This window comes from Massilia sp. 01N410, assembly GCF_056399665.1.
Genome location: NZ_JBFTRV010000002.1, coordinates 455,491 through 510,264, shown reverse-complemented (window position 1 = coordinate 510,264; position 54,774 = coordinate 455,491). Strand labels below are relative to the sequence as shown.

Sequence of the window (54,774 nt, the reverse complement as noted above, 5' to 3'; positions counted from 1 at the left end):
AACCCGAATACGACTATGCCCGCCAATTCGTGGGCGACAAGCAGCGCGTGCTCGAAGTGGGCTGCGGGAAGGGCGCTTTCCGTTCCTTCTTGCCGGCATCGACGCGCTATGTTGGCCTGGAATTCAATGACGAGGCGGTGCGCAAGGCCAGGGAGGCCGGCCTCGACGTCCGCAAGCAATCGGTCGAACAGCACGCGGCCGAGCATCCGCGCGCCTACGACGTCGTGTGCAGCTTCCAGGTGCTGGAACACGTGCCGAGTCCGGACACCTTCGTGCATGCCTGCGTCGAGTCCCTGGCGCCGGGCGGCATGCTGATCCTGGCCGTCCCGGCCGAAGACAGTTTTCTTGCGCTGGCGGCGAACGCGCCGCTGAACATGCCGCCCCACCACGTGCTGCGCTGGACCGACCGCGCCCTGGTCAGCCTGGCGAAGCGGGAAGGGCTGGAAGTGGCGGCGCTCTGGCACGAGCCGGTCGCCGCCTTCCACCGCGACTGGCAGAGCCACACCCTGGCCTACCATTATTTTGTCCGGCGCGGCATGGCCTCCACCCGCCTGATCGACAGCAGCCTGCGCTATCGCCTCATCGGCAAGCTGCTGCAGAATACGCAGCTGCGCGACTTCCTGGCCCAGCGCGTCGCGCGCGAACAGCCGGCCCTGGAGCATGGCCATACCGTGGTCCTGGCGGCCAGGCAGGCGCAGGGCGTGGCCGGACAAGCCCTGCATTGAAGGCAGTCCCGCCTACCGCATGACGGCACCTGGATGGGCCGCGTCCGCGGTGCGGCTTGTGCCGTTCACGGGTGCGCTGAAGGCCTGGGCCGGATACCAGCGCGCCCGCAGCCGCATGAAGGGCGTCTCGACCAGCCGGTACAGGAGCCAGCCGCCGAACACCCCGGCCGCCATCACCGCCGCGACGGTCAGCGGCGCGGCAGGGTCGATGCCCCGGTTTTCCAGCACCGGCCGCAGCGCCATGAACACCGGCTTGTGCACCAGGTAGACCGCGTAGGACCACAGCGCCAGGCTGCCGGCGCCGGGAATGCGCAGGCGGTTCAGGATGCAGCGCGGGCTGAGCGCCGCGCAGGTCAGCAGGGCGAAGCTGAAGGCCACCAGCGAAAAGCCGAAGGTCGATGTCAGGCCCGGGTTCGGCGCGTCGTAGCGCACGCCGTACAGCACCGCCGCCGCCATGCCGATGCCGGCCGCCAGCAGGGCGTTCCCATGCTTCAGGAGGCGCTCGAACAGCCCGGGGTGGAAATTCTTCAGCATGGCGATGGCCACGCCGGGCAGCAGTTCGTCGAAGCGGGCGAAGGTCGAGTAGTAGGCCGGCGCCGAGAACGCCTCCTGGCCGTTCAGGAAGTTGATCCCGCGCGTGCCGATCCCGGCACCGATGGCGGCGACCAGCGCGCACCACAGCAGGCGCGGCGAGCGCCGCGTGCCTACCAGCGCCATCACCACCAGCGGCAGCACCAGGTAGAACTGCTCCTCGATGCACAGCGACCATGAGTGAGTGAAGGTCTCGCCGTAGCGCAGGCCGAAGTTCTGCGTGAAGCTGAGGAAGCGCCAGACCGGCGCCATGGTCTTGCCCCAGATCGGGCTGTGCGGCAGCAGCAGGTAGACGGCCAGCACCACGTAGTAGTTCGGCAGGGTGCGCAGCAGGCGGCGCGCGACGAAGGTCTTCAGCTGTACGCTTTCGCCGCGCGCGGCCGGCGCCAGCAGCTGGTTGCCGATCAGGTAGCCGCTCAGGACGAAGAAGAGGTCGACGCCGGCCCAGCCGACTTCACCGATGAAGCCGAAGATGGAGCCGCGGGCGACGAAGCCGTTGTAGTGGGACATCAATACCATGGCGATGGCGAGCGCGCGCAAGGTGTCCAGGCCCGCGAGGCGGGGTGTTCCGGCAGGTGTGTGCATCAGGCGATTTTCTTGTTGAAGTGATCGAGTGCATCCGCGAGCGCCGGCATATAGGTGCGGCTGGCGCGCAGCAGGCTGCCGTCGCGCAGGCGCAGCAGGGCGTCGCGGTTGGTAAGGGCGCGCAGCTCGGCGATCATGTCGAGCCGCACGATGGTCGAGCGGTGGATGCGCTGGAAGACGCGCGGATCGAGCTGCATGGCCAGGGTGTGCAGGCGCTCGCGCACCAGCCAGCTCTTGCCTTCCGCATGCAGGGTGGCGTAGTCGCCGTCGGCTTCGATGCGTTCGACGTCGCCGGCCGGGACCAGCACGGTGCGCGTGCCGCTGCGGACCGTGAAGCTGCGCAGCCACTGCGCCGGCGCCGCAGCGGCTTCGTGGCGGCGGTAGGGCCAGGCGCGCAGGGCGCGGTCCAGGGCTTCGTCCAGGCGATCGTCGTCGACCGGTTTCAGCAGGTAGTCGATGGCCGCCAGGTCGAAGGCCTGCACGGCGAAGCTGTCCCAGGCGGTCAGCAGGATCGCCATCGGACGATGCTGCGGCGGCAGCGAGGCCAGCACCTCGATGCCGCTCCTGCCGGGCATCTGGACGTCGATGAACACCAGGTCCGGCCGCAGCACCGCGATGCCGGCGGCGGCGCTGTCGCCGTCGCCGTATTCCGCGGCCAGTTCGAACTCCCCGCGGCGTGCCAGCCTCACCTTGACCGCCAGCCGCGCGAGCGGCTCGTCGTCGACGATCACGACCCGCATCGGCGCGCTCATGCCGCCGCCACCGCACGCAGGGGCAGGGCGATGCGCACGCCGAAACGGCCGTCCTCGCCCCAGCCGGCATCGACCCGCTGGGCGTCGCCGTACAGGTGGCGCAGGCGCTGCGCCACGTTCGCCAGGCCGATGCCGCCGCTGCCCGCCTGCGCCGGCTTGCATCCGTCGTTATGCACCTCGACCAGCAGGCGCGCGCCTTCGCGGCCGACGCGGACGTCGAGGCGGCCGGGCGTGCTAAGCGGCGCGATGCCGTGGCGGATCGCGTTCTCCACCAGCGGCTGCAGCATCAGGTAGGGCACGGCGCTGTCCAGCAGGTCCGGCCCGGCCTTCATGGTCAGGCACAGGCGCTCGCCGAGGCGGGCCTTTTCGATTTCCAGATAGGCGTCGAGCAGCGCCAGCTCCTCGGCCAGCGAATGCTCGTGGCGGCCGTCGTGGGCCAGCGTGGCGCGCAGGAAGTCGGAGACGCAGGCGAGCATGCGGTTGGCTTCGCGGTTGGACTGGTTCGAGACCAGCGCGGAGATCGCGTTCAGGGAGTTGAACAGGAAATGGGGATTGACCTGGAGGCGCAGCGCGCGCAGCTCGGCGTCGCGCGCGGCCGCCCGGGCCTGCGCCAGGTGCAGCTCGGCGCGCTGCAGCGACAGGTAGTACACCGCCACCGCGTGCACTGCGCAGAAGGAGATCAGGGCCAGCCAGCAGCCATCCAGGCCCCGGGCCAGCTCGCGCCACTGGTAGGCGCTCTCCAGTCCCAGGCCGATCGCGAGGCGCTGGCCGAGCAGGGCGTTCACGATCGACATCGCATAGCTGGCGCCCAGCAGTACCAGCGCCGTCGGCAGCCAGCGCCATTCGCGGCGCCACAAGGCGCGCTGCAGCAGCGCCAGCGGCACCAGCCATCCCAGGCAGGCGACGAAGAACAGCGTGCGGAAGGCGGCGGAATAGCCGTGGCCGAAGGACGGCAGCCCGAGGATGGCCATGCAGGCGCACACCGGCAGGGCGGCGAGCACGGGAACGAGCAGCGGCGTTTCTACTTTCACGGGCGGCCTTCGGGCAGATGACAATCCGGCAATTCTAGCGTCTTAACGGCCGATCGAGAACAGCATCGAGCTGATCTTCCAGCCGTCTTCGGCACGCACCAATTGCCAGCTCTCGCTGCCGCGGTTGGTCACTTTGCCGTCGACCAGGAAGTCGAAATCGAACCAGACCGACGCGACCGCGCCGTTGGTGTCGATGCGCACGTTGTAGAAGCGTTCCTCGACCGGCTTGGGCGCAGTCTGCACGAACTCGGCGAACTTCTTCCAGCTGTCGGGAACGACCTTGCGCGCGTCCGGGTGGCGCGCCTTGACCGCGGCCCAGGTCTGCTCGTCGGCGACCGACAGCCAGCTGTCGTGGTCCTGCAGGAACAGGCTGCCGAGGGTCTGGCCGTCATGGGCGATGATGGCGGCCTTGAACTGCTCGACGATCTTCTGGATCGCCGCGACGTCGGCCTGGTGGTCGCCCTTGCCGGCGGTGTCGGCGGCCCGTGCCGGCGCGGCCAGGCAGGACAGGACGATGAGGAGGGGGAAGAGGAAGGCGCGCATGGGAACTCCTGAGTTGGAAAGCTCCCATGCTGGACATTGCCGGGCCGGCGGTCCAGCGCAATGCGCCGACCCGTGCATGGCTTGCGGTGAACGGTGGGCGCTAGCGCAGCACCTGCAGCGCGTCGACGATCCGCACGTCGTGCATCTGGTTCAGGTAAGCCTCCAGGTAGCCCTTGTGCGAGGCGCCGACGATGACCAGGGTGCGGCTGCCAGGCCGCGCCGCGATGGCCTCGCGGATGTTCGAAGCCATGCGCAGGTTGCGGGTCTCCCAGGAACCGACGTAGTGGCGGCCGAACTGCTGCGGAGAGCCTTCTTCGAGCGCGGCGCCGAAGTCGCCGTCGAAGGCCAGCCTGGCCTGGGAGGGATCGTTGAGGGAGCGGTACATCGCCAGCACGCCCTCGGGATCGCCGAGCCTGGGCTGGTAAGCCTCCTCCATCTTCCTGCGCCGGGCGGAGGCGGGATTGTCCCAGGCCTTGCGGATGGCGGCGGCGAAGCCTTTCTCGTCCTCGATCATCACGTCCGAGGTATGGTCGTCCATCGCGACGATGCGCTCCAGGCCCAGCGCGGCCGCCACCGGCGCCGCGATCAGGGTGTTCTCGTTGCGCTTTGCGCGCAGTTCGTCGAGCAGGGCGACGAGTTGCGCATCGAGGCCGTCGCCGGCGCGGCGCTCGGCTTCCGGCAGGCGCAGCCACTGTACCAGCGCCGAGGCGCGTTCGCCGCCGGCCAGGAATACGGCGGCGAGATGGCGGCGCTGCGCCGGCGTCGGCGCGGCGGGCCAATGTGCCAGCAGCCGCTCGGCTTCGGCGGACGCTGCCGGGACGTCGAGGCCGGTCGAGGCGCGCGCCGGGGCAGGGTCCCAGCAGTAATCGGCCACGGTGTCCTTGTAGCGGTGCGGGAAGCGGCGCGCGTAATCGCACTGCATGCCGGACAGCGCCTCGATCGCGACGATCTGCGGCTTCCAGCCGGCCAGCCTGTCGTTCAGCAGCTTCAGGCTGGCGGGCCTGAACGGGTCCTTCAGGCCCGACAGGTGGGCCGTGCCCAGCACCATCACCTCGTTCGGCCGGCCCCTGGCCGGGCCCTTGAGTGCGCCCGGGTCGAAGATCTTCGCCGGTTCCTGTGCGTAGGCGCCGGCGGCGCACAGCAGGGTGGCGGCCAGCAGGCCGGTCATTCGTCGCAGCATACGATGTCTCCCTTGATCAGAGACGCCACTGTAGGCCGGCGCGGACGTCCGGGCGTCCGTCATGCGACGGGCCGCATATTCGATGGTATGAACGGCGAGGGAGCCCTGCAACTGCGTCCTCTACATGCCGGCCAGGCTGGCCCTGACGCGCTCGACATGTTCCAGGGCGCTGTCCCGGCCGTGCCTGGATGCCTGCAGCGCCATATGCCAGTGTCCGACCACGCCCAGCAGTTCGTGCCGGTCGCCGGCCCGTTCGATGCGCCGCACGACTTCGGCCGCCATCAGGCCGAGACAGGCTTCGGCCGTCTTCACCATCTCGGTCTTCAACTGCGCCAGCTCGGGGGACATGACAGGCGGCTGCGGCGCCGGTACGGCGGCCGATGTGGAGGTGCAGGGACCGATCAGCTCCATCGCCAGCAGCTCGCCGACGATAGTGTCGAGCTGCCGGGCGGGAATCAGGCCGGTGAGGGAAGCGCAGGGCTTGCGGCCGTCGAGCATGATCAGCACGGTCCGCTGCCTGCTGTTCAGGCCCAGGCAGCGCTGCGCGACCTCGCTCCTGCCTTTCGCTGTCTTTGCATAGATGACAGGGGACATGGTGAACTTTCGAAGCCGGTGTCGGATGATGCTATAGGGCAAGTGTTACCGCCGTATGTCATCCATGGCTTCAGTCCAGCTCGTCCTCGTCCGCACCCCGCTCCAGGCGCGGGATAACCTTGACCAGCAGGATGCGCGGGCCGCTGGTCTTCTTGACCACCACGTCGAAGCGCGGGAACTCGATGCGCTGGCCCTGCTTGGGAATGTCGCCCAGCTTGGCCATCAGCAGGCCGCCCACCGATTCCACCTCGTCCAGGCCCATGGCTTCGTTGTCGATGTCGATGCCGAGCACGCGCTCGAGCGAGACGATCGGCAGGCTGGCCTTGCCGATGAAGGTACCGTCGGCCTGGCGGATCCAGTCGTTCTCGTTGAGGCGGAATTCGTCGCGGATCTCGCCGACGATGGCGCCCAGCAGGTTGTCCAGCGTGATGAAGCCGACCGGGCGCTTGCCTTTTTCGCCGATCAGGGCGAAGTGGGGCGCGCCGGTGCGGAAACGGCGGAACAGTTCGATGGCGGGAGTGCGCGCCGAGAAGGTCTCGACGGGGCGCAGGTACTCCGTCAGGTCGGTGACGTCCTTGCCGGCCTGCTCGGCGAAGAACAGGTCCTTCAGGTGGATCACGCCCAGCACTTCTTCGCCGTCCTTGTCGAACCAGGGGTAGCGCGAGAAGCGGTTGCGGCGCATCGTGTCGAGGTTCTGCTCGAGCGAGCGGCTGGCGTAGAGGGCGCTGACCTCGTTAATCGGGCGCATCAGGTCGGACACCGAGTGCTCGCCGAATTCCAGCGACTGCGCCAGGATGTGGCGTTCGTCGTGGGTGAACTTTTCCTTTTCTCCCGTCGTACTGGTGTTGGTACGCAGGATCATCTTCAATTCGTCGTTCGAATAATGCGTCTCGTGGCTGCCGGCGCCGGACAGGCCGGCGACGCGCAGCACCATGTTGGCGCTGGCATTGAGCACCCAGATCGCCGGGTACATCGCCCAGTAGAAGCCGTACAGCGGGATCGCGCTCCACAGGCCGACCGCTTCCGGAAGGCGGATCGCCAGCGACTTCGGCGCCAGCTCGCCGACCACGATGTGCAGGAAGGAGATCACGCCGAAGGCGATCACGAAGGAGACGCCGTGGATCACTTGCGGGCTGGTGACGCCGAGAAAGGCGAAGACCGGCTCCAGCAGGCGGGCAAAAGCCGGTTCGCCGACCCAGCCCAGGCCCAGCGAAGCGAGGGTGATGCCGAGCTGGCAGGCCGACAGGTAGGCGTCGAGCTGGCTATGGACCTTGTAGAGGATGCGGCCTTGCAGGCCGCCGTTTTTCGCGATCGCCCGCACGCGGGTCTTGCGGAGAGTGACGATGCCGAACTCGGCCGCCACGAAGAAGCCGTTCAGCGCCACCAGCAGCAACGCCAGAACGACCAATAAAATATTTTCCATACAAATGTAAGTTGATCAAGAAGCAAGCCGATGCATTGTACAGCCCAGTTCCGGATTCAGGCGGCGGCCGGCAAGGCTTTTTGCGCGGCGGCCAGGATGGCCTCGACCGCCGGATGCTTGATCTTGCGTTCGTTCGAAATCACATAGAACTGCTCGCGCACGCCGGGCACGGCGCCCACATGCACCGCGCCGAACTGTTCTTCGATCTCGGCCGCCAGCGCCGCCGGCGCGAAGAACAGGCCCAGGCCGCGCCGTCCGAAGGTGTTGAGCAGGGCGTTGTCCTCGAACTCGCCGACCACATCCGGTTTCACATTGACCTGCAGCAGCCATTCGTCGATCTTGCTGCGCAGGGCATTATTACGCGTCGGCAGCAGGAAGGGCGCGCCATTCAGATTCCCCGGGAAATCCTTGCCATACCTGGCGGCCAGCTCCGGCGTGCCCACCACCAGCATCTCGCTCTCGAACAGCTGGTGGCTGAACACCTTCAATGCGCTGCCCGGCTGCACTTCGCGGTCGGTCAGCACCACGTCCAGCTTGTGCAGGGCGAGTTCGGCCAGCAGGGCCTCGAACTGGTCTTCGTAGCAGACCACGCGCACCTTCTTGTCGATGCGCATCGCGCTTTCCAGCATGCGGTAGGCGGACAGCTTGGGCAGCGAATCCGAGATGCCGACCGACAGGCGGATGCGGCCGCTGTCGGCTTCGTTCACGGCTTCCTGCATCTGGGTGCCGAGCAGGAAGATCTGGTCCGCATAATTCATCGCCACGCGGCCGGCCTCGGTCAGCACCAGGCGCCGGCCCTGCTGCGAGAACAAGGCCTTGCCCATCGATTGCTCCAGCAGGGTCAGCTGCGAACTGACGGTCTGCACCGCCAGGCCGAGGCGCTCGGCGGCGCGCGTGATGCCGCCTTCCTTGGCGACCACCCAGAAGTAGTACAGGTGGCGGAAATTCAGGTCGTTTTTCATGGATGGGCCCCTGTGCTCAGGTTTTATCGAAGTAATTCTCCCATTATCTTCGCTTTTTCCTTTTGTTGCACCCCTCTACACTGCGCCTTGTCAACAACAATACAAGCCAAGGGGTAGAACAACATGAAGCATTTCAGGGTGTCATTCATTGTCACCGCGCTTTGTCTGGCGGCGTCCGGATGGTGGGGCTACACGCATGGCGGCTGGCCGACGGCGCTGACCGCGGTGGGTATCGCCGCGATCCTGGCCGTGATGGAAGTCTCGCTGTCCTTCGATAACGCGGTGGTCAACGCCTCGGTCCTCAAGACCTGGGACGAGTTCTGGAAGAAGCTGTTCCTGGGCGTCGGCATCATCATCGCCGTGTTCGGCATGCGCCTGCTGTTCCCGCTGGTGATCGTGGCGGTGGCGGCCGACCTCGGCATGGCCGATGTGTGGACGATGGCGCTGGAGAACCCGAAAGAGTACTCGATGCACCTGACCAACCACCACGCGGAAGTGGCGGCCTTCGGCGGCATGTTCCTGCTGCTGGTCTTCCTGAACTTCCTGTTCGACGACGAGAAGGAACACCACTGGCTGGGCCACTTCGAAGAGAAACTCGGCGCGCTCGGCAAGGTGTCCTCGATCTCGGTGATGGTGGCGATCGGCGCCCTGATGGCCAGCCTGTCCTTCGTGGCGGAAGGCCAGAAGCTGGTGGTGCTGGAGTCGGGCCTGTGGGGCATCCTGATCTACGTCGGCGTCGACGTGCTCAGCAACCTGCTGGAGAAGTCGGAAGAGGGCGGCGGCGAGGTCGGCGACATGGTTAAGCGCGGCGGTATCGGCGGCTTCCTGTACCTGGAAGTGCTGGATGCATCGTTCAGCTTCGACGGCGTGATCGGCGCCTTCGCGATCACCAACGACGTCGTGATCATCATGCTGGGCCTGGCGATCGGTGCGATGTTCGTGCGTTCGCTGACCGTCTACCTGGTGGACAAGGGCACGCTCGACCAGTTCGTCTTCCTGGAGCACGGCGCCCACTACGCGATCGGCATCCTGGCGCTGATCATGCTCGCAAGCATGAAGTTCCATGTGCCCGAGCTGGTGACCGGCCTGGCTGGCGTGGCCTTCATCGGCGCCTCGGTGTGGAGCTCGATCCGCTACCGCAAGCGTATGGAAGCGATGGGCGTGGGCCACAAGGAATTGGCTGAAGTGAAGTAACACAGCCCGCAAAGAACCTGCGGCGAACGGCAGAACACCAGTTCGCGGCATGAAGTACCAAGGGTGTTCAACCAAAACAAGGAGAGTCAACATGGCAATCAGTCTGCAAAAAGGCGGTAACGTCAACCTGTCGAAAGAAGCGCCGGGCCTGGTCAGCATGAAGGTCGGCCTGGGCTGGGACACGCGCGCCACCGATGGCGCCGCGTTCGACCTGGATGGCGTCGTGTTCCTGCTGAACCAGTCGGGCAAGGTGCGCTCGGATGCCGACTTCATCTTCTACAACAACCTGAAGTCGGCCGACGGCTCGGTCGTGCACTCGGGCGACAACCGCACCGGCGAAGGCGAAGGCGACGACGAATCCGTCACCATCGACCTGTCCAGGGTGCCGGCCGACGTCGATCGCGTTGTGGTGGCCGTGACCATCCACGACGGCGAAGCGCGCCGCCAGAACTTCGGCATGGTCGGCAAGGCCTTCGTCCGCTGCGTCAATGCAGGCAACAACAGCGAGATCGCCCGCTACGACCTGTCCGAGGACAGCTCGACCGAGACGGCCATGATTTTCGGCGAGGTGTATCGTAACGGCGCGGACTGGAAGTTCCGCGCGGTCGGCCAGGGCTTCAACGGCGGCCTCGGCCCCCTCGCCAAGAACTACGGCGTGGCCGTCTAAGCACGCAGTACCGCCGCCCTCCCGAGTCCGCGGGCGGGGCGGTCATCACCCACAATAAAAGGAAGCCAAGCATGCCAAAATTTACTGTTACCGGTGACGTCGATCCCTTCCTGCACGTGTCCATGCGCCAGGGCGAAACCATCTACTGCGAATCCGACGCGATGGTGATGATGGAATCGACGCTCGACCTCAAGGGCAAGATGCGCGGTGGCCTGGGCAGCGCGCTGATGCGCACCTTCGCCAACGGCGAGTCCTTCTTCCAGCAGCACATCGAAGCGGCGCGCGGCGACGGCGATTGCCTGCTGTCGCCGACCCTGCCGGGCGCGATGCAGATCGTCGACTGCGGCCCGGGCGGCCAGTACATCATCAGCGACGGCGCCTTCGTCGCCGCCAGCTCGGGCGTGGACCTGAAGGTGCGCACCCAGAGCCTGGGCAACGCCCTGTTCGCGGGCAGCGGCGGCTTCTTCGTCACCGAGACGCAGGGCAGCGGCCAGGTGGTGGTGTCGGGCTTCGGTTCGATGAGCATGCTGGAGGTCGAACCGGGCAAGGACGCGATCATCGACAACTCGCACGTCGTCGCCTGGGATTCCACCCTGCGCTACGAAGTCTCGATCACGACCGGTACCAGTGGCGGCTTCCTGGGCAACCTGATCAACAGCCAGACCAGCGGCGAAGGCATCGTCCTGCGCTTCTCCGGTCGCGGCAAGATTTACGTCTGTTCGCGCAACCGCGCCGCCTTCAAGGCCTGGATGCAGGCACCGGCGCGCTGAGCGGACTCACTCACTCAACAAAAGGAGTATCGACATGGCAGTCAACCTGCAAAAAGGGCAGAAGATCTCGCTGGAGAAGGAAGCCGGCGGCGCGCTGTCGCGCGTGACGATGGGCCTGGGCTGGGACGTCGCCAAGAGCAAGGGCTTCTTCGGCTTCGGCGGCGGCAAGGGCGAGGCGATCGACCTCGACGCCTCGGTCGTGATGTTCGACGAGAACAACCACCCGGTCGACGTGGTCTGGTTCCGCCAGCTCAAGAGCCGTGACGGCAGCATCGTCCACACCGGCGACAACCGCACCGGCGCCGGCGACGGCGACGACGAGCAGATCATCGTCGACCTGCGCAGCGTACCGCCGCAGGTGAAGTCGCTGATGTTCACGGTGAACAGCTTCACCGGCCAGAACTTCTCGACCGTCGAGAACGCGTTCTGCCGCATCTTCGACACCAACAGCGGCAAGGAAATCGCGCGTTACGACCTGTCGGTGCAGGGCTCGCACACGGCCCAGATCATGGCCAAGCTGTACCGCCACAACGGCGAGTGGAAGATGCACGCGATCGGCGAGAACGGTAGCGGCCGCACCTTCGACGACCTGATGCCGCTGATGACGCCGCACCTGTAATCGCAACACGTTTCCAGTAGTTCCCCGCGCGGATGTTGTCTCCGTCTGCGCGATCCCGGCCCGGACGGCTTGGCGTCCGGGTTCTTTTACGGCTCCTTCGTGGAGCCGTCTTTTTTGCGGCTACGCCTCCCTCAGGCCACCCGCATTGGGCGCCGGATCGCGCTGAATACTCACACTTTCTAACAAGACAATATTTTTCTTGACTGCATAAATAAGTCAGTATTACTGTATTACTCAATTAATACACTAGACAGCATGACCGACCACACCGCCAACCTGTTCTCGATCGCGACCGGCTCGTCCGAACCGATCTACCGCCAGCTCGTCGAGCAGGTGCGCCGCCTGGCCGCCGCCGGCCAGCTCAAGCCGGGCGACGGCATGCCCTCGGTCCGCGAGATCGCATCGAGCCTGGCCCTGAATCCCATGACCGTCTCCAAGGCCTACAACCTGCTGGAGATGGACGGGGTGCTGACGCGCCGGCGCGGGCTCGGCATGGTGGTCGCCGACTTCGCGCCCGCCAGGCCCGCCGACCGCGCCGAACTGCTGCGCCCCGCGCTCGAGCGCGCCGCCATCGAGGCGCGCCAGCTCGAGCTCGACCCCGACACCGTCCTGACTTTGTTCGAAACCATCCTGAAGGAAGCAAAATGAACGCGCCGCTGGTCCAGATGTCCTCCGTCACCAAACATTTCGGCGCCCGCCAGGTGCTCGACCGCCTCGACTGGCAGGTCGCGCCCGGCCAGGTCATCGGCCTGCTGGGCCGCAACGGCGCCGGCAAGTCGACCCTGCTCGAGTGCATGCTCGGCCTGCGCGAAGTCGACGGCGGCACCGTGAGCATGTTCGGCGAGGATGCGGCCGCGCTGTCCGACGGCGCCCGCGCCCGCATCGGCTACGTGCCGCAGAAGTCCGACCTGTTCGACTGGCTCACGCCGCTGCAGATGCTGGAGTATTTCCAGGCCATGTACCCGCGCTGGAACAAGGGCAAGGTCGAGGGTCTGCTGTCGCGCTGGGGCTTCGACCCGTACAAGCGCAACAGCCCGATCAAGAAGCTCTCGGGCGGCGAGCAGCAACGCCTGTCCATCATCCGCGCGCTGGCCCACGATCCGGACCTCCTGATCCTCGACGAGCCGGTATCGGCCCTCGACCCGGTCGGCCGGCGCGACTTCCTGCGCGAACTGGTCGACCAGGTGATCGAGCGCGGCACCACGGTGGTGTTCTCGACCCACATCCTGTCCGACCTCGAACGCGTGGCCTTCGACCTTGCCTTCCTGAAGGATGGACGGATCGCCCTGCAGGGCCAGACCGACGCCTTGCTGGAAGGCGCGCGCAGGGTGGTCGCGGCGCCGCATGCGCTGCCGGCGGGCCGCCTGCAAGGGGAACTGCGGCGCAGCTACGAAGGCCCGCTGACCAGCGTGATCGTACAGGCGGACTACGCGCAGCTCGCCCAGCTGGCGGCCAAGCCGGGCGTGCGCATCGAGACGCTGAGCCTCGAAGACCTGTTCATCGAAATGACGCGCGAGGGCTGAGCATGAATGCCACCGCATGGCAGGATTACCGCCGCATCTGGACGGCGACCACGACCCGGCGCGATCCGCGCCAGGTCGAATGGATAGGCAGGATCGCGCTGTTCCTGGCGCTTGCGGCCGGCATGGCCAGGCTCGCCGGGGTGCTCGGGCGCGACCGCTTCTGGCACATGGAAGTCTTCGTGCTGGTGGGCTGGTTCGGGCTCGTGTGGATGATCTACTTCCTGCCGGCGTCGGTGCTGATGAATTCCGCGCCCAATGCCCGGCTGGTGCCGCGCCAGCGCCGGCGCCTGCGCCAGATGGCCATGGCCGGCTGGCTGTTCATGACCCTCGGGGTGACGCTGGCCTTCGGCACCTGGGCCGCCTTTCCCCTGTTGGCCATCTATACGCTGGGCGTGATGCTGCAGCGCGCGGGCATCCGCTCGGCCGCCGTACTGGTACTGCTGGCAACGATATGGCCTTTCCTTTCCGCGCATATGCCGCCGGCGCTGCTGCACGCCATCGTCGGCACGCGCGGCCTGGTGCTGGAGAGCGTTGCCCTGGTCCTGGCCGCGGTGTGGAGCCTGGCGCGGCTCTACCCGGCCGGCGGCGACCGCCACCTGGACGGCCGCGAGCAGGTCGTGGCCGGCCTGGCCCGTTTCGAAAGCCGCGGCGCCGGCGCGGTCAGCAGTCCGGCCCCGTCCCCGATCAGCCGCTTCGCCTATATTCCGGCGCTGCAGCGCGACTGCCGCAGCGGCAGGCCGGACGCCCTGCTGATGCATGTGCTGGGCCCTGCGGGACACTGGAGCGTCTGGATTCCGGGCGCGGCCATTGTCCTGCTGATCGCACTGGCGATCGCGCTGCTGACGTCAGGCGGGCCGTCGCAAGGTTTCAAGGAAGGCATGGACGTCGCCCTCTCCACCGCCACCGTGATGGCCGTCGCCAGCACGGCCCACTTCGCCCAGCAGCTGCGCAGGACCCGCGGCGAACAGGCCCTGCTGCGCCTGACGCCGCTGGCCGGCAATGCCGCGCTGCTGAACCGCCGCCTGGCGGCAGGGATGATGAAGAGCGCCCTGGTCAGCTGGGGCATGGTGACGGCCCTGATCCTGCTGCTGGCCTGGGTGGCCGGCGCCGATGCGGGGCGCCTGCTGCGCCAGCTCGGCCTGGGCTGCCTGGGCGGCCAGCTGGCTGCGGCCTGGCTGCTGGGCGATTTCGCCCGCGGGCTGCCGTCCTTCGCCTGGTGGCGCCTTCCGGTGCTGGCATTGCAGGCCGGCGCCAACCTGGGCGCGGCGTGGTGCCTGGCCCAACTGGGCGGGAGCATCTGGGCCTGGCTGGTGCCGGTCAGCGTGATCGGCGCTATAGCCCTGCTGATCGGGTCGCGCCGCAGGATGCTGGCCGCGCCGCCGGCCTTTCCGGTGGCGCGCATGGAAGACAGCGTCGGGGAGGGCAGGCAATGAGCGCCGCCGCCATCCAGGATTTCCGCCGCATCTGGCGCGTGACGACCATCCAGCGCGACGAGCGGACCATGATGCTCTTGAACTGGCTGGCGCTGGCCGGCGCAAGCCTCGGCCTCATCGGCGCCGGGTTGGCCATGCTGTCGCACAAGGCGGGACCGCTGGAACTGCTGCGCGTAGTGCTCGGGGTGGCCGGGTTCTGGCTGGGGATGATCTGGATGATGCTGTTCGTGCCCGGCTCCATCCTGCTGAATTCGCCCGCGAATGCCCGGCTGGTGCCGCGCCAGCGCCGCCGCCTGCAACAGATGGCGGTCGGCAGCTGGGTATTGGTCACCGCCGGCGTGACCGCGGCGATGGGCCAGTGGGCGGCGCTGCCGGTGGTCGGCATCAGCCTGATCGGGCTTGCGCTCACGCGCGCCGGACGGACCGAGGCGGCGCCGCTGTTCCTCGTCGGGATCAACTGGCAGACCTTGTCGCGCCACGTGCTGCCGCCCGCGGTGGTGGACGCCGCCGGCAGCAATGCCGGGCTGGTGACCTTGAGCGTGCTGCTGCTGCCGATGGGTGTGTGGGCGCTGCGCACCCTGTATCCGGCCGCCGGCGACCGCCACCTGGCGCGCCGCGGCGAGCAGGTCAAGAGCGCCCAGCGCCTGGAGCGGCGCGGCCTGGCGAACCCCGGTGAAGGCGGCCGCCTGAGCCGCTGGACTACTGCCCGCATCTATCCGCTCATGCTGCGCCGCGCCCTGCGCCGGCCGCAGCCGGGCGTGCTGCTGATGCATGCGCTGGGACCGCTGGCGCACTGGAGCGCCTGGATCGCCGGCATGGGCGGCATGCTGCTGTTCGGCGCCGCCGTGCGCCTGCTGCTGGGATGGCGGGGCGGGGATGCGCTGCGCGAGTTCGTCGGCGGCCCGATGGGCGCGGGCCTGGCCGCGCTGACCATCGTGATCGTGTTCAGCACGGCCGCATTCAGCCAGCAGATCCGCAAGACCACCGGCGAACAGTCGCTGCTGCGCCTGACGCCGCTGGCGGGCGAGGCCGCGCAGCTGAACCGCCGCCTGGCCGTCCAGCTGCTGCGGACCGCGCTGCGCAACTGGCTGATGCTGTCGGCGGTGGTCCTGCTGGTCACCGCCATGGTCGGCGGCGAGCGCGAGGCCGTGCTGCGCCAGGGGGCGCTGTGCGTGCTCGCCAGCCAGGTGGCGCTGATGGGGCTGCTGGGCGATTTCGCGGGCGAGGGCGGCTGGAACGTGCCGCTGGCCCTGCAGGCCGGCCTGCAGGCGGTGCTCGAACTGGTCATCGCGCTGGGCCTGGCCAGGTTCAGCGGTACTGACGTCTGGGCCTGGGTGGCGGTCATCGCCGTTGCCGCCGGCGCCTGGCAGCTGCGCCGCGGCTGGCGCATGATGTTGTCCGGCCCGCCGGCCTTCCCGGCGGGCCGGATCGGCTGAACCGGCGGGCCTAGCGCAAACCCTGCACGTAGCCTTCCTGCGGATAGTCGATGACGTAGTCGACGTCGAAGCGCGCGGTCTCGTTCGGCTTCAGGGTCTTTTCCCAGCCGACCAGGCCACGCCGGTGCTCCCACTCCCTGATGCTCGGCTCGGGATTCAGCGCGACCTTCACGGTCACCTTGTCCGACTCGCTGACCGGCGTCGCTTCGAGCACCAGGATGTCGATGGGCTGGCGGTGGAAGCTCGTCACCGTGAAGCTGTCGTCGATGCGCCGCTGGTTGTCGCGCTTGAAGAAGCCGGCCTGGCCCGACTTCTGGTTGCGGTTCTCGACCGTGACCCGCACCAGCGGATCGGGGCCGAAGCCGAACTGGAAGCGCTCGCCGGACTGCGGATCCCAGCGCGTCACGCCGACGTAGGAACCGTCGCGCTGCAGCTGTACCTGGCCGGCCAGCCACACACCGTCCGGCCTTGCCGCCTCGGCGCTCACCACCGCGGTCGTGCCGCTGCGCGGCGCCACCATCACGCGCTGCCTGACCTGCAGGGACTGTTTCGTCAGGCCCACCGAGATCTCGCGGCCGTCGGCGGCCAGGTCGACCCGTGCCGGCACTTCGTACTCGGTGCTGAAGCTGCCCTGGGTTTCCAGTACCGGCGCGACGTAATCGTCGGCTTCCGCGGCGCTTGCCCGCGCCAGCGCCATCGGCGCCGGTGCGGGCGGCGGCGGCGCCCTGTAGAACACGGCTGCCTGCTGCGCCGGCGGCTGGTAAGTCAGCAGCCAGGAAGAGGGGTTCGGCGCCTGCACCGACAGGTTCGGCTGCCCGGTCGACAGGCGCAACTTGACCTTGCTCCAGTCTTCGCCGGTCTTCTGCGAGATCGTCGCCATCCGCTCCAGCTCGACCGCGGACGCGTTCGAATCCAGCGAGGCGCGGTAGGCCGGCTTCCAGCCCGCGCGGTTCACCTGGTAGGACAGCAGCAGCTTGCCCGCCTGCCGGGCCGCCAGGTGGACCGTGATGGTGCGGCCGGCGCGCGTGCCGGCCTGGACCGTGCCGAGTTCGCGCTTGAGGGCGTCGAGCTGCCTGGCCAGGGCGCGCTTCCTGATCTCGCCGCTGCGCACGCGCTCGAGCGCCTCGCCGCTGCCCCTGCGGATGGCGTCGACGGTGGCCAGCAGGGTCTTCGGATCGGCCGGCGCACGGGCCGTGCCTTCGCCGCCGCCGCCCAGGTGCTCGAGATAGTTCTGGGCCGTCTGCGACGCCTTGGTATCGACGTCGATGGCGGCGATCTGGTCCTGCAGGGCCAGGATCTTCGCTTCGAGATCGGCCTGGCGCGGGCTGGGGCTGTCGGCGCTGGAGCGGTCGCGGGTGAGCACCTGGCCGACCTGGATGCCGGGACTGGCCTGCAGGCGCATGGTGCCGGTATCGAAGTTGGCCAGCAGGCCGGTGATCTCGACCTGGGTCATGCCCGGCGCCACCTCGACGGCGCGTTCGACCGTCGCGCTGCCGGGATACAGGGTCACGTTCTGGATGGGGGCTTCGGTAGCCGATGCGGACGCGGCGCACAGCGCGAGCGCGATCGTCCATCCCTGTTTGCTTGTCATGTATTTTCCTTTCAGTGCCCGCGCTTCTGCACCAGCGCCGTACCGACCCCATGCCGGTGGCCTTCGCTCACCGCCGTCACGGTCCCATCCGGATTGAACACGATCGCATTCGCCGCGCCGATCTCTTCCGGTGGCGGGCTGGTTTCCCATTTGTGGCCGAAGCTTTCCAGCGCCTTCGCCTGCGGCGTGCCGATGAAGCCCGGCTCCACCGAGGTCTCCTTCGCGTTGCGCTGCGACAGGCGCGGCGCGTCGATCGCCTGGTCCATCGGCATGCCGAGGTCGATGTGGTTGACCATGGTCTGCAGCACGGTGGTGATGATGGTCGCGCCGCCCGGGCTGCCGATGGTGAAGGCCGGTTTGCCGTCCTTCATGACGATGGTCGGCGCCATGCTGCTGCGCGGACGCTTGCCGGCTTCCGGGATGTTCGGCGCCGGGCCGGTGAAATCGAAGTCCGTCATCTCGTTATTCAGCAGGAAGCCGTAGCCCGGCACCACGATGCCGCTGCCGCCCCAGGATTCGATGGTGAAGGTGTAGGCGACCACATTGCCCTCCTTGTCCGACACCGTCAGGTGGGTCGTGTGCGTGCCTTCCTGGATCAGCTTCTGCTGCGGGCGCAGCGGGAAGCTCTGGTCGTTCTCGTACAGGAAGGCGTCGCCGGCCGGGACCACGCCGGCCGCCTTGTCGGGACGGATCAGCGAGCGGCGCTGGGCCGCGAACTGCTTGGCCAGCATGCCCTCGATCGGGGCGTCGACGTATTCCGGGTCGGCCAGGTAGGCGTTGCGGTCGGCGAAGGCCAGGCGGCTGGCTTCCAGGTACAGGTGCTCGACGTTCGGACGCGGCATGCCCTTCAGGTCGAAGCCTTCGAGGATGTTGAGGGCCTCGGCCACCGCCACCCCGCCGCTGCTGGGCGGCGGCATGCCGTAGACGTCGTAGCCGCGGTAGGTCGAGCGTATCGGCTGGCGGATGCGCGCCTCGTAGTTGGCCAGGTCGGCCAGCGACATCGTGCCGGGACGTACGGAGGCGCCCTTGGCCAGCGGCGGACGGTTCACGGCGTCGACGATCGCCTTCGCCATCGGACCCTCGTAGAAGGCCTTGTAGCCGCGCGCGGCGATCTCGCGGTAGGCCTTGGCCATGTCCGGATTCTTCAGGATGGTGCCGGTGGGCACCGCCTTGCCGTCCCTCAGGTAGAGCCGGCTGGTGGTCGTGAATAGCTGAAATTTTCTTTCATTTTCGGCCGTCAATTTATGAAAAGTTTCACTGACGGGAAAGCCCCTGGTGGCCACGTCGATGGCTGGCGCCAGCACCTGTTTGAAGGACATGGTGCCGTAGCGCTGCAGGGCTTCGTGCCAGCCGCGCACGGTGCCCGGTACGCCGACCGCGGCGCCGCTGGCGACCGCCGTCTCGAAATCGACAGGCTTGCCGTTTTCCTGGAACACGCCCGGGCCGAAGGAGGCGGGCGCGGTCTCGCGGTGGTCGAGGGTGATCACGCGCTTGTCCCTGGCCAGGTAGATGACCATGAAGCCGCCGCCGCCGATGCCGCAGCTGAACGGGTCGGTCACGCCCAGCGTGGCGGCGGCGGCGACGGCGGCGTCGATCGCGTTGCCGCCCTTGTTCAGGATGGCGAGCGCCGATGCCGAGGCCTTTTCGCTGATGGTGGCGACCGCGCCCCCGGTGCCGGTGGCGACCGGCGTCCTGGCCAGCGCCAGCGGCGGCGCGAGGATGATTGACAGGATCAGTGCGCTGGCGAGCGCTTTCGCGGAAGTGGTCATGGCGTGCTTACCTTGAGCGTGACGGGGATGACGTAGCCGGGGCGCGTCGCGGCGGCGTTGCGCGCGGGCGGGATGCTGGCCGGATCGAGCGCCACGCGTGCGCCGTGAAGCGATGTCGGCGTGGCGCTCAGCTGGTCCGGACCGAGGGAGAATTCTTCGCGGCCGTCCGGGCCTTCCAGCACGAACTGGAAGCTCAGCCGGCCGGCCCAGATGCAGCGCGCGTTGGCCGGGCAGCGGCTGTCGCTGAAGCTGTCATAGGTCAGGGTGGTGTCGCCGGACAGGGCCACGCGCTGGTGTGGCTGTAGCGGATAGGTGCCGTCCTTGAGCGGCGCGCCGGCGCAGCCTGCCAGGCCAAGGAGAACGAGCGGAGCGAGATACGTCGGCCACTTCAGCCACTTCATCGGGACCTTCCGGTTATTTGCGGAAAGCCAATCATAGCAAAGTTGCCAGCCTGGGCAGGGCACTCTCGTGTTGCGCGAAGGTCGCGCACGCTTGGATTCAGTTGGCTATTTTTTAATATGTTTCCGGTATCATGAAACTCAATTTCATCAAATCTGGCAGGGGTGCGAATGAAGACACAGGCACGGCGGTTCGGCGGGCTCGGCATGAAAGAACTGGACGGGGTCTCGCCTGACGAACTCGCGCTGCTGCGCCGGCAGCTGGAAGAACGCATCGGCCACCACCTGGCGCAGAGCCCGGACCAGGCCGACCTGCTCACGCAGGCGATGCGCGCCGGCGCGCTCGGCGCCGGCAAGCGCATGCGGCCGCTGCTGCTGCTGCTGGTCGCGCACGACCTCGGCTGCGAGTCGAAGGCCCTGGTCGACGTCGCCTGCGCGGTCGAGATGGTGCACGCGGCCTCGCTGATCCTCGACGACATGCCGTGCATGGACAATGCCATGCTCCGCCGCGGCAGGCCCACCATCCACGTGCAGTTCGGCGAAGACGTCGCCATCCTGGCCGCCATCGGCCTGCTCAGCCGCGCCTTCGGCATCGTCGCCTCGGCGCGCGAGATCCCTGCCGCGATCCGCGCCCGCCTGGTCGCCAGGCTGTCGGAGACGATCGGCGACCAGGGCCTGGTGAAGGGCCAGTTTCTCGACCTGCGCGGCCGCCGGCACACCGCGGCCGACATCGCCGCTACCTATGAGCTCAAGACCGGCGTGCTGCTGGGCGTGGCGGTCGACATGGCCGCCATCATCGCCGAGACCGACGACTGCGTGGCGGCCTCGCTGCGCGCCTTCGCGCTGGCGGCCGGCCATGCCTTCCAGATCCGCGACGATTTCCAGGACGGCCCCGGCAACGACAGCGCCGTCACCGGCAAGGACGTCGGCCAGGACATCGGCAAGGCCACCCTCATCAACACCCTGGGCAAGGAGGAAGCGCGGCGCCGCCTGAACGGCCACCTGTTCGACGCCGAGCGCCACCTGAGCGCGGCGCTGGGCGAACAGGGCCATACCCGCCGCTTCGTCGCCGGCCTGTTCGCGCAGACCCACGAAGGCGTCCGCTTCCCCGGTACCGGCACGCACCCGCATGCGGCCGGCGCCAGGACGAGCCTGGCGCGCCACTGAGCGCGGACGGGAAGGCGCATGGCCCACTTCGGCGTGGTCGCACCGGCGTTCTACAGCCACTTCAGCGCGCTGGCGGCGCTCGGCCTCGAACTGGTCGGGCGCGGCCACCGCGTGACTTTCCTGCAGCGGCCGGACGCGGCCATCTACCTGAAGAACCGCCGCCTCGGCTTCCACTCGCTCGGCCACGTCACCCATCCACCCGGTTCGCTGGCGGCCTCCTTGCGGCGCGCCGCCAGTCCAGGCGGTCCGCTGGGCTTGCGCCAGGTGATCCTCGACATGGGGCGCGGTACGCAAATGCTGTGCCGCGAATTGCCCGCCGCGCTGGACGCGCTGCAGATCGACGTCGTCATCGCCGACCAGATGGAGGCGGCCGGCGGCATGGTGGCCGAAGCGCTCGGCCTGCCTTTCGTCTCGGTGGCCTGCGCCATGCCGGTCAACCGCGAACCCGGCATTCCGCTGGCGGTGATGCCGTTCGCGTATGACTACAGCGAACGCGGGCATCAGGTGGTGGAAGGCAGCACCCGCGTCTACGACTGGATGATGGGTCCGCACCGGAAAGTCATCAAGGCCGAGTCGCGCCGGCTGGGCATCGCCGCGCGCGATGGCCTGCATGAGTGCCTGTCGCCGCTGGCGCAGATCAGCCAGACCACCGAAGCCTTCGATTTCCCGCGCCGCGCGCTGCCGCCGCATTTCCACCATGTGGGGCCGCTGCGCGCGCCCGGCGACGCCGGCGCCGCGGCGCCGACGCCCTTGCCGGAACTGGACAGCGGCCGGCCCTTCGTGTTCGCTTCCCTCGGTACCCTGCAGGGCCATCGATTCGGCATCTTCAAACGCGTCGCCAGGGCGTGCCGCCGGCTCGACGCCCAGCTGCTGGTCGCGCATTGCGGCGGCCTCGATGCGGCCCGGGAAGCAGCGCTGCTGCGCGCCGGCGCCACCGCGGTCTGTGCCTTCGCGCCGCAGCGGGAAGCGCTGGCGCGCGCCGACGCGGTGGTCTCGCATGCCGGCATCAATACCGTGATGGATGCGGTCGAGGCGCGCACCCCACTGCTGGCAATGCCGGTGACCTTCGACCAGCCGGGCACCGCCGCCCGCATCCTGCACGCCGGGATCGGCCTGCACGCATCGGCGCGCCTGGCCGGCGCCGCCACCATCGCCCGCCAGCTGCGGCGCCTGTTCGAGGAGCCGCAGTTCGGCGTCCGCCTCGACGAGCAAAGGGTCAGCCTGGCCCGCGCCGGCGGTACGTCGCGCGCCGCCGACATCGTCGAGGCGGCCGTGCGCCTGCGCCGCAGCGAGGACAGGATGGCGCGGGCGGGCGCCCCGGCATGAAAGCCGCGCCTTGGGACCTGATCCTGGCCGGCGGCGGCCTGGCCAACGGCCTGATCGCCTGGCGCCTGGCCCGGCACAGGCCGGAACTGCGCATCCTGCTGCTGGAGCAGGGCGAACGCCTGGGCGGCAACCACACCTGGTCTTTCCATGACGGCGACCTCGACGCCGCGCAACAGGCCTGGATCGCGCCGCTGGTCTCGCGCCGCTGGCCGCGCCATGAGGTCGTGTTCCCGGAATTCAGCCGCACGCTCGAAGGCGGCTACGCCAGTATCGCCTCCGAGGATTTCGCCCGCACGATCGAGCCGGCCCTCGGCCCAGGCCTGCGCCTGGGCGTGCGCATTGCCAGTGTCGGCCCGAGCCGGGTCAGGCTGGAGGACGGCGAGGTGCTGGAAGCGCGCGCTGTCATCGACGGCCGCGGCATGCGCGGCAGCCCGCGCCTCGCGCTGGGCTGGCAGACCTTCCTCGGCCAGGAAGTGCGCCTGGAAGAACCGCATGGATTGACCGCGCCCATCATCATGGATGCGAGCGTGGGACAACAGGGTGGCTACCGATTCGTCTACGTGCTGCCCTTCGATGCGCAGCGCCTGCTGATCGAGGACACGCATTACGTCGACAGCGCCGCCTGGGAACCCGAACGCTTGCGCGCCAACATCGGCGCCTATGCGCGGGCGCGCGGCTGGCGGATCGCGCAACTGCTGCGCGAGGAAGAGGGCAGGCTGCCGATCGTGCTGGCGGGCGACTTCGACGCCTATTGGGACGACCTGGCCGGCCAGCCCAGCGTGGGCCTGCGCGCCGGACTGTTCCACTCGACCACCGGCTACTCGCTGCCGCATGCGGTGCGGCTCAGCGAGCGCATTGCCGGCCTGGGCGACCTGTGCGCGGCGGCCCTGTTCGCCGCGATCCGCGGCGAAGCGCAGACGGAATGGCGGCGCCAGCGCTTCTTCCGGCTGCTCAACCGCATGCTGTTTTTGGCCGGCAGCCCGGACCACCGCTGGCGCGTGATGCAGCGCTTCTACCGCCTGCCGGCCTCCCTGATCGAGCATTTCTATGCCGGCCGCCTGAGTTTGCAGGACAAGGCGCGTCTCCTGTCCGGCAAGCCGCCGGTGCCGCTGAAGCAGGCTTTCGTTGCGGCCTGCAAGATCTACCCTCACCAGATCGGAAGAGCAGAATGAACGCACGGAATATCGAACCGCGCCGCGCGGTGGTCATCGGCGCCGGCTTCGGCGGCCTGGCCCTGGCCATCCGCCTGCAGGCGCGCGGCATCCAGACCACGCTGCTGGAAAAGCGCGACAAGCCGGGCGGCCGCGCCTACGTGTACGAAGACCAGGGGTTTACCTTCGACGCCGGCCCCACCGTCATCACCGACCCCTCCTGCATCGAGGAGCTGTTCGCGCTGGCCGGCAAGCGCATGGAACACTATGTCGAGATGCTGCCGGTGTCGCCGTTCTACCGCCTGTGCTGGGAAGACGGCAGCCACTTCGACTACGCCAACGACCAGGAAGCCCTGGACCGCCAGATCCACGCGCGCAATCCGCAAGACGTGGCGGGCTACCGGCGCTTCCTGGCCTATTCGAAGGCGGTGTTCGCGGAAGGCTACCTGAAGCTGGGCGCCGTGCCTTTCCTGTCCTTCCGCGACATGGTGGCCGCCGGCCCCCAGCTGGCGCGCCTGCAGGCCTGGCGCAGCGTGTACGGCATCGTGTCGCGCTTCATCCAGGACGAGCAGCTGCGCCAGGCCTTCTCCTTCCACTCGCTGCTGGTGGGCGGCAATCCCTTCGCCACGTCCTCGATCTACACGCTGATCCACGCGCTGGAACGCGAGTGGGGCGTGTGGTTCCCGCGCGGCGGCACCGGCGCCCTGGTGCGCGGCCTGGTGCGCCTGTTCGAGGACATCGGCGGGCGCATCGAACTGAACGCGGCGGTGGCCCAAATCGAGACCGGCGCCGGACGCGTGCGCGGCGTGCGCCTGGAGGATGGCCGCCGGTTCGATGCCGATGCGGTGGCCTCGAATGCCGACGTGGTCCACACCTATGCCAAGCTGCTGGGCGGGCATCCGCGCGGGGAGGCCCAGGGTGAGGCCTTGCGCAAGAAGCGCTTCAGCAATTCGCTGTTCGTGCTGTACTTCGGCCTCGACCATCACCACAGCCAGCTGCGCCACCACACGGTGTGCTTCGGCCCGCGCTACCGCGAGCTGATCAAGGACATCTTCCATGGCGAGACCCTGGCCGAGGATTTCTCGCTCTACCTGCATGCCCCCTGCGTGACCGATCCCTCGCTGGCGCCGCCGGGCTGCGGCAGCCACTACGTGCTGGCGCCGGTGCCCCACCTCGGCAATGCGCCGATCGACTGGGAAGTGGAGGGGCCGAAGTACCGCGAGCGCATCTTCGACTACCTGGAGCGGCGCTACATGCCGGGCCTGCGCAGCCAGCTCGTCACCAGCCGCATCTTCACGCCGCTGGATTTCCGCGACCAGCTCAACGCCCATCATGGATCGGCGTTCTCGCTCGAACCGCTGCTGACCCAGAGCGCCTGGTTCCGTCCGCACAACCGCGATGCCGCGCTGGCGAACCTCTACCTGGTCGGCGCCGGCACCCATCCCGGCGCCGGCGTGCCGGGCGTGATCGGTTCGGCCAAGGCCACGGCCGGCCTGATGCTGAAGGAGATGCAGGAAGGAGTGCGGGTATGAACGACGGGCTGCTGAACCACGCCACCCAGGCCATCGAAGTCGGCTCGAAGAGCTTCGCCGCCGCCGCCAGGCTGTTCGACCCGGCCACCCGGCGCAGCGTGCTGATGCTGTACGCCTGGTGCCGCCATTGCGACGACGTGGTCGACGGCCAGGAGCTGGGCTTCAATGCGGCGCCGAGCGAACAGCCGGATGCCGCAAACAAGCTGGAAGGCCTGCGCGAACAGACCCGCCGCGCCTATGCCGGCGAGACGATGCGCGACCCGGCCTTCGCCGCCTTCCAGGAAGTGGCATTGCGCCACCATATTCCACAGCGCTTCGCCTTCGACCACCTGGCCGGCTTCGCGATGGACGTCGAGGGCGCGCGCTACGAGAGCATCGACGACACCCTGCGCTACTGCTACCACGTGGCCGGCGTGGTCGGCCTGATGATGGCCTCGATCATGGGCGTGAGCGAGCCGCGCGTACTGGATCGCGCCTGCGACCTCGGCCAGGCGTTCCAGCTGACGAACATCGCCCGCGACATCGTCGAGGATGCGGAGATAGGGCGCTGTTACCTGCCGGCCCAGTGGCTGCGCGAAGCCGGCATCCCCCGCGACGAACTCGCGCTGCCGCGGCACCGTCCGGCGCTGGCGAAGCTGGCCGCGCGCCTGGTCGATCACGCCGAGCCGTATTACGCCTCGGCCCTCGGCGGCATCGTCGCGCTGCCGCTACGTTCGGCCTGGGCGATCGCCACCGCGCGCAAGGTATACCGGCAGATCGGCATCGTGGTGAAGCGCCGCGGCGCGCATGCCTGGGATGAGCGCGCGGGCACCTCGAAGGCGACCAAATTGCGCCTGCTGGCGGAGGGAGGAGGGCAGGCCCTCAGTTCGCGTCTGGCGGGCGCGAATGCGCTGCAGACGCGTCCGGCCGGCCTGTGGCAGCGTCCGGGTGGCGCCGCCGAAGCGGCCCCTGGTGCAGCGCATGCAAGCGCCGTTTGAGGGCCTCGACCGGCGGCGCATACAGGAAGCCGAAGGACACCGCGCCGTCCTTGCCCGACACCGCGTGATGCATGCGGTGGGCCTGGTAGAGGCGCTTCAGGTAGCCGCTGCGCGGCACGTAGCGGAAGGGCCAGCGCTGGTGCACCAGGCCGTCGTGGGCCACGAAGTAGAGCAGGCCATAGGCCGTCATGCCGGCGCCGATCCATTCCAGCGGATGGTGGCCCAGGGTGGCGCCGGCGTAAATGAGGGCGATCGCCACGCCCGCGAACACGACGGCGTACAGGTCGTTCTTCTCGAACCAGCCGCTGCGCGGCTCGTGGTGCGAGCGGTGCCACGCCCAGCCGAAGCCGTGCATCACGTACTTGTGCGCCACGATGGAAAACACTTCCATCAGGACCACGGTAAGGATGAGAATGAAGGCATCGAGCAGCATGTGAACCAGCCTACCATACAAGAAAGGAAACGCATGACCCGATTCATCCAGTTGCTGTCCGGCTGCCTGCTGCTGGGCGCCGCCGCCTGCGCCTCGGCGGCCACGGTCGAAGTCCACGTCTCGGGCGTCGTTGCCGGCAAGGGCAGGATCAACGTCGCCGTCTGCGACAGGGAACGCTTCCTCAAGCATTGCGCCTATTCCGCATCGATGCCGGCCCGCGAGGGCGAGAACGTGATCGCGGTGTCCGGCGTGCCGAAGGGGACCTGGGCCGTGCTGGCCTACCAGGACGAGAACGAGAATGCTGAACTGGACCGCAACCTGATCGGCATCCCGAAGGAGAACTACGGTTTCAGCCGGGATGCCCGCGGCAAGTTCGGGCCGCCGGGCTTCGACGACGCGGCCATCGAAGTGAAAGACGAGGTGACGGTGGCCGCGGTCAGGCTGCACTGAAAACGCAGGCTACCAGTCCACGATCCGCCAGTCCGGCCTGCCCAGGTGGCGCACGAAAAACTCGGACAGCGCCTCGACCTTGGCCGGCCGCGTGCGCGCCGAGGGTGTGACGAAATAGAGTCCACCGCGCGGCAGGGTCCAGTCCTTCAGGATCGGCACCAGGCGGCCGTCGCGCACCTGGTCGGCGCAGATGAATTCCGGGAATTCCGCGATCGCCAGGCCGTCCAGCACGGTCGGCATCAGGGCGTCGGCATTCGTCACCCTGAGCGGGCCGTTGGGCCTGATGCTGACCTCCTCGCCGGCGGCGTTGGTGAAGCGCCAGACGTCGTTGCGCGCGCGGTAGGCATAGCCCAGGCAGGCGTGCCGGGCCAGGTCCGAGGGATGCTCGGGCGTGCCGTGCTCCCGCAGGTAGGCGGGGGAGGCGACCACCAGCGGCGCGACCGGGCTCAGGCGCCGCGCCACCAGGGAGGAATCGGCCAGCACGGCGATGCGCAGGGCGGCGTCGAAGCCTTGCCCGACCAGGTCGACCTGGGCGTCGCTCAGGTGCAGGTCGACCGAGACTTCCGGATATTCCCTGAAGAATGCCGGCATCAGCGGCGCCACCCAGCGCAGGCCGAAGGACATCGGCACCGACAGCCGCACCAGCCCGCGCGGCCTCGCCGACGTCTCGCGCGCGGCCGCTTCCGCCGCTTCGGCTTCGCGTACCACCTTGAGGGCGCTCTCCGCGATCATGTTGCCGAACTCGGTCAGCGCCAGCTGGCGCGAGGTGCGGTTCAGCAGGCGCGCGCCGAGCCGCTCTTCCAGCCGGGCGACGGCGCGCGACACGGTCGCCACCGACACGTTCAGGGCGCGTGCGGCGCCGGCGAAGGAACGCTCCTCGGCCACCTTGGCGAACATCGCCAGGCCTTCGAAATCGGGCAGGGTCGACATCTACATACCTCCAAATATGCAACGATGGTTTGTGATGATTGCTATTTTAAATGGCCCCGGTCATCGGTACCATGCTTCACATCGACTGACCCAACCGACCCATCAAGCAAAGGAGAACATCATGATCCGCAAACTCGACAACAAAATCGCCCTGATCACCGGCGCCACCAGCGGCATCGGCCTGGCCACCGCCAAGCGCTTCGCCCTCGAAGGCGCGCAAGTGATCGTCACCGGACGCCGCCAGGCCGAACTGGATGCCGCGGTGGACGCCATCGGCCACGACGCCTTGGGCCTGCGCGTCGATTCCAGCAGGCTGGGCGATCTCGACAAGCTGTACGACGAGATCCGCGAACGCTACGGCCGCATCGACGTCCTGTTCGCGAATGCCGGCGGCGGCTCGATGCTGCCGATCGGCGAGATCACCGAAGAGCAGTTCGACGACACCTTCGGCCGCAACGTGAAGGGCACCCTGTTCACCGTGCAGAAGGCCCTGCCGCTGCTGTCGAAAGGCGCCTCGGTGATCATGACCGGCTCCACCGCCGGCAGCTCCGGGACTCCGGCCTTCAGCGTCTACGCCGCCAGCAAGGCCGCGGTGCGCGCCTTCGCCCGCAACTGGATCCTCGACCTGAAGGACCGCGCCATCCGCATCAACACCATCAGCCCGGGCGCCACCCGCACCCCCGGCCTGGTCGAACTGGCCGGCGACGACGCCCGGCAGCAGCAAGGCCTGCTCGACTACATGGCCTCGCAGATCCCGCTGGGCCGCGTCGGCGAGCCGGACGAGATCGCGAAAGCCGCGGTGTTCCTTGCATCCGACGACGCCTCCTTCGTCAATGGCGCCGAACTCTTCGTCGACGGTGGCCAGGCCCAGATCTGATCCGCGTGCGTCGCCGAAACGGCCCGGCTGGCATCATGTGCGGAATTTCTCGGGGAGGACCGCATGTGGTGGGAGCAGAGCTGGCGCACGATACAGGAGGAATTCTCGGACCTCGGCAACGCCGAAGACATCACCCGCGTGGTCGTGCGCCTGATCGTCGCGGTGGGACTCGGCGGCCTGCTCGGCTACGAGCGCGAGTCGGTCGGCGCCTCGGCCGGGCAGCGCACCCACATGCTGGTGGCGCTCGGCTCGGCGCTGTTCATCCTGATTCCGCTGCAGGCCGGCATGCGGACCGAGGACCTGTCGCGGGTGCTGCAGGGCGTGACGGCGGGGATCGGCTTCCTCGGCGCCGGCGCCATCCTCAAGCTGCGCGAACGGAACGATATCAAGGGCCTGACCACGGCCGCCAGCGTGTGGCTGACCGCCGCCATCGGGGTGGCGGCCGGGATGGGCCGCGAGACCACGGCGGTGGTCAGCGCGGTGTTCGCCTTCGTGATCCTGTCCCTGCTGCGGCGCAAGGACAAGGAGTAGGCGGCGCCGCTCAGGCGCCGTAGGGCAGGTAGGCGATCCCGTCCTGCATCTGCCCGACCAGCAGGGCGTGCAGTTCCGTGCCCTCGCTGACGCCGGCCAGCACCTGGCCTTCGGTCGCGCCGTTCTTCAGCACCTGCAGCCAGTAAGCGTAGCCGGCCGGATCCGGCGCCCGGTGCAGCATGTGCTCGTAGACCTTGGTCAGGAAGTCCTCGGCACTGCGGGTGGCGCCGTACATCTTCGTGAATTCGGTGTCCTTCGTGAACGCCGTCGCCACGTCCACCAGCGAAGCGCCGCGGTCCATCACGCCGAGCCAGTAGCCCAGGCCCGCCAGGTCGGGCACGCGGTCGAAGGCGGCCGCGTACAACTGGTAGGCCTGGCCGGCGACGCCGTCGGTGTCGAAGGCCAGCGCGCCGTCGGCGAACAGCAGGCGCTCGATGCCGGCAAGGGTGTCGCTGCCTTCGGCGCCGCTCTTGTCGGTGACGGTCATGCCGGCCTCGTTGCGCGCGATCGTGTAGCCGTCCCGCGCGCCCGCATACACCGCCGTGTCGAGGCCCGCGCCGCCGTCGAGGCGGTCGTCGCCGCCGGCGCCGCCCAGCGTGTCGTTGCCGGCGCCACCGGCGATGCTGTTGGCCACCGCATTGCCGGTGATCCTGTCGTTACCCGCGCCGCCGATCGCGTTCTCGATCACCGAGCCGATGTCGATCGTGATCTGGCCGCGCGCGGTGATGGTCGCCGCCTTGGTGCCGGCATAGCTCCAGTAGCCCGCTTCCAGCGACAGGGTCAGGTTTTCGGTCTGGGCCGAACCGTCGATGGTGTCGTTGCCGCCGCCGTCGCCGATCATGAGGTAGTCGCGGCCGATGGTGTAGCGGGTGTCGCCGCCGTGGTAGTTACTGGCCGGGCCGTACAGATACTGCAGGGCCGCGACGTCGAGGGGGCTGAACTGGCCGGGATTGCGCTCGATGCCGGTGTAGCTCATCACCGTGTACAGTACATGGTCTTCCGACTGCGGCAGGTAGGGGCCGGGACCGCTGTTGCCGGTCGCGTCGGCGTCGGCGAAGGGATGCTTGAGGCCCAGCGCGTGGCCGATCTCGTGGGTGACCACCCGCATGAATTCGGCGCCTCTGTCGAGATTCGGCGAGAGCGCCAGCTGGGTGGAGTCGACCATCACCCGCGACCCCGCCCGGGTCGGCTGCAGCGTATAGCCGTAGCCGGCCGAATCTTCCTGCTGGTTGTTGGCGAAGACGATGGTGCCGAGCGCTTCGGTGTCGGTGGTCTCGACGAAGTGCACGTTGATCAAGGTCTCGATGTAGGCCAGCACCGCCTTGGTGTACGTGATCTGGTCGGCGTTGAAAGGCTTGAATCCGTTCTTGTCGTCGTCGTCGAAGAAGCTCGGCGAGGTCTGCGCGAAGGCATAGCCGATGACGCGATTGCCGCCGAGGACGCCGTCGAGGAAGGGGGCGCCGTCGAACACGAGGGCATCGATCCAGTAGGGCAGCTTCTGCACGCCGGGCGCCCAGGTCCAGTCCTCGATGTCGGGATTGGTCTTGTACCAGTCGGCGTGGATGGTGCCGCTGTCGTGGCCGCCGAGGTCGAGCACCAGGTCGCGGCGGTCGTGGATCTCGTAGTGGTCGTCGCCCTTGCCGCCGACCATGATATTCAGGCCGCTGCCGCCGTCGAAGCTGTCGTTGCCGCCCTGGCCGAACAGCAGGTCGTCGCCGTCGCCGCCCAGCAGGGTGTCGTTGCCGCTGCCGCCGACCAGGTAGTCGTCGCCGGGGCCGCCGTCGAGCAGGTCGTTGCCGCCGTTGCCGATGAGGTCATCGTCGCCGGCGCCGCCGTGGATGTCCTCGTCGGACAGCGTGCCCTTCAGGGTGTCGTTGGCGGGCGTGCCGTCGATGCGGATCGAACCGCTGAGGTTTGCGGATATGGCCACGGCGTCTCCTTGCTGGGAAACCGACACGATACCGTATTGCCATATGGGAAAGATGCGCGCTTTCTCACCGCGCGCACCCGATCAGTCGCGGTCCGGCGCGCCCAGCGGGAACAGGGGACGGTAGGGGCGCGCCTCTTCCACCGCGCGGGCGAAGGAGGGCCGGCCGAGCAGGCGCGAACGGTAGGCGCGCAGCACCGGGTAGTCGGCGGAGATGGGGTGAACCCAGTCGGCGTAGAACAGCGAGGGCGCGGCGGCGCAGTCGGCCAGGCTGAACCCGTCGCCCGCGGCCCAGGTCCGGCCTTCGAGCCGCTGTTCCAGCCAGGCATAGGCCCACTCCAGCTTTTCGGCCGCATGCGCCAGGCCTTCGCGGCGCTTGTCCGGATCGCCGCTCAGGGCGCCGCCCACCGCGTGCTGGACCGGCGACATCACGTGCAGGTCGAAGAAGCGGTCGAGGAAGCGGACGTCCAGCGCGGCCATCGCATCGGCCGGCAGCAGGCGCACCGGTCCCGGATTGGCCAGCTGCAGGTATTCGATGATGATGCTGGTCTCGGCCACGTCGCGCTCGCCGTCCACCAGCAGCGGGAACTTGCGCAGCGGCCAGCGGCGCAGCCATTCGCCCACATGCTGCGGCGTGTCCGGCCCGATGCAGCGGAACTCGAATGGCAGGGCATTTTCGTACAGTGCGATCAGCACTTTCTGGGTGTATGAAGAAAAGGGATGACCGTAGAGGGCGAGCGACATGGTTGGACCGCTTTCATCAGTGAGGTGGGTGGGATACCACTTGCGAAATGCAAGTGGATAAAAGATACTTTATCATCTTGCACATTGCAAGCAGATTGTGTGGGAGAAGGCGATGTCACAGGCAAGCCGGTCGGGCTGTCCGATCAACCTGACGCTCGAACAGCTGGGCGACCGCTGGAGCCTGATCGTCATCCGCGACCTCATGTTCGGGAACCGGCGCACGTATGGCGACCTGCTTGCGCAGAGCGAGGAGGGCATCGCGTCGAACATCCTGGCCGACCGCCTCAAGCGGCTGGTGGCCGCCGGCCTGCTGACGCGGCGGCCGGACCCCCAGCACAGGCAGAAAGGCATCTATAGCCTGACGGAGCCGGCCATCCAGCTGCTCCCCCTGCTGGCGCAGATGGCGGCCTGGGGCCGGCGGCACACGGCTGCCAGCCATGAGCTGTCGGTACGCGCGGAGTTGCTGGAGCAGGGCGGGCCGGCGCTGTGGGAGGCCTTCATGGAAGAACTGCGGCACCTGCACCTCGGCGCACCGCGTCCGCAACGCTCGGTGTTCGGCGAGCTGCAGGCGGCGTACGAGAATGCAATGCGTTAGACTGGCTTTTTTAACAAGGGAGACAGGACATGAAGCGTTTGACCGCGGCGGATTTCGACCCCGAAGTACTGAAGCTTTTCGACGGCTACGTGCACGGCCGCCTGTCGCGCCGCGATTTCCTCGCGCGGGCCGGACGCTATGCGGTGGGCGGCGCGACCGCCACCACCCTGCTGGCGCAGCTGTCTCCTTCGTTCGCGGCGCCGCTGGCGGCCGCCGGCGACGCCCGCATCAAGACCAGCTACCAGGAGTTTCCGTCGCCGCAGGGCTACGGCACGGTGCGCGGCTACCTGGCGATGCCGGCGAACGCCAAGGGCAAGCTGCCGACGATCCTGGTGGTGCACGAAAACCGCGGCCTGAACCCGCACATCGAAGACATCGCGCGCCGCCTGGCGCTCGAGGGCTTCATCGCCTACGCCCCGGACGCGCTGGCCCCGCTGGGCGGCTATCCCGGCGACGAGGACAAGGCCCGGGCCCTGTTCCCCAAGCTGGACCAGGCCAGGACCCGCGCCGATTTCGTCGCCGCCGCGCATGCGCTGGCCACGCTGCCGCAGGGGACGGGCAAGGTCGGCGTGGTCGGCTTCTGCTGGGGCGGCGGCATTGCGAATTACCTGGCCACCCAGATCCCCGACCTGGCGGCCGCCGTGCCCTTCTACGGCTCGCAGCCGCAAGCCGCCGACGTCGCCCGCATCCGCGCGCCGCTGATGATCCACGACGCCGGCAAGGACGAGCGCATCCTGGCCGGCTGGCCCGCCTACGAGGCTGCGCTGCAGGCCAACAAGGTGCACTACCAGCACTTCGTCTACGCCGGCGCCGAGCACGGCTTCAACAACGACACCACGCCGCGCTACGACGAGGCGGCGGCCAAGCTGGCGTGGGGCAGGACGGTCGCCTTCTTCAAGGAAAAGCTGGGCTGAAACGGCAGAAATCCCCCTTGCCGGGGGGAAGCTTTTTGGGGTGCGATTTGTTTCAATGATGTCTTTCAAATATCACTTTTGATTGGACGTTTCATGACACTTCGCACCCTGAGTATCGGCCTGTTCTGCGCCGCATCCCTGCTGTCCGGCACCAGCCAGGCAAGCCTGCTGATCGACGCCAGCAAGTCTTCCACCTACTCCACCAGCCACGGCGCTTCCAATTACACGTCCGGCACCGCGTTCACGGTCACGGACGCCATCACCATCGACGGCCTGGGCTGGATGGATGCCGAAGGCGACGGCCTCACCGGCAGCCACACGGTGGGATTGTGGAACGAGCAGGGCACGCTGCTGGCCAGCGTCACCGTCGACAGTGCCAGCACCCGCGTGCCGAGCGCGCAGGGAACGGCGATCTGGTACCTGACTGAACTGGACGACCTGGTGCTCACCAAAGGTACTTATCGCGTGGCCGGCACCATGAAGACCGATGCCACCGACTACCTGAACGGCATCGTCGGGAATGGCGTGGGCGTGGTCCCCGGCTATGTCCGCAGCGGCCTCGGTATGGGCTTCTCGAATCCCAACGAAGCCTACGGCCAGAATTTCCTCCACGCGACGGTGTCCAGCCACCAGTTCGACCCGCCGCCGGCGCAGGTGCCCGAGCCGGCCTCGCTGGGTTTATTGTGCCTGGGTGCGGGAATGCTGGCCGCGATGCGCAGGTGGGTTCGCCAAGCCAGGGCTTAAAAAGCAAAGGCGCCCGGCCGTTGTAAATATACCGCTCATCCACATAAGGTCGATTGCCAGCGTAATCAGGCAGGCGCATCATTTTCAGACCGCTGTGGAGGTGCTTATGCCGCTCGTCCAGCTGCCCGCTCTGTCGTGGAAAGTCTTGATTGCCATTCTGACGCTGGGGATGGCCGCACTGGTGGGCGTCGAGGCATATAACGGCACCCGGGTCCTGTTGAACGGCGAAGTCGGCTATACCGGTATCGACATGCTCGGCCGCTACGGCGCCGCGCCCGACGGCGGCGGCAGCTATACAATCAAGATCGACGAGCCTCATGCCGACTCTCCTGCAGCGGGCGCCAAACCGCCCTTGCGCGGCGGTGACCATATCCGTTTCGCACACCTCCTGGATCGCTGGCGCGTATTCCACGCGAACGAAGCGGTCGCGCTGAGCAAGGTGCACGATACGCGGCCCGATGCGGGCAAAGTCGATGCGCTCACCATCGAGGCCAAACCCGGGATTTTGACGGCCATGGGGCTGGTCGATTACTGGGGACGGTTGACGATCAGCATATTCGCTTTGTCGTTCGCGCTGCTGATAGCGCTGCGCAAGCCGGTCGGCTACGCCTACCGTTGCCTGGCCATGATGTTCCTGATGCTGGGCAGCTCCTTGTTCTATTCCTTCACCCTGGCGCCGCCCGGTCTCCTTGCGACCTTGGCTAAAGTGGTGCAGCTGACGGTCTTTGACCTGATCCTGTTTTGCTACATCGGCTTCGTCATGCATTACCAGGATTACGCCTCGACCCGGTTGCGGCGCTGGCTGCGCGCCTTCGCGCCGGCGTACCAAGGATTTGCCTTGGCGGGAGCGGTTTTCGCCTTTGTTTTCGCCTGCGGCTACGACATGCCTTTCCTGTCGGGCTATACACAGGCTCTGCTTTGCGGCGGCGTTGCCCTGGCCCTGCTCAGTCTCGTCGACGGCTGGCGCAACAGTACTGGTGACATCCGCCAGCGCCACCTGTGGCTGCTTGTTGCGCTGAGCTTCGGCAGTGTTCCACCCTTGCTTACCACTGTTCCAATACTGCAAGCCATCGGCTTCGGCGCCAGTGTGCGGATCGTGACCTTCATTGCCGGCCAGTTGGCGATGTACGTGATGTTGCTCTACGCCACACTGCGACATCGCGTGTTCGATTTCGGTTACGTGATGAGCCGGCTGACGGTAAAGGGGATAAGCAGTTTCCTGCTGCTGGCGCTCTTCCTGGTGCTCCAGTCGCTGGCAGATGATATCGTTGACGCCAAATTGCTACCCGGCCGTCACCCACAGTGGTGGACAGAGATAATTGAAGCGGTGCCTGCCATTGTGGTCTACCTGGTGTTCCATCTGACGCACGAAAAGCTCAAGCAGGGCCTCGGCCACCTGCTTCTGCGGCGCTGGGAAGCCAACGAGAAGCAACTGCATGCCTATGTTGCCGGTGCCAGTCGAATCACCGAAGTGCCTAGCTTGCTGGCCTCGTTGCTGGCCGAACTCGATCGGTTCAGCGAACAGGCTGGTTCGGCGGTTTACCTGCGACGGCACGACTGCGACTTCGAATTGGCCGGTGCAACGCTGGCGGGTGTTCCGGCCAGCTATGGCGCCAACGATGAGCTGGTGGTCGCGCTGTGCGGCGACCAGGCGCCGGTAGGCAATGAGACGCTGGCGGACGTCGGCATCGACCTGGCTTTGCCGATGTGCCGGCGCGGCGTTTTGCTGGGTTTCGTCCTCATGGGGTGCAAAGCCGGCGGTGCCGGGTACCGCCGGGACGAAGTCGATGCGCTTGCCAAGGCGGTCAACCAGATCGGGTTGGACTTGCGCACGCTGTATATCGCGGAACTCGAACGCAAGGCACGCGCGCTGGAAGTGGAGAACGTGCGCCAGCGTGCTGCCTTGCTGACGATGCTGGGCCGGCGATCCGCGCATTTGCAGCACTCAGGCATGGAGGCAGCTCAATGATACTTCCTTCCTTGTCCACGACGGCCTGGAAGCGCCTGATCGCCCTGTTGGTGGCGAGCGTCGTGGTTCTGCTGTACGGTGAGATCGGCAGCGCATTCGGACCGCTGCGCAGCGGCTATCAAGGCGATATCGGTATCGAATTCGATGGCGCTGGCCACCTCGGCCCATGGGGTCACGACAAGCACCGCCTGTGTGTCCTTGAACCAGACCCGCAACAGTTGGGGAAAAACAGGTGCTCCGGACGAGAGATCGTCTTCGAACGTCCGCTCGATCGCTGGCGCAGGTTCGGCATTGGCGAACCGGTAACGCTGCGCATGTACGACGCCGGCCAGGTACGCACAGTTACGATCAGGGCGCAAGCGGTACGCGTGCCATTTGCCGACTATTTCGACTTCTTGGGACGCTTCTTGCTGAGCGTCCCCGCCCTGTTGTTCTGTCTGATGATCGGCTGGCTCAAGCCTGTGGAACGCAGCTACCGCCAGCTTGCGCTGTGTTTCCTGGTCCTGAGTCTGAACGCCTTCTACACATTCAACTACTTGTCGGGACCGTTATTTGCTGCAGGTAAGCTCATCAACATGATGAGCTATGGCTTGATCTGGTACTTCGTCGCCAGCTTCGCGTTGGCCTATCAGCCCTACGATCCAACGCCACTCCGTCGCTTGTTGCGGCGCATTTTTCCCTGGTACCGGATGCTGGCGATCGCCGGCAGCGCATACGCCTTGTGGTTTGGACTGGGGAAAGATGCGCCAGGACTGTCGCTACTGGTCCAGGCCTGCGTCGCAGGTGGTTTGGCGCTCGGCGTGGCCAGCCTGGTCGACGGCATGCGCCAATCACGCGGCAACCTGCGCATACGCCACAAGTGGCTGCTGCTGGCCTTCGCTTGCGGAGCCTTGCCTTCGGCCCTGACACAGGTGCCCATGCTGGACGCCGGTTACCGCGATGTACATTTCACCGTCATGGCCAGCTTCGGCGGTCTGCTGGTCATGTACTGCATCTTGTTCTATGCGGTTCTGCGCCATCGCGTCTTTGAATTCGACCCGCATACACTGTCAAGCCAGATAACGGTGGTAAGCGTCGCCAGTGTGCTGGTGCTTTTCCTGTTCGGTCTGGTCGACCACGAGATCGGTAAATTTCGGGGACCCGAGATGCCACTCGGGTTCATGCCCAGAGTGCTGGAGATATTGGTGATGCTGCCCGTGCTCTTCCTGCTTCACCACATTCATGACAAGGTTGAGCTATGGGTAGAACACATGTTGTTCCAGGCCGCCCATGAGCGCGACAAGGCGCTGCAGGAATTCGTGCGCCGTGCGGTTCATTTCACTTCGATCGACGCGCTGCTGGCCGCGCTGGTGACGGCCCTGGACCGTTTCAGCCGAGGCGCCGGGGCGGCGGTCTATCTGGCGCGCGATGGCGGCCTGCGGTTGGCAGTCTCTACCTTGCGACGGGCCCAGCCGGTGCTGGCACTGGACCCGATCCAGCGTGCAGCCCTCGAACGGGATCCCAACTGCAACTGCCTTGAAGGCGTTTCCGAATTGGGTGAGCTGGTTTTACCGATGTGCCACCGCGGCGCTCTGCATGGGGTGGTCGTGATGGGTCTCAAAAGCGGCAAGGATGGCTACCGGCCGAACGAGCGCAATCTGCTGGCCTATGCCGTCCAGCAGGTCGGCCTGGACCTCGATACGATGCATGTCGATGAACTGGAAGCGCACATCGACACGCTGACACGCGAAACGCAATTGCAGGAGTCGGAACTGCGATTGGTTGCCGGACGGCGCCATAGCGTGCGCCAGGCAATCGGCGCAGTTGCGGGTGGCGCATCGTTTTGATTCAGTAAAAAAAATGCCAGTGAGCTTAGCTGACTGGCATTGATCCGAAGGCGCTTTTTACTGCTGCGCCGGCAAATTACACGTAAGCCGCCAGCGCCGTTTTCATTTTCTTCAGCGCCGCCGTTTCGATCTGGCGGATGCGTTCGGCCGACACGCCGAACTCTTCGGCCAGCGTGTGCAGGGTCGCGCCCGAGCCGTCGTCGTTGGCCAGCCAGCGTGCTTCCACGATGCGGCGCGAACGCGGGTCCAGCTTGCCCAGGGCGGTTTCCAGGCCTTCCGACTGCAGGCGCACCGTGTCGTTGGCTTCCAGCACCTTGGTCGGCTCCTGCTGGTCCGAGGACAGGTAGGCGATCGGCGAGAACTTGTCGTCTTCGTCGTCGGTCGGCGCTTCCAGCGCGATGTCGCGGCCCGACAGGCGGGTTTCCATCTCGACCACTTCTTCGCGCTTGACGCCCAGCATCTGGGCCATGTCGGCCACCTGTTGCGGCGACATGGCATCCAGGCCCACTTTGTTGCTGCGCAGGTTGAAGAACAGCTTGCGCTGGGCCTTGGTCGTCGCGACCTTCACCAGGCGCCAGTTCTTCAGGATGTATTCGTGCATCTCGGCCTTGATCCAGTGCATGGCGTACGACACCAGGCGCACGCCCTGGTTCGGGTCGAAGCGCTTCACTGCCTTCATCAGGCCGATATTGCCTTCCTGGATCAGGTCGGCGTGCGGGAGACCATAGCCGAGGTAGCCGCGTGCGATCGAGACCACCAGGCGCAGGTGCGACATCACCAGCTTCTGCGCGGCGTCCAGGTCATTCTTGTCCCGCAAGCTCTTTGCCAGCGAGACCTCTTCCTCGTGGGACAGCATCGGCAGACGGTTGACGGCCGAGATATAGGCGTCGATGTTGCCGAGATTGCCAGTGAAACCCAGTCCCAGAGCACGGGTGCCAGCGGGAACCAATGCGGATTGTGCGGACATAGTCATTTTCCCTCGTAGAATAATCTGTGCTGCATCGTCAATTTGACCGCAAAATCGCCCCGAAGGCGCAAATTTTACGGTTTGTTACGGGATGCGAACGGTGTGCTCTTGAGCCACTTCCGTTGAGTACTGACGTAATATTAGCACTCTCTTGAGGTGAGTGCTAGCCGCCACCATATCCCCGACGACGTCCTTAAGTCCTGCTAAAGTATTGCTCTAAAGAATTGATTTTGTGGCTTTGGTTCAACTGTAGAGCAGGTGAGAGCGCTACGGTTGACGGAGGTCAAACGTGACGCTCTTACGATTTGAACTTGGTAGAAGACAGGTTAGGCCCCCACATGATATGGGGTCTGTGAAGTGGCGCACTTACGTTTGTAGGCGTATTCCCCGCCTCGGCCGCGGTTTTTTCTGGCGAACAGCGGCCGAGTTAGCGAAAGAATAATTAATTCAGGCGCGCCAGATGCCGCTGCACCGACAGCATCGCGCCCACCAGCCCGAGTCCGGCGCTGATGGCAAGCAAGCCTGCCAAACCCAGCGCCGACAAGGGCACGAGCTGGAATTCGGATGCGTACAGGCGGGCGAACTCGGCGATGGACGCGTTCAGCGGACGCAGGGCCAGCGCCACCGCACCCAGCGCCACCGTGCCGGCGCACAGGCCGAGCAGGGCGCCCGTGTAGTAGAAGGGGCGGTGGATGAAGTTGTCGGTCGCGCCCAGCAGCTTGGAGACGGCGATCTCGTCGCGCTGGGTCAGTACCTGCAGGCGGATGGTGTTGAACACCACCGCGATCACGACCACGCCGAGGGTGATCGCCAGCAGCAGCAGCACCAGGCGCAGCACGCCCAGCAGGGCGGCCAGGCGCTTCACCCAGGCCGAGTCGACCTGCACCGAGTCCACGCCCGGCAGCGCCTGCAGCTGATCGGCGATGCCGTCGATGCGGGCAGCGTCGGCGCTGCTGGTAAAACCTTGCAGCTTCATCACGTAGCTGTCGGGCAGGGGATTGTCGCCCAGGGTCTCGATGACGTCGGCGAGGCCGCTCTTGGCCTTCAGGTTGTCCAGCGCCTGCTCGCGCGGCGTGAAGCTGATCTTCGCGTGGCTGCCGGCCAGGATGCGCTGCAGCTGCGGCGCCAGCGCCTGCGCCTGTTCGCGGGTGGCGTCCGTCTTCATGAACAGGCTGATCTCGGGATCGACCGAGAGCTGTTCCGACATCGGGCGCACGTTGTCGAGCAGGGTCAGGCCGGCGAAGGGCAGGGTCAGCGCCAGCGACACCACCAGCACGTTGAACAGGAAGCTGCCCGGCGACTTGCGCACCTGGGCAAAAGCGGCGCCGAGGGCGAAGCGGTGTTGGCGGAACCAGATGTTCATGCCGCACCTCCCACCAGCTGGCCATGCTCGAGGCGGATCACGCGCGCGGCGGCGTCCAGGATCTGTTCGTCGTGGGTCGAGATCATGCAGGTCACGCCGACGGCATTGAAGGCGCGTAAGGCGTCGATCACGCGGTCGGCCGCGGCGCGGTCGAGGTTCGCGGTCGGCTCGTCGGCCAGGATGATCTGCGGACGGTTGACGATGGCGCGGGCGATCGCCACGCGCTGCTGCTCGCCGCCGGACAGTTCCAGCGGCATCGCCTTGGCGCGGTCGAGCAGGCCGACCTTGTCGAGCGCGGCGCGGGCGCGCTGCTCGGCCTGGGCGGTCGATGCGCCGGTGACGATCAGCGGCAGCATCGTGTTGGCGAGGATGCTGCGGTCGTTCAGCAGGCGCTGCTGCTGGAAGATCACGCCCAGGTTACGCCGCAGGAAGGGCACGCCGGCCTTTTTGAGCTTGCCGATGTCCTGGCCGTTGACGACCACGCTGCCGTTGGTCGGACGCTCGACGGCGGCGATCATCTTGAGCAGGGTCGACTTGCCGGCGCCGGACGGGCCGGCGAGGTAGACCAGTTCGCCCTTGCCGATGCTGAACGAAACATCGTTCAGGGCAAGTGCGTCGGCGGAATATTTTTTGGAGACGGACTGGAATTCGATCATCTGGCCTTACCCCAGCAGCGCCTCGGCGAACTCGTCGGCACTGAAGGGTTGCAGGTCCTCCAGCTTTTCGCCCACGCCGATGAAGTACACCGGCACCGGGCGGGTGCGCGCGATGGCGGCCAGGATGCCGCCCTTGGCCGTGCCGTCCAGCTTGGTGATCACCAGGCCGGTCAGGTTCAGGGCGTCGTCGAAGGCCTTCACCTGGGCCAGCGCGTTCTGGCCGGTGTTGCCGTCGATGACCAGCAGGACTTCGTGCGGAGCGTCTTCCATGCCCTTGCCGATCACGCGCTTGATCTTCTTGAGCTCTTCCATCAGGTGCAACTGGGTCGGCAGGCGGCCGGCGGTGTCGACCATGACCACGTCGACGCCGCGCGCGCGGCCCGACTGCACCGCGTCGAAGGCGACCGCGGCCGGGTCGCCCGAAGCTTGCGAGATCACGGTGACGTTGTTGCGCTGGCCCCAGACCATCAGTTGCTCGCGGGCAGCGGCGCGGAAGGTGTCGCCGGCGGCCAGCAGCACCGACTGTTCGAAGCGCTGCATGTGCTTGGCCAGCTTGCCGATGGTGGTGGTCTTGCCGGCGCCGTTGACGCCGGCGATCATCATCACCAGCGGCTCGTGGCGGCCGAGTTCGAGCGGCTTTTCCAGCGGACGCAGCAGGTCGACCATCAGCTCCTTCAGCGCGGCCTTGACGGCGGCGGCGTCGAGCAGCTTGTCTTCCTTGACCTTGCGGCGCAGGTTGTCCAGCAGATACTGGGTGGCGTCCATGCCGGCGTCCGACATCAGCAGGGCCGATTCCAGCTCTTCGTACAGGTCTTCGTCGATGCGCGCGCCGACGAACAGCAGGGACAGGTTGCTCGACGTCTTGGACAGGCCGGCCTTCAGGCGCGCCATCCAGGATTTCTTTTTCTCGGCCTCGTTGCCCGGACGCTCGGCGGTCTCGGGGAAGAGCTGGCCTTCGTAGCCGTTCGACATGACGGCGGCCTGCTCGGCAATCTGGGTGGCGACGGGATCGGGAACCTCGGCCTCGCGCGCGGCAGGCGCTTCCGGCTCGGACTCGGCCGCGGTCTCGGGGGCGGTCTCGGGTGCGGGAACGAAGGTGTCGTCGCTGGCGCCGAACAGGCGGCGCAGGAAGCCCGGCTGGGCGGGCGCTTCCGCAGGCGCTTCGGCGGCCGTGGACGGTTCGGCAGCAGCGGACTCGGTCTGGACAGGCGTCTCGGCTTCAGGCTTTTTCTTTTTGAAGAAACTAAACATGGATGTAGTCGGGGAGGGGAACTGCATGCATATGCCCGATAATTCCGGGCATGTCAACGATCACGGTATTCTACCAGAGCGTTGCGGCAAAGCCTCTTCCATACCGGCCGCCCGCCTAACCCGAAATACGGACGCCAGATGTGCGACGCCTCATCTATATTGTCGCTAGAATGCCGCTCATCAGTTCGTATATCAATACGTTTGCTGGAAAAACGGCGGCGAATCATATAGATTGCGAATGTCTATAAAAGAATCCTTCCCCAAGGGCTCATCGTGAAGATCCTGTCCAGGTACCTCAAGCGGCTTATTTCCGGAGACGAAGTTACCGGCGGTAACGCAGCCTCGCTGCGCAATATCGTCGTCTGGGTATTCATTGCGCTGGTGGCTGCTTTCCTGACCCATCCTTCGGGTCCGCGCAGCGCGCTGGATACGCCGGTGCCCTGGCCGGCGGAGCTGGGGTTGGACAACCCTGGGATTTAGCCAGCCTAAGCACGTCGTTCCGGCGCCCTAAAACGCCAACGGCCCTTATTTCTTGGCCGCCTCGGCATTCTTCCGAATCGTCTCCAGCGTCGCCCCCGGCGTAATCAGATTGCCGTCATAACGCAGCTCGATCACCGCCGGCAGCTTCTTCTCGTTCGTGAACGCCACCGCGCGCTGTAAAGCCGGCGCGAAGTCGGCGGTTTTCAAGACGACTTCCCCCTGGCCGCCATAGGCCTCGGCCAGCGCCGCGAAGTCCGGATTGTGCAGCTCGGTGCCTGACACGCGGCCCGGATACTCGCGTTCCTGGTGCATGCGGATGGTGCCGAACATATTGTTGTTGAAGACGATCAGGATCAGGCCGGCGCGGTACTGCACGGCGGTCGCCAGTTCCTGGCCGGTCATCATGAATTCGCCGTCGCCGGCAAAGGTGACGACGGTGCGCTGCGGGTCGACGATCTTCGCCGCGACGCCGGCCGGCACGCCATAGCCCATCGCGCCGCTGGTCGGCGCCAGCTGGGTGCGCATCGCGCCGTAGCGCCAGAAACGGTGTGCCCAGGTCGCGTAGTTGCCGGCGCCGTTGGTGATGATGGTGTCGTGGGGCAGGGCCGCCTGCAGGTCCTGTACCAGCTGCCAGAGATCGAGCGGAGGGCGGGATGAATGCGTGCCATCCTGGAAGATAGCCGGCTGCTGCTGCCAGGCGCGCAGCTCGGCCCTGGCCTCCTCGATCGTGTGGCGCCAGGCGGACGAATCCACCGGCTCCATCGCCGCGAGCATGCGCGCGGTTTCCGGCGCGCCGCCGGCGATCATCAGCTCGGCCTGGTAGACGCTGCCCAGTTCCTGAGGATCCGGGTGGATGTGCACCAGGCGCTGCTTCGGCACCGGCGACGTCAGCAGCGAATAACCGCTGGTCGTCATCTCGCCCAGGCGCGGGCCGAAGGCGATCAGGACGTCGGCCTCCTTCACGCGCGCGGCCAGCTTCGGATTGATGCCGATGCCGACGTCGCCGACGTAGTGCGGGTGCTCGTTGTCGAGCAGGTCCTGGAAGCGGAAGGCACAGGCCACCGGCAGGCCGTTCGCCTCGGCAAACTTGGTCACGTCGGCGCAGGCCTGCTCGTTCCAGGTGCCGCCGCCCAGCAGCAGCAGCGGCTTCGTCGCTTCCTTCAGCATGCCGCGCAGGGTGTCGATCTGGCTTGCCGCAGGCGAGGCCTGCACTGGCTGGTAGCGGCGGGTGTCCGCCACTTCCGCCTGCGCGATCAGCATGTCTTCCGGCAGCGCCAGCACCACCGGGCCCGGACGGCCGCTGGTCGCGACCTGGAAGGCGCGCGCGATGTATTCGGGGATGCGGTCGGCGCGGTCGATCTGCGCCACCCACTTGGCCATCTGGCCGTACATGCGGCGGTAGTCGATTTCCTGGAAGGCTTCGCGGTCCATGAAGTCGGTGCCGACCTGGCCGATGAAGAGGATCAGCGGCGTCGAATCCTGGAAGGCCGTGTGCACGCCGATCGAGGCATTGGTCGCGCCGGGGCCGCGGGTGACGAAGCAGATGCCGGGCTTGCCGGTCAGCTTGCCGTAGGCCTCGGCCATGAACGCCGCGCCGCCCTCCTGGCGGTTGATCACGAAGCGGATGTTCGAATCGTGCAGGGCGTCGAGCACGTCGAGGTAGCTTTCACCGGGGACGCCGAAGGCGGTGTCCACGCCGTGGACCTGGAGTGCATCGACCAGGATCTGGCCGCCGCTGCGGGAGGGGTGGGTCATGGTGCGTCATCCTTATAGATTTTGCTATCCGGACATTCTATGCGAGCGCTTCGGAGGCGGCTTTTGAAATGGCGACACAAAATTACAGAAATCGCAGAGGTGCTTCAGACGAAGCCGCCCGTGAGGCCGAAATAAGACAGGTGCAGCGCCGGCTGGAGGGGGCACTCTCTAAATCGGTTACAATGCCCGCCGTGAAGCAGGCCAGACAGCCGCTGGCCGGCACCGCAAGGTGCTGGCGGGAGGAAGGTCCGGACTCCATAGAGCAGGGTGACGGTTAACGGCCGTCCGTCGAAAGCCGGTGTAAGCCGGTATAAGGCGAGGAATAGGGCCACAGAGACGAGCGTATTAAGTTACGGTGAAACGCGGTAACCTCCACCTGGAGCAATTCCAAATAGGCACGCGTTGATGTTGCTCGCGGAGCGTGCGGGTAGGAAGCTTGAGCGCCGGAGTAATTCGGCGCCTAGAGGAATGGCTGTCATAGGGGCGTCCCGCAAGGGAGACCACTACACAGAATCCGGCCTATCGGCCTGCTTTACACACGATTCGGTCATGACGATGGAATACATCCTCGCCCTCGACCAGGGCACCACCAGTTCGCGCGCCATCCTGTTCGACCGCCAGGGACAGGTGGCCGCCACCGCCCAGCACGAATACCCCCAGCATTTCCCCCAGCCCGGCTGGGTCGAGCACGACCCGCTCGACATCTGGCACAGCCAGCTCGCCTGCGCGCGCGAGGTGCTGAAGGAGAGCGGCGTGGCCGCCTCCGAGGTGGCCGCAATCGGCATCGCCAACCAGAGGGAAACCACGGTGGTCTGGGACCGCCGGACCGGCGAGCCGCTGTGCCACGCCATCGTCTGGCAGGACCGCCGCACGGCGGAACGCTGCGACGCCCTGCGCGCGGCCGGCCACGCGCCCCTCATCCAGCGCAAGACCGGCCTCGAGGTCGACGCCTACTTTTCCGCCACCAAGCTGCAATGGCTATTGACCAACGTGCCGGGCGCGCGGGCGCGCGCCGAACGCGGCGAACTGGCCTTCGGCACCGTCGACAGCTGGCTCGCCTTCAGGCTGACCGGACGCCACGTGACGGACGTGAGCAACGCCTCGCGCACCATGCTCTTCAATATCAACAGCTTGCGCTGGGATCCGGAACTGCTCGACCTGTTCGGCGTGCCGGCTTCGATGCTGCCGGAAGTGGTGTCCAGCTCGGAGCAGGTCGGGCTGACGAACGAAGCGTGGTTCGGCCGCGCGATCCCGCTGGCCGGCATCGCCGGCGACCAGCAGGCCGCGACCTTCGGCCAGGCCTGCCATCGGCGCGGCATGGTCAAGAATACCTATGGCACCGGTTGCTTCATGCTGATGCACGCGGGCGACGTGCCGCCGGTGTCGCACAACCGCCTGCTGTCGACGGTCGGCTGGACCGTCGGCGGCCGTACCGATTATCTGTTGGAGGGCAGCGTCTTCATGGGCGGTGCCACCGTGCAGTGGCTGCGCGACGGCCTCGGCATCATCAAGCAATCCGCCGACGTCGAAGCCCTGGCCCTGTCCGTGCCCGATAGCGGCGGCGTGGTGCTGGTGCCGGCCTTCGTCGGCCTCGGCGCCCCGCACTGGGATGCCTACGCGCGCGGCACCATCGTCGGCATGACGCGCGGGACCACGGCCGCCCATATCGCGCGCGCCGCGGTGGAAGCCATCGCCTACCAGAGCGCCGAGCTGCTGGCGGCGATGCAGAGGGATGCGGCCCTGGCAGTGCACGAAATGCGCGCCGACGGCGGCGCGGCCCGCAACGACATGCTGATGCAGTTCCAGGCCGACCTGCTGGGCGTGCCGGTGATCCGTCCGCGCGTCACCGAGACCACGGCGCTGGGCGCGGCCTGCCTGGCCGGGCTGGCGGTCGGCTTCTGGTCTTCACGCGAGGAGATCGCGGCGCAATGGCAGGCCGAGCGCCGCTTCGAGCCGCAGATGCCGGCCGCGCGCCGCGAGGAGCTGATGGCGCGCTGGGCGCGGGCGGTGGCGCACGCGAAGAGCTGGGCCGAGCCCGCGCAGCATTAATCCTGTTCGGGCACCAGCGACAATACGTGCGCAGCGACCGGCCCGCCGTGCAGCTGCAGGCGGTTGCGCGCCAGGCATTCGTGGACAGCACCTGCTTTACGCGCCACCGCGAGGCTGGGCAGGTTGCCGTCCGCGATGACGATCTCGACGCGTGACAGTTTCAAGGCGTCGAAGGCATGCCGCGCCAGGAGGTGGACGGCGGCCAGCGCCGCGCCCCGGCGCTGCTGCGAGGCGCGCACCCAATAGCCCAGGTTGCAGAAGCCGTTCACGGTGTTGAACTGGTTCAGGCCGGCGCCGCCGACCAGGGTCACGCCGTCCTCCAGGAAGATGCCGAATTCGTGGGCGCTGCCGGCGGCCCGGGACCCATCGCAGAAGTCGAACCAGGACAATGCCTCGTCTTTCGTGTAGCCGGCGTGGGCCCAGCTCATCCACTGGCCGACGCTGGCCATCGACTCGCGCACGGCTTCGGCGAAGCTTGATGCGTCCGCTGCGGCGAAAGGACGGAGCAGGAAATGGCCGGTATGCAGCTGGTTCATGACAGGGAGCGTTGAGTTGAAATAATTTCATCATAGCATCGCGCCTACATGGTCGAGCTGCAGTGCGAGCCGCCGCCGTTGGATCGGGCACAATCGAAACAGATCAATCCCATGGGAGCTGTGCATTGAAAGCCTTCTTTTCCACCGTCCACGCGGTCATGGCCGTGCTGTTCGTCGCCATATCCCTGCTGCTGATGGTGCTGGCCGTGCTGACGGGCTGGAGAGCCGTCGGCGCCGAGCTGGCCGAAGGCGCCGAGAGTGCGATCGAGGCGATCGGCCTGCTGGCGATCGCGGTGGTGTCGCTGCAGATCTCGCAGACCATCGCCGAAGAGGAGGTCATCCGCGACGCCCACATCAGCGCGCCGACGCGCGTGCGCCGCTACCTGTCGCGCTTCATGGTCGTGGTGGTGGTGGCGCTGTCGATCGAGGGTCTGGTCGGCACCTTCAAGGCCCTGCACGAGGAGCCGGAACTGCTGCCGCACGCGGCCTCGGTGCTGGTCGCGGCCGGCATCCTGCTGTCGGGCTGGGGGCTGTTCATCCGCTTCAACAAGGAAGCCGAGCTGCTGGAGCCGGAGGCGATGAAAGAGGCGAAAAGCGAAGACAAAAAACTGGAAGACAAGGGGTAGAATGTTCGATATGCCTTCCCAAGGAAATGCAATGCGCTACCGGACCACGATCATGCCGCTCATCTTCGCCATTGTCGCTGCCGCCGGCCTCCCGGCGGCCTCCGCCCAGCAGGCGGCTGCGCCGCAGCCGGGCGATATCGCCTCGCTGGCCGATCTTCCTTCCGACATCCGGCTGGTGATCGGTCCCGACGTCTCCGACCGCGGCGGTCCCTTCGCCGCTGGCTGCGTCAGCAGCAACGGCGAACCGCACAGCCGCTTCGCCAGCGCCCGCATGAACGCCGACACGGCCCAGGTCACGATCGAGCGCGGCGGCATCGCCCATTACTTCGATACCCTCGACTTCCGCCAGGTAAACGGGCGCTGGGTTCATGTGCCGAAGCAGCCGGGGCAGGGCATGCTGGTTCAGGCGCCGGACAAATAAGCCTTCATGCGATGCCGCGCCCGGTGGCATAGGCGCGCAGCTGCTCCTGCTGCTGCTGGTCCAGACAGCGGAAGGGAATCGGCATCCCACCTTTGGCAAACATCAGCAGGTAGCCGCGCTCGTAGCGGCGCACCATCTTCACCTCATCCCAGCTCTTCGACAGCGTCCCGAGCCGCGAGCTGCGTTCGATGCCGTGGCCGTCGATGCGGAATTCGCAGACCGGCATGCGGCGCTTTTTCAGCAGGAAGACCGGCGGCGCGATGAGCCCGATCCAGAGGTCCAGCGTGAAGGGCAGCGACAGCAAAGCCAGCGCGCTGCCCGCCGCCAACGCGTATCCGATCCAGCCGGGTCCGGCGGCCCAGGCAAGCAGGCCGGCCACTACCCCGATCGCGAGCGGCATCCAGGTCTGGCGCCGCCTTTGTTGCGCCGGCATGTGGCGAAGGATGAAGCCGACGTGCCCGCGCAGGATGCTCATGTATTCGGCCAGGGTATAGGAGACGCTGAAGCGGATCGGCGGCGCGTCCGGCGGCGGCGCGACCTTGCCAAGCGGCGGATCGATGGTCAGCTCGGTGCTGGTGAAGCGTTTCTGTTCCTGCCGGACGATCTGCATGGCGACCTCCTTGCGGTGAGGAGGCTGGGGATGGCCGGTGCCGAACATGGTGACTCCACGTTGAAGAGGGTGTCCGGCACATGAAGACCGTTTTTCAATTTGCAAGTATGCAATCCGGGAACTGCTAAAAAATATTCCTGGATGGCGTCAGCCGCATCCAGGTCGGCAGCCAGGGTGGGCAATTGCTGTACACCGCAGCGGCAGAAGGGCACCAAGTACCATACCGACCTAGTGTTTTTACACAGCCTTGGCCGGCTCCTGCACTCCAGTGTATGGCAACTCGCAATGTACAAATTCGGGTTCAGCTCCAATGCCAGGTCGCGGTCTCGAACCCGAGGTCAAATGCAGCGAGAAGGACGTTGCGTCCCGCGAGTGGTAAGGCTGTATTGGTGGGGTCGAACAGGACATCGACGCTGACTAAATAGCCCTCGATGTCGACCGGAACCGCAGACAACTTCAGAAGCATGCTGACGGCCCCGCTGGCAGTACTTATTGGAAAATTGGTCGCGCCGACCAACGACAGACCGCTCGCAGTGGCGGCCAATAATGGAAGTTGGAGGTAATCGGCGCCGGTATCAACCAGGCATTTATGCGTCGGTGTGCTGCTCGACGAAGGATTCAAGACGACGTCGGCGAATGGACGATTGCCGACAAAGCCCGCGTTGTTGGGAAAGTGAAATGTCTTCACTGTATTGCCCCGGATGGAAAGAATCCGATCGTCAGGTCGCGAAGGGGAATATTCTGGGCAATCAGAAAAGCGATCAAGCGGTCATACCGAATGTCCTCGGCGACCATTCGGGTAGCGTCCGCCGCGATCCAGAGATCGCGAGGAATATTACCGAAATGGTTGTCGATCCAAATAGAACCGGCGTGCCTGGACATGATGAGCCGTCACCGCAAGACTTGCTGTGTTATTAAACGCGCTTCTGCGTTGGCTGGCGCGTCGCCGGATTCGCCGGCGTGTCCGCACTGACTTGGGGAGCTTGAAGAACCTTCCCCGAAATGGCTTTGAATCTCACCTTGACTCTGTTCGACTGCTCGCGTTTTTTCTCGCCGCCGAGCTCCATCACCCACACCTTGACGCCGCCTTTCGCACCGGTTTCGAGTTTGACAGCGAATTCGAGTTCGCAGTCTTCGAACTGCATCACCGGGTTACCGCCCACCCTCGCAGCGGCGTCAGCAGCGCTCAATTGCTCAGCCAGATGTTTGAGCACTTCGGATAATTCGAACTGATTTTCCATGTCGAACCTTCCATAGCAGTTTAGAGATCCATACTCTACCAACTCGACCGCTCCTGCAACTGGCACGGCGCACCATCGGTTGCGAACGTTGTTAAATCGGTACTTCGGCATCGCGCCATGAAGGCCACCTCGAATAACTCGTCTTTTTGCATGAGCAAGGCGCAGTTGTTGCTGGACTTGTTCGAAGATTTGCTTGCCGACGCCCGCCTGGGCCAATCGGTCACGGGAGTGTGAGCGATTCCTTGATGACCTGTGTTAGCGACTCTAAAACCCGATCCGTCCCTTGCCCGGCGTAGGCTTGAGCCGGATATCGCTTGCCACCACATGTTCCCGCCCATCCGCCACCGCATACCCAAGTCCATCCAGCAGGGTCTTGCGCAGGTCGCGCGGCGACACCCCCGCCAGCTTGTCCAGCACCACATCTCCCAGACGAGGATCGAAGGCGCCGAGATTCAATTCACGAAGCAGGCCCGCATACATGCGCTGGGCAATGCCGGCCGCCTGTTCCGGCGTCGGCGCCGGCACCTCATACACCGCCATGCGGTTCAGCAGCGGATGCGGGATGCCTTCGGTGGAATTGGCGGTCAGCACCCAGAAGATCTGGGAAGCGTCGATGTCGACGTCGATGAATTCGTCGCGGAAGGCGCAGGCCGTTTCCGGCTCCAGCAACTGATAGAGAGCGGCCAGCGGATCCGACTGGGAAGAACCCGAGGCTTTTTCGACCTCGTCCAGCACGATCACGGGATTGGCAAACTGTCCGCGCACCAGGCGCTCGGCCACCTTGCCGCACTTGGCGCCACGCCAGCTGGCCGAACTGCCGGTGATGACGAAGCCGGCCGAGAGCGCGTTCATGCTGATCAGCTCGCAGTCGGTCTGCATGACCTTCGCCAGCCGCTTGGCGAAGTGGGTCTTGCCGACGCCCGGTCCGCCCAGCAGCAGGATCGGCATGACGTTAAACCCTTTATCGCCTGCATGGGCCAGGCGCAGGTAGCGCGCCAGGTCGTCCAGCACTTCGTCGAAATTGGGGCATTCCTCGAACAGCGGGTCGAGGGCGTCGATGGAAGAGGGGGTGGTGACGAAACGTTCGGCGCCCGTCTCCAGCATGCGTTCGTAGAACGCTTCGAGCTCGGGCGAACGTCCGCGGCTGCGGTCGAGCGCACCCTGGACCTCGTGGAGGTCGTAGACGGTGCGGGTCCGGGCTAATGTGATACTCACGGCATCCTCCGGCGCAGGCTGAGCCTGCGAGTCAGTACTTGCTCACTATCACCCGCTAACGGCTGGGTGACCGCTTGTCTTTATCCTAACCCGCTCTGCATCAATCTGCAATTTCCCACCGTACTGTGTCATGCATGCCGCATAGAGGGCGAGCACGCTTGCGCGACCTACCGTCAGTAAAAAGTTGCGACTGATCAAACGTAAAACCCATGTGTATACGTGAGCCGCCACATGCAGATACTTAGCTAAGTACCTAATTTTGTTCGATATTTTTACTTGAGGTCGCTTCAGCGAAGTTCGCTAAGTCCTTGGTTTCATTGGCAATTTCGATGTTTTCCAAACGTGAATTCGCTTGACCACAGTCAACGCTTCCTCTAAAGTGGGAAACGGTGGCAAAAAGTGCAGTTTTGTGGGAGAAATCAGGATCTCCCGGCGCCTAAAACTAACAAACTGATAACTCTCCAAAACTAGGTAAATACGTGTTTCAGGGCGCGTCAGCGATCAATCTCGATGCGAAGGGGCGGATGTCAATACCGTCCAAGCACCGTGACGCCTTGTTGCAGCAGTGTGAAGGCCGTATGACGCTCACGAAACACCCACATGGTTGCCTGTTGTTCTTCCCGCGCCCGGTGTGGGAAGAACATCGCGAACAGATCGCCTCCTGGCCGATGTCCGCCAGGGCGTGGCAACGCATTTTCCTGGGTAACGCCTGCGATGTCGAGTTGGACGCGTCGGGCCGGGTGCTCATTTCGCCCGAACTTCGCAGCGCGGTTGGCTTGGAGAAGGAAGTCATGATGCTCGGGATGGGTACCCATTTCGAGATCTGGGACGCCGTAAAACTGGCCGCAGACGAGGCCGTAGCCGTCGCCGGCGGCATGCCCGATGTCCTTTCCAATTTCTCCTTTTAAGGCACCGCCATGAACGCTATTCCGGTGCCTGAATTGCAGCATCGTACGGTGCTGCTTGACGAAGCAGTCGATGCGCTGAACCTCGAAGGCGAGCGCGCATCCGGTACTTATATAGATGGCACGTTCGGCCGCGGCGGTCACAGCCGGCTGATCCTGTCGAAGCTGGCCCCGCAAGGGCGCCTGATCGCCTTCGACAAGGACCTGCAGGCGATCGCCACCGCCGAACAGATTATTGACCCGCGTTTCACGATCGTGCACGACAGCTTTGCGACGATGGTTGACGCACTGGCGGCACGCGGAATCGCCCGGGTCGACGGCATTCTGCTGGACCTCGGCATCTCGTCGCCCCAGGTGGACGACGCCAGCCGCGGTTTCAGCTTCCGCAACGACGGTCCCCTGGACATGCGGATGGATACGACACGGGGCATCTCGGCCGCCGAATGGCTGGCCGTGGTGGACGAAAGACAACTGGAAAAGGTGATTCGGGATTATGGGGAAGAACGGTTTGCTTTTCAGATTGCAAAGGCGATTGTTGCTCGCCGGGCAGTCGAGCCAATTTCAAGCACACGACAGCTTGCCGCAATCGTGGCAAACGCGGTCAAAACCCGGGAGAAAGGCAAGGATCCGGCAACCCGCACCTTTCAGGCTGTCCGGATTTTCATCAATCAAGAGCTTGAGGACCTTGAAGCAGGTCTGAACGCTGCCTACGAGCTGCTCGCGCCCGCGGCGCGCATGTCGGTCATCAGCTTCCATTCGCTGGAAGACCGCATGGTGAAGCAGTTCCTGGCATCGAAGGCCAAGGTCGAGCAGCCGGACCGCCGGCTGCCGATCCGCGCCGTCGATCTGCCTCAGCCCTTGATGAAGCTGGTCAAGAAGACCAAGCCGTCCGGCCCCGAGGTCGAGGCCAACCCGCGCGCCCGCTCGGCGGTGCTGCGCGTGGCCGAGCGGCTGGGAGGTCCGGCATGATCGGCAAGATCAACGTCGTGCTGACCACGGTGCTGGTCGGCTGCGCGCTGTCGGTCGTGAACGCCCGCTACCAGCGCAACCACCTCGTCAACGACATCGAAAAACTGGCGACCCAGCAGCGCCAGCTCGACATCGACTGGTCGCAGCTCCAGCTCGACCAGTCCACCCTCGGCAAGAACGAGCGCATCGAGCAGATCGCGCGCGTCAACCTGAACATGGCGCCCCTGAGCCCGGCGCGCACGCAGTACCTGACGGAAGGCGGCAAATGAAGTCGAGCGCCGGCAATTCCCGCTCCAATTCCCGCGTCGCCGCCTCCAAGGGCGTGGCATTCTCGAAGAGCCCGGTGCTCGCCGTGCGCCTGCCCGACTGGCGCTCGCGCGTCGTGCTGTTCGTGCTGTTCTCCGCCTTCGCGGCCCTGGCCGGCCGCGCCCTGTGGGTCCAGATCGCCGACAATAAATTCCTGCAGGAGCAGGGCGCCAACCGCTACATGCGCACCCAGGAACTGCCGGCCACGCGCGGCAAGATCTTCGACCGCAACGGCATGGTGCTGGCGTCTTCGCTGCCGGTGAAGTCGGTCTCGGTGTTCACCGAAGATTACAAGGCCAATCCGGCCTCGCCGCAAACGGTGCGCGAACTGGCGCGCCTGCTCGAGATGCCGGAAGCGGAGCTGCAGAAGAAGCTGAATTCCGAGCGCAGCTACGTCTACCTGAAACGCCAGGTCGAGATGGACGTCGTCGCCAAGATCGAGGCGCTCGGCATCGACGGCCTCGACACCCGCAAGGAATACAAGCGCTACTACCCGCAGGGCGAGGTGATGGCCCACATGGTCGGCTTCACCAACGTCGAGGACGTGGGCCAGGAAGCGATGGAGCTGGCGCAGCAGAAGTCCCTGGCCGGCCAGCCGGGCAGCCGCCGCGTGATCAAGGACCGCCTCGGCCGCATCGTCGAAGACGTCGGCATGTCGCGCGAGCCGCACGACGGCAAGGACCTGACCCTGTCGGTCGACAGCAAGCTGCAGTACATCGCCTTCAACAGCATCAAGAACGCGGTCGAGAAATTCCACGCCAAGGCCGGCGCTGCCGTGGTGCTGGACGTGCACACCGGCGAGGTGCTGGCGCTGGCCAACTGGCCGACCTACGATCCGAACAACCGCGCCCACCTGACCGGCGAGCAGCTGCGCAACCGCGTCATCACCGACACCTTCGAGCCGGGTTCGACCCTGAAACCCTTCACGGTCGCGCTGGCGCTGGACAAGGGCCTGATCACGCCGCGCAGCACCTTCGATACCGGCAACGGTCGTTATCTCACCGGCGGCCACGTCATCCGCGACACCCATGCGCACGGCGTGATCGACGTCGGCACCATCATCCAGAAGTCGTCGAACATCGGCACCACCAAGATCTCGGAGATGCTGTCGGCCGAGGAAATGTGGGAGATGTTCACCAAGGTCGGCTTCGGCCAGGCGCCGCGCTACGGCTTCCCGGGCGCCGCCGCCGGCCGCGTGCGCCCGTACAAATCCTGGCGCACGGTGGCGAAGGCCAACATGTCCTTCGGCCAGGGCATCTCGATGTCGCTGCTGCAGCTGGCCCACGCCTGGCTGGTCTTCGCCCGCGACGGCGACATCATTCCGCTGTCCTTCCAGAAGGTGACCGAGAAGCCGGTCGGCCAGCAGATCGTCTCGGCCAAGACCGCGAGCCAGATGCGCGTCATGGTGGAATCCGTGGTGAGCCCGGAAGGCACGGCGTCGCAGGCCCAGGTGGCGGGCTACCGCGTGGGCGGCAAGACCGGCACCGCGCAGAAGGTGGTCGATGGCCGCTATTCGCAGACCCACTACGTCGGCAATTTCGCCGG

At 66.3% G+C, this 54,774-nt stretch carries 56 protein-coding genes and 1 other RNA gene (2 of these 57 cut by a window edge); 32 read left to right on the top strand and 25 right to left on the bottom strand.

Translation table 11 applies throughout. The features are described from left to right. Nucleotides 1-725 carry the 3' portion of a class I SAM-dependent methyltransferase gene (locus AC1DOP_RS04905; RefSeq protein WP_442122157.1) on the top strand. Its footprint begins 169 nt before the window's first position, so the window shows 725 of its 894 coding nt (coding positions 170-894); its start codon lies beyond the left edge, outside the window; its stop codon occupies nt 723-725. 12 nt (nt 726-737) lie between these two features. Here AC1DOP_RS04905 and AC1DOP_RS04900 read toward each other — a convergent pair whose 3' ends face one another. From AC1DOP_RS04900 to nhaR, 8 genes are all read right to left on the bottom strand, one after another. Beyond that, the gene (locus tag AC1DOP_RS04900) at nt 738-1,901 is read right to left on the bottom strand and encodes an acyltransferase family protein (protein WP_477250099.1); all 1,164 of its coding nucleotides are present in this window, start codon (nt 1,899-1,901) and stop codon (nt 738-740) included. After that, entirely contained in the window at nt 1,901-2,653 is a 753-nt protein-coding gene (locus AC1DOP_RS04895) for a LytR/AlgR family response regulator transcription factor (protein ID WP_442122159.1), read from the bottom strand. Before AC1DOP_RS04895 ends, AC1DOP_RS04900 begins: the two co-directional genes overlap by 1 nt. After that, the gene (locus AC1DOP_RS04890) at nt 2,650-3,684 is read right to left on the bottom strand and encodes a sensor histidine kinase (RefSeq protein ID WP_442122160.1); all 1,035 of its coding nucleotides are present in this window, start codon (nt 3,682-3,684) and stop codon (nt 2,650-2,652) included. Before AC1DOP_RS04890 ends, AC1DOP_RS04895 begins: the two co-directional genes overlap by 4 nt. Nucleotides 3,685-3,726: 42 nt before the next feature. After that, nucleotides 3,727-4,227 carry a nuclear transport factor 2 family protein gene (locus AC1DOP_RS04885; RefSeq protein WP_477250096.1) on the bottom strand — a complete coding sequence of 167 codons (501 nt, stop codon included), beginning with the start codon at nt 4,225-4,227 and terminating at the stop codon, nt 3,727-3,729. Nucleotides 4,228-4,327: 100 nt separating this feature from the next. Beyond that, a complete protein-coding gene (locus tag AC1DOP_RS04880; RefSeq protein WP_442122162.1) occupies nt 4,328-5,407 on the bottom strand; it encodes a DUF5694 domain-containing protein in 1,080 nt (359 codons plus the stop codon). 120 nt (nt 5,408-5,527) lie between these two features. Beyond that, nucleotides 5,528-6,001 carry a hypothetical protein gene (locus AC1DOP_RS04875; RefSeq protein WP_442122163.1) on the bottom strand — a complete coding sequence of 158 codons (474 nt, stop codon included), beginning with the start codon at nt 5,999-6,001 and terminating at the stop codon, nt 5,528-5,530. Nucleotides 6,002-6,071: 70 nt separating this feature from the next. Further along, the gene (locus AC1DOP_RS04870) at nt 6,072-7,424 is read right to left on the bottom strand and encodes a hemolysin family protein (RefSeq protein WP_477250093.1); all 1,353 of its coding nucleotides are present in this window, start codon (nt 7,422-7,424) and stop codon (nt 6,072-6,074) included. Nucleotides 7,425-7,480: 56 nt separating this feature from the next. After that, complete coding sequence (gene nhaR, locus AC1DOP_RS04865) at nt 7,481-8,386, bottom strand: transcriptional activator NhaR (protein ID WP_442122165.1); 906 nt, start codon at nt 8,384-8,386, stop codon at nt 7,481-7,483. 123 nt (nt 8,387-8,509) lie between these two features. Between nhaR and AC1DOP_RS04860 the strand changes: the two genes are divergently transcribed. The 8 genes from AC1DOP_RS04860 (at nt 8,510) to AC1DOP_RS04825 (ending at nt 16,028) form a co-directional block, all read left to right on the top strand. Beyond that, nucleotides 8,510-9,580: a DUF475 domain-containing protein gene (locus tag AC1DOP_RS04860; protein WP_477250091.1), complete on the top strand. Its 1,071-nt coding sequence runs from the start codon at nt 8,510-8,512 to the stop codon at nt 9,578-9,580. 91 nt (nt 9,581-9,671) lie between these two features. After that, entirely contained in the window at nt 9,672-10,247 is a 576-nt protein-coding gene (locus AC1DOP_RS04855) for a TerD family protein (protein ID WP_442122167.1), read from the top strand. A gap of 71 nt (nt 10,248-10,318) precedes the next feature. Further along, nucleotides 10,319-11,017: a TIGR00266 family protein gene (locus AC1DOP_RS04850; protein ID WP_442122168.1), complete on the top strand. Its 699-nt coding sequence runs from the start codon at nt 10,319-10,321 to the stop codon at nt 11,015-11,017. Between the two features lie 34 nt (nt 11,018-11,051). Continuing rightward, a complete protein-coding gene (locus AC1DOP_RS04845) occupies nt 11,052-11,636 on the top strand; it encodes a TerD family protein (RefSeq protein ID WP_442122169.1) in 585 nt (194 codons plus the stop codon). Nucleotides 11,637-11,891: 255 nt separating this feature from the next. Next, on the top strand, nt 11,892-12,284 hold the full coding sequence (locus AC1DOP_RS04840; protein ID WP_442122170.1) for a GntR family transcriptional regulator: 393 nt from the start codon (nt 11,892-11,894) through the stop codon (nt 12,282-12,284). Continuing rightward, a complete protein-coding gene (locus AC1DOP_RS04835) occupies nt 12,281-13,159 on the top strand; it encodes an ABC transporter ATP-binding protein (RefSeq protein WP_477250087.1) in 879 nt (292 codons plus the stop codon). Before AC1DOP_RS04840 ends, AC1DOP_RS04835 begins: the two co-directional genes overlap by 4 nt. Nucleotides 13,160-13,161: 2 nt before the next feature. Beyond that, on the top strand, nt 13,162-14,592 hold the full coding sequence (locus tag AC1DOP_RS04830) for a hypothetical protein (RefSeq protein ID WP_477250085.1): 1,431 nt from the start codon (nt 13,162-13,164) through the stop codon (nt 14,590-14,592). Next, nucleotides 14,589-16,028: a hypothetical protein gene (locus tag AC1DOP_RS04825; protein ID WP_477250083.1), complete on the top strand. Its 1,440-nt coding sequence runs from the start codon at nt 14,589-14,591 to the stop codon at nt 16,026-16,028. Before AC1DOP_RS04830 ends, AC1DOP_RS04825 begins: the two co-directional genes overlap by 4 nt. A 10-nt stretch (nt 16,029-16,038) precedes the next feature. Here AC1DOP_RS04825 and AC1DOP_RS04820 read toward each other — a convergent pair whose 3' ends face one another. The 3 genes from AC1DOP_RS04820 to AC1DOP_RS04810 are packed head-to-tail and all read right to left on the bottom strand — an operon-like array spanning nt 16,039 to nt 19,789. Further along, nucleotides 16,039-17,619 carry a DUF4139 domain-containing protein gene (locus tag AC1DOP_RS04820; protein ID WP_477250081.1) on the bottom strand — a complete coding sequence of 527 codons (1,581 nt, stop codon included), beginning with the start codon at nt 17,617-17,619 and terminating at the stop codon, nt 16,039-16,041. Between the two features lie 11 nt (nt 17,620-17,630). Next, entirely contained in the window at nt 17,631-19,388 is a 1,758-nt protein-coding gene (gene ggt, locus AC1DOP_RS04815) for a gamma-glutamyltransferase (RefSeq protein WP_477250079.1), read from the bottom strand. Then, complete coding sequence (locus tag AC1DOP_RS04810; protein WP_442122176.1) at nt 19,385-19,789, bottom strand: hypothetical protein; 405 nt, start codon at nt 19,787-19,789, stop codon at nt 19,385-19,387. Before AC1DOP_RS04810 ends, ggt begins: the two co-directional genes overlap by 4 nt. 168 nt (nt 19,790-19,957) lie before the next feature. Between AC1DOP_RS04810 and AC1DOP_RS04805 the strand changes: the two genes are divergently transcribed. Genes AC1DOP_RS04805 through crtB form a run of 5 tightly spaced genes read left to right on the top strand, consistent with a single transcriptional unit; the run spans nt 19,958 to nt 25,939 of the window. Beyond that, a complete protein-coding gene (locus AC1DOP_RS04805; protein ID WP_442122177.1) occupies nt 19,958-20,953 on the top strand; it encodes a polyprenyl synthetase family protein in 996 nt (331 codons plus the stop codon). Nucleotides 20,954-20,971: 18 nt separating this feature from the next. After that, entirely contained in the window at nt 20,972-22,279 is a 1,308-nt protein-coding gene (locus tag AC1DOP_RS04800) for a glycosyltransferase (protein ID WP_442122178.1), read from the top strand. After that, nucleotides 22,276-23,451, top strand: a complete 1,176-nt coding sequence (crtY, locus tag AC1DOP_RS04795; RefSeq protein ID WP_477250077.1) for a lycopene beta-cyclase CrtY — start codon at nt 22,276-22,278, stop codon at nt 23,449-23,451. Before AC1DOP_RS04800 ends, crtY begins: the two co-directional genes overlap by 4 nt. Then, the gene (locus AC1DOP_RS04790) at nt 23,448-24,962 is read left to right on the top strand and encodes a phytoene desaturase (protein ID WP_442122180.1); all 1,515 of its coding nucleotides are present in this window, start codon (nt 23,448-23,450) and stop codon (nt 24,960-24,962) included. The genes crtY and AC1DOP_RS04790 overlap by 4 nt, the downstream gene beginning before the upstream one ends. Beyond that, nucleotides 24,959-25,939, top strand: coding sequence for a 15-cis-phytoene synthase CrtB (crtB, locus tag AC1DOP_RS04785; protein ID WP_477250074.1), 981 nt, complete (start codon nt 24,959-24,961; stop codon nt 25,937-25,939). The genes AC1DOP_RS04790 and crtB overlap by 4 nt, the downstream gene beginning before the upstream one ends. Here crtB and AC1DOP_RS04780 read toward each other — a convergent pair. Continuing rightward, the gene (locus tag AC1DOP_RS04780; RefSeq protein WP_442122182.1) at nt 25,824-26,372 is read right to left on the bottom strand and encodes a sterol desaturase family protein; all 549 of its coding nucleotides are present in this window, start codon (nt 26,370-26,372) and stop codon (nt 25,824-25,826) included. The genes crtB and AC1DOP_RS04780 overlap by 116 nt on opposite strands. Nucleotides 26,373-26,405: 33 nt before the next feature. Here AC1DOP_RS04780 and AC1DOP_RS04775 point away from each other — a divergent pair, with 33 nt between their 5' ends. Continuing rightward, complete coding sequence (locus AC1DOP_RS04775; RefSeq protein WP_477250072.1) at nt 26,406-26,822, top strand: DUF2141 domain-containing protein; 417 nt, start codon at nt 26,406-26,408, stop codon at nt 26,820-26,822. A gap of 9 nt (nt 26,823-26,831) precedes the next feature. On the opposite strand, the gene AC1DOP_RS04770 is transcribed toward AC1DOP_RS04775, so the two are convergent. After that, complete coding sequence (locus AC1DOP_RS04770; RefSeq protein WP_442122184.1) at nt 26,832-27,752, bottom strand: LysR family transcriptional regulator; 921 nt, start codon at nt 27,750-27,752, stop codon at nt 26,832-26,834. A 121-nt stretch (nt 27,753-27,873) separates the two neighbouring features. Between AC1DOP_RS04770 and AC1DOP_RS04765 the strand changes: the two genes are divergently transcribed. Together AC1DOP_RS04765 and AC1DOP_RS04760 are read left to right on the top strand one after the other, a co-directional pair. Then, nucleotides 27,874-28,629, top strand: a complete 756-nt coding sequence (locus tag AC1DOP_RS04765) for an SDR family NAD(P)-dependent oxidoreductase (protein WP_442122185.1) — start codon at nt 27,874-27,876, stop codon at nt 28,627-28,629. Between the two features lie 63 nt (nt 28,630-28,692). Continuing rightward, nucleotides 28,693-29,160, top strand: a complete 468-nt coding sequence (locus tag AC1DOP_RS04760; RefSeq protein WP_442122186.1) for an MgtC/SapB family protein — start codon at nt 28,693-28,695, stop codon at nt 29,158-29,160. 10 nt (nt 29,161-29,170) lie between these two features. On the opposite strand, the gene AC1DOP_RS04755 is transcribed toward AC1DOP_RS04760, so the two are convergent. Beyond that, nucleotides 29,171-31,090, bottom strand: a complete 1,920-nt coding sequence (locus AC1DOP_RS04755; RefSeq protein WP_477250070.1) for a DUF4214 domain-containing protein — start codon at nt 31,088-31,090, stop codon at nt 29,171-29,173. Between the two features lie 81 nt (nt 31,091-31,171). Beyond that, complete coding sequence (locus AC1DOP_RS04750; protein ID WP_477250068.1) at nt 31,172-31,831, bottom strand: glutathione S-transferase family protein; 660 nt, start codon at nt 31,829-31,831, stop codon at nt 31,172-31,174. 112 nt (nt 31,832-31,943) lie between these two features. On the opposite strand from AC1DOP_RS04750, the gene AC1DOP_RS04745 reads away from it, so the two are divergent. From AC1DOP_RS04745 to AC1DOP_RS04725, 5 genes are all read left to right on the top strand, one after another. Continuing rightward, nucleotides 31,944-32,426: a winged helix-turn-helix transcriptional regulator gene (locus tag AC1DOP_RS04745; RefSeq protein WP_477250066.1), complete on the top strand. Its 483-nt coding sequence runs from the start codon at nt 31,944-31,946 to the stop codon at nt 32,424-32,426. Nucleotides 32,427-32,455: 29 nt separating this feature from the next. Then, complete coding sequence (locus AC1DOP_RS04740) at nt 32,456-33,340, top strand: dienelactone hydrolase family protein (protein ID WP_477250064.1); 885 nt, start codon at nt 32,456-32,458, stop codon at nt 33,338-33,340. A gap of 93 nt (nt 33,341-33,433) precedes the next feature. Continuing rightward, on the top strand, nt 33,434-34,084 hold the full coding sequence (locus AC1DOP_RS04735; protein ID WP_442122191.1) for a DUF4082 domain-containing protein: 651 nt from the start codon (nt 33,434-33,436) through the stop codon (nt 34,082-34,084). Nucleotides 34,085-34,190: 106 nt separating this feature from the next. Continuing rightward, on the top strand, nt 34,191-36,053 hold the full coding sequence (locus tag AC1DOP_RS04730) for a hypothetical protein (protein WP_477250062.1): 1,863 nt from the start codon (nt 34,191-34,193) through the stop codon (nt 36,051-36,053). Continuing rightward, a complete protein-coding gene (locus AC1DOP_RS04725) occupies nt 36,050-37,879 on the top strand; it encodes a hypothetical protein (protein WP_477250060.1) in 1,830 nt (609 codons plus the stop codon). The genes AC1DOP_RS04730 and AC1DOP_RS04725 overlap by 4 nt, the downstream gene beginning before the upstream one ends. 76 nt (nt 37,880-37,955) lie before the next feature. Here AC1DOP_RS04725 and rpoH read toward each other — a convergent pair whose 3' ends face one another. The 4 genes from rpoH to ftsY form a co-directional block, all read right to left on the bottom strand. Then, a complete protein-coding gene (gene rpoH, locus AC1DOP_RS04720; protein WP_442122194.1) occupies nt 37,956-38,846 on the bottom strand; it encodes an RNA polymerase sigma factor RpoH in 891 nt (296 codons plus the stop codon). A 442-nt stretch (nt 38,847-39,288) separates the two neighbouring features. Beyond that, entirely contained in the window at nt 39,289-40,209 is a 921-nt protein-coding gene (ftsX, locus tag AC1DOP_RS04715) for a permease-like cell division protein FtsX (RefSeq protein WP_442122195.1), read from the bottom strand. Beyond that, on the bottom strand, nt 40,206-40,865 hold the full coding sequence (locus AC1DOP_RS04710; RefSeq protein WP_442122196.1) for a cell division ATP-binding protein FtsE: 660 nt from the start codon (nt 40,863-40,865) through the stop codon (nt 40,206-40,208). Before AC1DOP_RS04710 ends, ftsX begins: the two co-directional genes overlap by 4 nt. Before the next feature lie 6 nt (nt 40,866-40,871). Continuing rightward, nucleotides 40,872-42,116: a signal recognition particle-docking protein FtsY gene (gene ftsY, locus AC1DOP_RS04705; protein ID WP_442122197.1), complete on the bottom strand. Its 1,245-nt coding sequence runs from the start codon at nt 42,114-42,116 to the stop codon at nt 40,872-40,874. Nucleotides 42,117-42,389: 273 nt separating this feature from the next. On the opposite strand from ftsY, the gene AC1DOP_RS04700 reads away from it, so the two are divergent. Continuing rightward, on the top strand, nt 42,390-42,596 hold the full coding sequence (locus AC1DOP_RS04700; protein ID WP_442122198.1) for a hypothetical protein: 207 nt from the start codon (nt 42,390-42,392) through the stop codon (nt 42,594-42,596). Between the two features lie 45 nt (nt 42,597-42,641). On the opposite strand, the gene AC1DOP_RS04695 is transcribed toward AC1DOP_RS04700, so the two are convergent. Continuing rightward, on the bottom strand, nt 42,642-44,351 hold the full coding sequence (locus tag AC1DOP_RS04695; RefSeq protein WP_477250057.1) for a thiamine pyrophosphate-binding protein: 1,710 nt from the start codon (nt 44,349-44,351) through the stop codon (nt 42,642-42,644). Between the two features lie 193 nt (nt 44,352-44,544). On the opposite strand from AC1DOP_RS04695, the gene rnpB reads away from it, so the two are divergent. Together rnpB and glpK are read left to right on the top strand one after the other, a co-directional pair. Continuing rightward, nucleotides 44,545-44,889: RNase P RNA component class A (gene rnpB, locus AC1DOP_RS04690), an RNA gene on the top strand. Nucleotides 44,890-44,906: 17 nt separating this feature from the next. Beyond that, the gene (gene glpK / locus AC1DOP_RS04685) at nt 44,907-46,400 is read left to right on the top strand and encodes a glycerol kinase GlpK (RefSeq protein WP_477250116.1); all 1,494 of its coding nucleotides are present in this window, start codon (nt 44,907-44,909) and stop codon (nt 46,398-46,400) included. Here glpK and AC1DOP_RS04680 read toward each other — a convergent pair. After that, nucleotides 46,397-46,936, bottom strand: coding sequence for a GNAT family N-acetyltransferase (locus tag AC1DOP_RS04680; protein ID WP_477250055.1), 540 nt, complete (start codon nt 46,934-46,936; stop codon nt 46,397-46,399). The genes glpK and AC1DOP_RS04680 overlap by 4 nt on opposite strands. A 158-nt stretch (nt 46,937-47,094) precedes the next feature. Here AC1DOP_RS04680 and AC1DOP_RS04675 point away from each other — a divergent pair, with 158 nt between their 5' ends. Both AC1DOP_RS04675 and AC1DOP_RS04670 read left to right on the top strand, forming a co-directional pair. Continuing rightward, nucleotides 47,095-47,562, top strand: coding sequence for a hypothetical protein (locus AC1DOP_RS04675; RefSeq protein WP_442122328.1), 468 nt, complete (start codon nt 47,095-47,097; stop codon nt 47,560-47,562). A 31-nt stretch (nt 47,563-47,593) separates the two neighbouring features. Next, complete coding sequence (locus AC1DOP_RS04670; RefSeq protein ID WP_442122201.1) at nt 47,594-47,983, top strand: hypothetical protein; 390 nt, start codon at nt 47,594-47,596, stop codon at nt 47,981-47,983. 4 nt (nt 47,984-47,987) lie between these two features. On the opposite strand, the gene AC1DOP_RS04665 is transcribed toward AC1DOP_RS04670, so the two are convergent. Both AC1DOP_RS04665 and AC1DOP_RS04660 read right to left on the bottom strand, forming a co-directional pair. Next, nucleotides 47,988-48,641 (bottom strand): YcxB family protein, encoded by a 654-nt coding sequence (locus AC1DOP_RS04665; protein WP_477250052.1) that lies wholly within the window; start codon nt 48,639-48,641, stop codon nt 47,988-47,990. Nucleotides 48,642-48,894: 253 nt separating this feature from the next. Next, nucleotides 48,895-49,281 carry a hypothetical protein gene (locus AC1DOP_RS04660; protein ID WP_442122203.1) on the bottom strand — a complete coding sequence of 129 codons (387 nt, stop codon included), beginning with the start codon at nt 49,279-49,281 and terminating at the stop codon, nt 48,895-48,897. Between AC1DOP_RS04660 and AC1DOP_RS04655 the strand changes: the two genes are divergently transcribed. Continuing rightward, entirely contained in the window at nt 49,272-49,511 is a 240-nt protein-coding gene (locus AC1DOP_RS04655) for a hypothetical protein (protein ID WP_442122204.1), read from the top strand. The genes AC1DOP_RS04660 and AC1DOP_RS04655 overlap by 10 nt on opposite strands. Here the strand turns inward: AC1DOP_RS04655 and AC1DOP_RS04650 are convergent. Both AC1DOP_RS04650 and AC1DOP_RS04645 read right to left on the bottom strand, forming a co-directional pair. Beyond that, nucleotides 49,508-49,834, bottom strand: coding sequence for a trypco2 family protein (locus AC1DOP_RS04650; protein ID WP_442122205.1), 327 nt, complete (start codon nt 49,832-49,834; stop codon nt 49,508-49,510). The two genes, AC1DOP_RS04655 and AC1DOP_RS04650, sit on opposite strands and share 4 nt — an antisense overlap. 264 nt (nt 49,835-50,098) lie before the next feature. After that, nucleotides 50,099-51,049 carry an AAA family ATPase gene (locus AC1DOP_RS04645; protein WP_442122206.1) on the bottom strand — a complete coding sequence of 317 codons (951 nt, stop codon included), beginning with the start codon at nt 51,047-51,049 and terminating at the stop codon, nt 50,099-50,101. Nucleotides 51,050-51,528: 479 nt separating this feature from the next. Between AC1DOP_RS04645 and mraZ the strand changes: the two genes are divergently transcribed. The 4 genes in view from mraZ to AC1DOP_RS04625 are tightly spaced (at most 9 nt apart) and all read left to right on the top strand, a layout consistent with a single transcriptional unit that may run on beyond the window. Then, on the top strand, nt 51,529-51,957 hold the full coding sequence (mraZ, locus tag AC1DOP_RS04640) for a division/cell wall cluster transcriptional repressor MraZ (RefSeq protein ID WP_442122207.1): 429 nt from the start codon (nt 51,529-51,531) through the stop codon (nt 51,955-51,957). Nucleotides 51,958-51,966: 9 nt separating this feature from the next. Continuing rightward, entirely contained in the window at nt 51,967-52,923 is a 957-nt protein-coding gene (gene rsmH / locus AC1DOP_RS04635; protein ID WP_442122208.1) for a 16S rRNA (cytosine(1402)-N(4))-methyltransferase RsmH, read from the top strand. Continuing rightward, nucleotides 52,920-53,192, top strand: coding sequence for a cell division protein FtsL (gene ftsL, locus AC1DOP_RS04630; protein ID WP_442122209.1), 273 nt, complete (start codon nt 52,920-52,922; stop codon nt 53,190-53,192). The genes rsmH and ftsL overlap by 4 nt, the downstream gene beginning before the upstream one ends. Further along, on the top strand, nt 53,189-54,774 hold the 5' portion of the coding sequence (locus AC1DOP_RS04625) for a peptidoglycan D,D-transpeptidase FtsI family protein (RefSeq protein ID WP_442122210.1). Its footprint extends 202 nt past the window's final position; the window shows 1,586 of its 1,788 coding nt (coding positions 1-1,586); it begins with the start codon at nt 53,189-53,191; its stop codon lies off the right edge, out of view. Before ftsL ends, AC1DOP_RS04625 begins: the two co-directional genes overlap by 4 nt.

Bases quoted from the DNA above. Each gene is read 5' to 3' on its own strand.
- AC1DOP_RS04900 (WP_477250099.1), bottom strand. From the start codon at position 1,901: ATGCACACACCTGCCGGAACACCCCGCCTCGCGGGCCTGGACACCTTG.
- AC1DOP_RS04895 (WP_442122159.1), bottom strand. From the start codon at position 2,653: ATGAGCGCGCCGATGCGGGTCGTGATCGTCGACGACGAGCCGCTCGCG.
- AC1DOP_RS04885 (WP_477250096.1), bottom strand. From the start codon at position 4,227: ATGCGCGCCTTCCTCTTCCCCCTCCTCATCGTCCTGTCCTGCCTGGCC.
- AC1DOP_RS04880 (WP_442122162.1), bottom strand. From the start codon at position 5,407: ATGCTGCGACGAATGACCGGCCTGCTGGCCGCCACCCTGCTGTGCGCC.
- AC1DOP_RS04875 (WP_442122163.1), bottom strand. From the start codon at position 6,001: ATGTCCCCTGTCATCTATGCAAAGACAGCGAAAGGCAGGAGCGAGGTC.
- AC1DOP_RS04870 (WP_477250093.1), bottom strand. From the start codon at position 7,424: ATGGAAAATATTTTATTGGTCGTTCTGGCGTTGCTGCTGGTGGCGCTG.
- nhaR (WP_442122165.1), bottom strand. From the start codon at position 8,386: ATGAAAAACGACCTGAATTTCCGCCACCTGTACTACTTCTGGGTGGTC.
- AC1DOP_RS04860 (WP_477250091.1), top strand. From the start codon at position 8,510: ATGAAGCATTTCAGGGTGTCATTCATTGTCACCGCGCTTTGTCTGGCG.
- AC1DOP_RS04855 (WP_442122167.1), top strand. From the start codon at position 9,672: ATGGCAATCAGTCTGCAAAAAGGCGGTAACGTCAACCTGTCGAAAGAA.
- AC1DOP_RS04850 (WP_442122168.1), top strand. From the start codon at position 10,319: ATGCCAAAATTTACTGTTACCGGTGACGTCGATCCCTTCCTGCACGTG.
- AC1DOP_RS04845 (WP_442122169.1), top strand. From the start codon at position 11,052: ATGGCAGTCAACCTGCAAAAAGGGCAGAAGATCTCGCTGGAGAAGGAA.
- AC1DOP_RS04840 (WP_442122170.1), top strand. From the start codon at position 11,892: ATGACCGACCACACCGCCAACCTGTTCTCGATCGCGACCGGCTCGTCC.
- AC1DOP_RS04835 (WP_477250087.1), top strand. From the start codon at position 12,281: ATGAACGCGCCGCTGGTCCAGATGTCCTCCGTCACCAAACATTTCGGC.
- AC1DOP_RS04830 (WP_477250085.1), top strand. From the start codon at position 13,162: ATGAATGCCACCGCATGGCAGGATTACCGCCGCATCTGGACGGCGACC.
- AC1DOP_RS04825 (WP_477250083.1), top strand. From the start codon at position 14,589: ATGAGCGCCGCCGCCATCCAGGATTTCCGCCGCATCTGGCGCGTGACG.
- AC1DOP_RS04820 (WP_477250081.1), bottom strand. From the start codon at position 17,619: ATGACAAGCAAACAGGGATGGACGATCGCGCTCGCGCTGTGCGCCGCG.
- ggt (WP_477250079.1), bottom strand. From the start codon at position 19,388: ATGACCACTTCCGCGAAAGCGCTCGCCAGCGCACTGATCCTGTCAATC.
- AC1DOP_RS04810 (WP_442122176.1), bottom strand. From the start codon at position 19,789: ATGAAGTGGCTGAAGTGGCCGACGTATCTCGCTCCGCTCGTTCTCCTT.
- AC1DOP_RS04805 (WP_442122177.1), top strand. From the start codon at position 19,958: ATGAAGACACAGGCACGGCGGTTCGGCGGGCTCGGCATGAAAGAACTG.
- AC1DOP_RS04800 (WP_442122178.1), top strand. From the start codon at position 20,972: ATGGCCCACTTCGGCGTGGTCGCACCGGCGTTCTACAGCCACTTCAGC.
- crtY (WP_477250077.1), top strand. From the start codon at position 22,276: ATGAAAGCCGCGCCTTGGGACCTGATCCTGGCCGGCGGCGGCCTGGCC.
- AC1DOP_RS04790 (WP_442122180.1), top strand. From the start codon at position 23,448: ATGAACGCACGGAATATCGAACCGCGCCGCGCGGTGGTCATCGGCGCC.
- crtB (WP_477250074.1), top strand. From the start codon at position 24,959: ATGAACGACGGGCTGCTGAACCACGCCACCCAGGCCATCGAAGTCGGC.
- AC1DOP_RS04780 (WP_442122182.1), bottom strand. From the start codon at position 26,372: ATGCTGCTCGATGCCTTCATTCTCATCCTTACCGTGGTCCTGATGGAA.
- AC1DOP_RS04775 (WP_477250072.1), top strand. From the start codon at position 26,406: ATGACCCGATTCATCCAGTTGCTGTCCGGCTGCCTGCTGCTGGGCGCC.
- AC1DOP_RS04770 (WP_442122184.1), bottom strand. From the start codon at position 27,752: ATGTCGACCCTGCCCGATTTCGAAGGCCTGGCGATGTTCGCCAAGGTG.
- AC1DOP_RS04765 (WP_442122185.1), top strand. From the start codon at position 27,874: ATGATCCGCAAACTCGACAACAAAATCGCCCTGATCACCGGCGCCACC.
- AC1DOP_RS04760 (WP_442122186.1), top strand. From the start codon at position 28,693: ATGTGGTGGGAGCAGAGCTGGCGCACGATACAGGAGGAATTCTCGGAC.
- AC1DOP_RS04750 (WP_477250068.1), bottom strand. From the start codon at position 31,831: ATGTCGCTCGCCCTCTACGGTCATCCCTTTTCTTCATACACCCAGAAA.
- AC1DOP_RS04745 (WP_477250066.1), top strand. From the start codon at position 31,944: ATGTCACAGGCAAGCCGGTCGGGCTGTCCGATCAACCTGACGCTCGAA.
- AC1DOP_RS04740 (WP_477250064.1), top strand. From the start codon at position 32,456: ATGAAGCGTTTGACCGCGGCGGATTTCGACCCCGAAGTACTGAAGCTT.
- AC1DOP_RS04735 (WP_442122191.1), top strand. From the start codon at position 33,434: ATGACACTTCGCACCCTGAGTATCGGCCTGTTCTGCGCCGCATCCCTG.
- AC1DOP_RS04730 (WP_477250062.1), top strand. From the start codon at position 34,191: ATGCCGCTCGTCCAGCTGCCCGCTCTGTCGTGGAAAGTCTTGATTGCC.
- AC1DOP_RS04725 (WP_477250060.1), top strand. From the start codon at position 36,050: ATGATACTTCCTTCCTTGTCCACGACGGCCTGGAAGCGCCTGATCGCC.
- rpoH (WP_442122194.1), bottom strand. From the start codon at position 38,846: ATGTCCGCACAATCCGCATTGGTTCCCGCTGGCACCCGTGCTCTGGGA.
- ftsX (WP_442122195.1), bottom strand. From the start codon at position 40,209: ATGAACATCTGGTTCCGCCAACACCGCTTCGCCCTCGGCGCCGCTTTT.
- AC1DOP_RS04710 (WP_442122196.1), bottom strand. From the start codon at position 40,865: ATGATCGAATTCCAGTCCGTCTCCAAAAAATATTCCGCCGACGCACTT.
- ftsY (WP_442122197.1), bottom strand. From the start codon at position 42,116: ATGTTTAGTTTCTTCAAAAAGAAAAAGCCTGAAGCCGAGACGCCTGTC.
- AC1DOP_RS04695 (WP_477250057.1), bottom strand. From the start codon at position 44,351: ATGACCCACCCCTCCCGCAGCGGCGGCCAGATCCTGGTCGATGCACTC.
- glpK (WP_477250116.1), top strand. From the start codon at position 44,907: ATGGAATACATCCTCGCCCTCGACCAGGGCACCACCAGTTCGCGCGCC.
- AC1DOP_RS04680 (WP_477250055.1), bottom strand. From the start codon at position 46,936: ATGAACCAGCTGCATACCGGCCATTTCCTGCTCCGTCCTTTCGCCGCA.
- AC1DOP_RS04675 (WP_442122328.1), top strand. From the start codon at position 47,095: ATGGCCGTGCTGTTCGTCGCCATATCCCTGCTGCTGATGGTGCTGGCC.
- AC1DOP_RS04670 (WP_442122201.1), top strand. From the start codon at position 47,594: ATGCGCTACCGGACCACGATCATGCCGCTCATCTTCGCCATTGTCGCT.
- AC1DOP_RS04665 (WP_477250052.1), bottom strand. From the start codon at position 48,641: ATGTTCGGCACCGGCCATCCCCAGCCTCCTCACCGCAAGGAGGTCGCC.
- AC1DOP_RS04655 (WP_442122204.1), top strand. From the start codon at position 49,272: ATGTCTTCACTGTATTGCCCCGGATGGAAAGAATCCGATCGTCAGGTC.
- AC1DOP_RS04650 (WP_442122205.1), bottom strand. From the start codon at position 49,834: ATGGAAAATCAGTTCGAATTATCCGAAGTGCTCAAACATCTGGCTGAG.
- rsmH (WP_442122208.1), top strand. From the start codon at position 51,967: ATGAACGCTATTCCGGTGCCTGAATTGCAGCATCGTACGGTGCTGCTT.
- ftsL (WP_442122209.1), top strand. From the start codon at position 52,920: ATGATCGGCAAGATCAACGTCGTGCTGACCACGGTGCTGGTCGGCTGC.